Raw genomic sequence first — 57,671 nt, 5'->3', positions numbered from 1 at the left:
ATGTTATTTTCCATTATGTAAATGGATTAATGTTTTGCAAAAAAGGGGAATGGGAAAAAGGAGCGGGTTATTTTGTCACATGTGAACAACAGGCTAGAGCCATTAAGTACAGTGAGCCGAGTATCTATTACAACTTAGCATTGGTTTATAGTATGATCCATAACGTTAGTATGTCTTTGTATTTTGTCGAACAGGCAATACATTTATATAGTAAAGCTTCTAAGTTTCGCTATATTATAGACTGTCAAGTGATACAAGGGATTAACTACGCACGTTTAAAAGAATATGATAAAGCGATAGAAACGTATGAAAATATTTTGCAGGCGGCACCATCTTTTTCTGACAAAGAAGAAATATTTGCAAGAACACTTCACAATCTAGGATACTTATATGCTAGACAGGGAGAACATAAAAAAGCAACTGAATTATATTTAGATAGTTTACGTTATAAGGAATCACATATTGAGGCATATGTAGTGACTATGTATGAGCTTGTTAAATCTTATATAGAGTTGAAACAGTTTCCTGATGCAAAGGTTTGGATTGAAAAAGGATTAAAAGCATCTAAAGACAATACTTTCGAAAAAAGGAATTATTATCTACTACTCATGTTGCAATATAAATACTTTCGTAGCTCTGGGGAATATAAAGACTTCTTAGAGAAAGAAGCCATTCCTGTATTTAAACAATTTAAAGACGCACAAGAGTTGAAAAACATATATATTGAACTTGCAGAATATTCGGAAAGTCAATTAGAATATAAAGAAAGCAATCGCTACTATAAATTAGCTATTGCAATCCAAAATAGATGAAGGAGGTGAGGACATGAAAAAGTTATTAGCATTTGCTCTCTTAACGGCTGCAATCTTGGTAGTTATGGACAAACCACAATATGAATTTCACCCACCGTTTCGAGGTGAGGCAGATTTTAAGGTAATCGCTTGAACAAAGTAAAACCCTTTCACCCAACCATTAGGTGAAAGGGTTTTTTGTTTAATATAGCATCTTTATATCAAATTGTTTTAAAAATAGACACAAATATTGAGAAAATTAAAAAGTTAGTTTTCTGTATTTTCAAACTATCAGACAAATGGTAAGATGTGCATATCTTCAAAAAAAGTTAGGGGGAAGGTTATATGCGAAATAAAAAGATTGCAATGGCGTTAACAGCTGGATTGACGTTAACAATGTTTGGTGCACCAGGCGCGGGAGCTGCTGATGTGAAGAATGTACTTTCTAACAAAAAGTACAATGAGGCTGTAGGATCTCCAGAGTTTGTTGCAGGAGAATTGACAAAGGCTTCTCAAAAATCTGCAGAAGCAGTTGTATTTGATTATATTGATGCAAACAAAGCAGATTATAAACTAGGTGGAAAGGCAGCAAAAGATTCTTTCAAAATCACAAAGAAAGTAAAAGATCCACTGGGTGCAACAGTTCTTCGTTTGCAGCAAACATTTAACGGTGTACCTGTTTGGGGTTCTACACAAACGGCACATGTGGCAGATAATGGTGCATTAAAGGTTGTGTCTGGAACAGTCATTCCTGACCTGGACAAACAAGCTAAGCTGAAATTTGGTAAAAAGATTGGTGCAACAGCTGCTGTTGCTGCTGCTGAACAGGCATTAGGCTTTAAACCAGAATACGAAAAGAAGCCAACAGCTGACGTGTATGTATATAAAAAGGGTGAAGAAGCTACTTATGCATATGTGGTCAACTTAAACTTCTTGGCGCCAGAGCCAGGTCGTTACTATTATTTCGTTGACGCATTTACAGGTGAGGTATTAGATCAATACAATACAATTCATAACGTAACGGGAACAAACAAGGTAGGTAGCGGAAAAGGAGTATTAGGGGATACAAAATCTATTAATACAACATTGTCGGGATCTTACTACTACCTACAAGACAACACACGCGGCGCTAAAATTTATACATATGATGCGCGCAATCGTACAAGCTTGCCTGGCTCATTATGGGCAGACACAGATAATTTGTTTAATGCTAGCTACGATGCAGCTGCAGTAGATGCACACTATTATGCAGGTGTAACGTACGATTACTATAAAAATAAATTTGGCCGTAACTCTTATAACAACGCTGGTGCATCTTTAAACTCTACTGTTCACTACAGTAGCAGATATAACAATGCGTTCTGGAACGGCTCTCAAATGGTGTACGGTGACGGTGATGGCGTTACATTCCGCCCGCTTTCCGGCTCTTTGGATGTTGTAGCACATGAACTTACACACGCAGTAACAGAATATGCATCCGGTTTAATTTATCAAAATGAGTCAGGTGCATTAAATGAAGCTCTTTCTGATATTTTTGGTACTTTAGTAGAATATTATGATAACCGCACACCAGATTGGGAAATGGGTGAAGACATTTATACACCAGGAACAGCGGGAGATGCGCTTCGTTCTATGAGCAATCCTGCGAAATACGGTGATCCAGATCATTACTCCGTCCGTTACACAGGTACGCAAGATAATGGTGGCGTTCATATTAACAGTGGCATTATCAACAAAGCAGCATTCTTGCTTGCAAATGGTGGTACGCACTATAGTGTGACAGTACCAGCAATCGGAAACGACAAAACGGGTGCAATTTACTACCGCGCAAACGAGTACTACTTCACACAATCTGCTACATTTAGCCAAGCACGTGCAGCGCTTGTACAAGCTGCTTCTGATTTGTATGGTTCTACTTCTGCAGAGGTTAACGCAGTGAAGAAATCCTTTGATGCAGTTGGAGTATATTAATCAAAGAAGAAAAAGGTAGCAACCAAGTGAATTACGCCCTTGCAAGGATAATAATATAAAGAACGTAAAAAGCCTCTGTTCTATATCCCATAGAGCTGAGGTTTTTTAGTCATTCTTGTTGTTTTTATTACCGATATTCATTCTTTATCTAAAAATGGCTTATTTACATAGTAGTAAAAAGCTCCCATATGAATACATCTCGCCAATTCATTTTTTTCGTAACGCAGCATATGTAAAGTAAAATGTATTTCCAGTAAATAAATCTGCTCCTCCGTATGCGATAAGAATGATTGCTGCACCGAATGTGAGTGCGGCCATAGGATATGCTAACGGCGAATGTTCGGTATAAAAATAGTTCCCTGATTTAAATGCCACGATTACACCGAATCCAATAAACATACTAGCTAATATAGCTCTCATTATATACTGCACAATACTTTGACGAAACACGGTTAATTTTTTTAAGGCTAAATACTCCACTGATTGTAGGGGGGGGGTTCCATATGTTCCTCACCAATCTTTCATGTATTCTAGGAATATGAACAAATATATTAGTTATAAGATACCCGATTGGTATATAAAACATTCTAATCCAGTGGTACAAGCATTTAGATTGGTTTAGAGTGAAAATAATAGGGTGCTTGTGATTTATGTTAATAACTACTCAACAACGTGTAACACAGCTTAAACAGAAAAAGCAAGAGCATTAAGCTCCTGCTTTTTCTGGTTTCTTATATGTGCTTTTTGAAATGCGACCGCTTTGCAATACTTTCCCGTTCAATGTAACAGTTTTATATGTGTCTACAACGACTGCTTTATCTGTATCGCTAATAACTTTAGAAGAAACCTGTACATTCTTTCCTGTGCTGGTTCCAAAAATACGAGCAACCGCTTGGTTATTTTCAACGAAAGATTGAATGTAAATATGTTTGCCAGTGTTGTTTTTAAACTTTAAGTCTGGACCATAATCAGCGACAGCGGCATCTTGCCCTAATGGAATATAGCCAACTGGTAAGGAGTGATTACTGCGCTCAACAACTGCTAGATCCGCACGTAATACAGCACCGTAAAGTGTGCTGCTGACTTGGCATACACCGCCACCCGCACTTTGTTCTATTTTGCCGTTAATAAAAACTGCCGCAGATTGGTAGCCATTTTTTGCATCGGTAATCCCAACTCGACCGTTAAAGCTAAATACTTCATCAGGTGCAACAAATGCGCCAGTTAATGTACTTGCGGCGCGCTGTACGTTAAATGTTTGACTGGCATTTCGTCCATTCATTGGTGTTCTATATTCAGCAATCACTTCTGTAATGCCCATGTTTTTTACATCTTCAGTAGTACGTTCCGGGCGTACTGCCATAATAGGTACTTGAATTTGGGTATTAGCCGTGGCAATGGATTGTTCTGTTAAAGCTTTAAGCTGATTTTTATCAACTTGAGACCCGTCTTTGCTTTCTGTGATTGTAATAGCAGTACCGTTAATAGCAATAGAAGCATTTTTAGGTTTACTTAACAGATTGTTGTACTTATCTTTTATAAATGCCTCATATTTCTGGGAATCCAGTTTTGCTTCTAGCTTATAGGAGCGGTTTAACTCGTTATTTTCAGCTTTCTTTCGAAAATTATAGCGCTCTTTCAAATTACCTTGTTGCTCTTCAAAAACTTGCTTAGCTACATCAGTCCCTTTATATTGAACACCTAAGTCTTTCCAAGTATATGTCTCTGTTACTCCATTTAGCGTATAAGAAATTGTTTGCTGATTTAATTGATCAACTTTTTGCTGTACAATCTCTTCCACTTCTTTCTTTGTTTTTCCATCTAAAGAAATGCCCTCAAAGGAAGTATGGGGCAAAACGTATGTGTCAAGCTGTTGATTTAGTTTTGATGTGTAGCTGTATGCAACACCGCCTGCTACACATAGACCTACGCCTCCGGCAATAACGGAGCCAATAATCCAATTGCGCATTTTCATTTGTTTTCCCCCTAGTGCTTTGTATGTAGTGCATGCTTTTCATATATTTCACAGGCGTTTAGACTAATGACGTATTGTGATGACAGAAATGTAAAGCTTCTTTTGCTGACAGCATATGAAGTGTATGTAAATAGCTGTTATATCGCACAACATATTACTTACTAGTATACTACTAAAAAAGGGGTTTGTGTAACTAAAAAATAAAATTTGTTACGAATTTGTAATATGCCTTAACTTTTTATAAAAAGGATATTTAGTCGTAAGTGGACGGTGAAGCGAAGAGTTATGTCTTTTGAAATTTTATTGTAACATTTTACCTAATATTCGTATAGTAAAATGCTTACCTAAAATTTTGGAAAATACATTAGTCACTTTAGTAAGCATGTATCATTCATTTGTCACAAGCTTTGTTGCCATGATGCTTCCAGCTGAAACAATTTCTTTTCCCGCCCCCATAATAAAGGCGATTGGTGCAAACAAATAATTGAGAATCTCCTGAAAAGTTATACCGAATATGACATTAAATCAATTGTTTATCATGCTGATAAGAGCGGCAAATCCAATCAGCGTGGCACCAACAACAATTGCGACTTTAAAGCCATTTAGAATATATTCACCCAGCATTTCAAAAATGGAAGCTTCACTTTATAGATTAAGCAGTTAAAATGAGAATATACATGAAAGGATGTGCGAGCTATGAAGTTAAAACGAATTCATCATGTTGCAGTTATTTGTAGTAATTACGAAGTTTCTAAACAATTTTATACGGAAGTGTTAGGGCTAGAAATAGTGAAAGAAGTATATAGGGAGGAACGTAATTCATATAAGCTTGATTTGGCTGTGAACGGTTTGTACCAAATTGAATTGTTTTCGTTTCCAAACCCGCCAGAACGTCCTAGTTTTCCAGAAGCAACAGGCCTTCGCCATTTAGCATTTGAAACAGAATGTGTAGAAACTGCCGCTACGACTCTAAAAGAACGTGGTATAAAGGTTGAAGAAATTCGTCTTGATCCAGTAACAGGAAAGAAATTTACGTTTTTTCAAGACCCGGATGGTTTGCCGCTAGAAATTTACGAAATGTAATACCTGTATATAACAAAAACAGACTTTCATGAAAGTCTGTTTTTGTTATATGTTTTTTCTGAATAATATTATTTTTTATTACACAAAATAAATGATTGCGCTTTCAAGCTTTGTTATTATATATTTGAGGCGAAGGGAGCAATTGTTAATATTTTCTCTTGCCAAACAAAAACTTTTCAGGGAAAATATTGTTTTGTATGTATAAAGTAGACCATATCAAAAGTTGATTTGGGTCTAAGGTACTGAGGAATTGAAAAGTAAGCATTGAAGCTTTTCAAGAATACAGGAGAAATTTACATTATGGTGTAGAGAAAGTCCTATAAGCGAATGTGCAAAAGGGGCAATTGACTGTAGCACAGCAAAAAATAAAGTTCATTTTATTTTTTAACCTATACACACAGACTATACAAACAGGGGATAGAATAATGACTGTTATGATAGAAACTCGTATTGAAAAAGATTTTCTTGGAGAAAAAGAGATACCGAAGGATGCATACTACGGTGTACAAACGATGCGCGCAGTTGAAAACTTCCCAATTACAGGCTATCGATTACATCCTTCACTTATTGTGGCGATGGCAATGGTTAAAAAAGCAGCTGCTTTAGCTAACATGGAAACAGGGTATTTAAGCCCAGATTTAGCTCGTCCTATCGTACAAGCGGCTGAAGAAATTATTGCAGGGTCTCTACATGATCAATTTATGGTTGACCCCATTCAGGGCGGTGCAGGAACGTCCATTAATATGAATACGAACGAAGTAATTGCGAATCGTGCTTTGGAGATTATGGGGAAAGAAAAGGGAGACTATGCAACCTTAAGTCCTAACTCCCATGTTAACATGGCACAATCTACTAACGATGCTTTTCCGACAGGTATTCATATCGCCGTATTGGACATGCTTGAAAAGTTACTGGTAACAGCCGAAAAGCTTCATGATGCATTTGCGCAAAAAGCAAAGGAATTTGATCATATTATTAAAATGGGAAGAACACATTTACAAGATGCAGTGCCTATTCGATTGGGACAAGAGTTTGAAGCGTATCGCCGCGTTTTAGCCAGAGACATAAAGCGTATGAAACAATCTCGTCAACATTTATATGAAGTTAATATGGGGGCGACAGCAGTCGGAACAGGTTTGAACGCAGATCCACGTTATATTGAACGAGTTGTAGAGCATCTTGCGGAAATTAGCGGTTTTCCACTTGTAGGTGCAGAAGATCTTGTAGATGCAACGCAAAATACAGACGCTTATACGGAAGTATCAGCCGCTTTAAAAGTTTGTATGATGAATATGTCAAAGGTAGCAAACGACTTACGTTTGATGGCTTCTGGTCCACGTGTAGGTTTAGCAGAAATTCAGCTGCCTCCTCGTCAGCCTGGTTCATCTATCATGCCAGGGAAAGTAAATCCGGTTATGGCTGAAGTAATTAATCAGGTTGCATTCCAGGTTATCGGTAACGATCATACAATTTGCTTGGCATCTGAGGCTGGACAAATGGAATTGAATGTAATGGAGCCGGTACTGGTTTTTAACTTGTTGCAATCTATTGATATTATGAACAATGCTTTCGAGGTATTTAGAGAGTATTGTATCGCTGGTATTACAGCTAACGAAGAGATTTTAAAACAGTACGTAGAGCAAAGTGTTGGTGTTATCACTGCAGTTAATCCTCACATTGGATACGAAACAGCATCACGTATTGCACGTGAAGCAATTTTAACTGGTAAATCTGTTCGAGAACTGTGTATTAGTTATGGTGTTTTAACAGAAGCGGAACTTGATGTAATCCTAGATCCGTTCGAAATGACACACCCTGAAATTGCAGGTGCGTCTTTACTTGCAGAGAAAAGACAACATCAAGAAGCCTGAGATGATAATAAACTTTGATAAAAAGACTTCCCTTACGAAATAAGGGAAGTCTTTTTGACATGGTTGAAAAATTTAGAATACGTAGCTTAGCTGTAACAAGCTAATTAATAGGAGAAGTGCCACACTGTACTTAATGGATGTTTTAAACAGGACGGACTCTTTTCCGACAAGGCCAACTGCAGCACAGGCAACTGCAATTGATTGCGGAGATACCATTTTAGCCATTGTACCTCCAACTACATTTAATGCAACAAGTGTTGCCGGTATCATGTCAATTTGTGCTGCCGTAACAGCTTGTAATGGTGCAAACAGAGAACCACTAGATACAACCGATCCTGTTAGGAATACACCAATCCAACCAAGTATAGGTGATAGAACAGGGAATGCATCTCCTGTAGAGGAAAGTGCAAGTCCAAGCGTAGATGACATGCCAGAATAGTTTGTGACATAAGCTAAAGCAATTACACTACAAATTGTATAGATAGGAGCTTTTAACTCTTTTATTGTGTCAATTGTCAATTCTTTCACCAGTTGTTTTTGCGCTTTGAATACAAGCAAAGAAATAATAATTGCCAACACAATTGCTGTTGTAGTAGAAGAGAAAACATCTAACTTAAACACAGCAGGAAAAGGTGTATCCTGCGAAACAATTGGTGCGGTTTTCAAAATAGCATTGTTCAGACCAGGGATAGATAGATTATAAACTAAGTTTTCTAAAGAGCCACCTGGTGCAAAGAGTGCTTTCATGAATTTTAAGTTAAAGATGGTTACGAATGCAGTTAAAAATGCAAAAGGTGACCAGGCGTACAATATTTGACCCAAGGAATAACTTTGTTTCTCATTTGCTTGTTTTTCCGCAAAATGATATTTTTCTTTCGGCTGCCAAATACGAAGGAATAGAGCAAGTGCAACCATACTGACAACGGCAGAGAAAATATTACCAAGTTCTGCTCCTAAAAAGTAGAGTACGACAAATTGTGTGATTGCGAATGAGCCACCACTGATAAGGATAGCAGGCAATGTCTGCTTGATACCCTTAAACCCATCAATCATGAATACAAGAAGGAACGGTACAATTAAGCTAATGATTGGAAGAAAAGTTACTGTATGTCTTCCGACGGACAAGGCATCCAATTGTGTAAGTTGTGCAGGAACAGTAACAGGGATACCCATAGCACCAAAGGCACCTCCCGCAATATTTGCCACCAGGCAAACAGCTGCTGCTTTAAGAGGATCAAAACCCATACCAACTAGTAGAGCTGCGGTAATAGCAACTGGTACACCGAATCCGGCAGCTCCTTCTAAAAATGCACCAAACGAAAAAGCAATTAATAGAACTTGTAGACGAGAATCATCTGTGATAGAAGCAATGCTGTTACGAATCACATTAAATTGTTCTGTTTTAACGGTAAGCTTATATAGAAAGATTGCGGCAATTACAATCGAACAAATCGGATAAAAGCCATATGCAGCACCAAAGCCAGCAGCGGTTGCAGCAAGGGGAATGGGCATATCATATATAAAAACAGCCACTAAAATTGCAATTAGTACACTAATGAGTCCGGATATATAACTTTTCATTTTAAAAACGGTCAAGCAGGCAATAAATGAGATAATGGGAATAGCGGCCATAAGAGCAGAAAGCCAGATATTTTCCATGGGGTCGTACATTTGAGTCCATGTATTCATTGTAAGCAACTCCTTTTAAAGAATGTATATGAAAAAGATGCATTTATTTGTGAAATTTTTCACATATATTGTGAAAAATTTCACAAATAACTTATGGAATAAGTATAGTTGGAGGAGGTATAGTGTGTCAATCCAATTTGACACACTATGACACGTTATCTCAATATATGTAACAAAGTTGCTATAATATAGGTAATACATGGTATTTGTTCGTTTTATCAGTCGTTAGCATTGTGATTTTATATCTTATATAGTACAATAAATAAAAAATATAATAGAAAGATAAAAAAGAAGCTGTGGAAGAAAGCAGGTGCATGTAGATGGCCATCGTTGATGCTACAGATGAAAACTTTTCTGATTCTGTACAGGACGGATTTGTTCTTGTAGGATTTTGGGCACCTTGGAGCAGGGCTTCCCACATGACTGAAACAGTTCTAAAGGAATTGGATGAGAAGTGGGGAGATCAATTGCAAGTTGTGAGGGTAAATGTCGACCGCTGTCAAGCAGTGGCATATCAGCTCGGTATTACAAGCATTCCAGCATTGGTTCTTTTTAAAGAAGGAAATCCCTTCAAGCACATCACTGACTCTCAGCCGAAAAGCTTCTTGGATAGTATCTTACAAAAATATATATAAAGAATGTGGGGAAAAAACATGTGTGCAAAAAAATTTGATTACAATATTTGTGAAGATGATGTACAAATGCTTCGAGCGCTTGCGCATCCGTTACGATTACGATTGGTTAAAGAATTGATGAATCGTGGTACTTGTAATGTGACTCAATTGCAAGAGGCACTGCAAATTCCACAATCTACTGTTTCGCAGCATTTAACAAAGTTAAAACAGACAAAAGTAGTCCAATTTCAAAGACGTGGATTGGAAGTATATTATAAAGTACAAGATGATAAAGTAAATCATGTAATGGGTACATTGTTTACTTAATAGAAATAGATAAAAACAGCTTGAGCATTTTCAAGCTGTTTTTATCTATTTTGACAATTGGTATTTGGTGTATTAATATACCTATAACAGTATCGGAGAAGGTGGTTACATAATGGAGTACACGCAAGAAATGAAAAATCGCTTAAAGCGAATTGAAGGACAAGTGCGGGGGGTGCTCCGTATGTTAGAAGAAGAGAAGGATTGTAAGGATGTGATTACACAACTAAGTGCAGCGCGCTCGGCCATTGATCGCACAATAGGGGTTATTGTAGGAACAAACCTAGAACAGTGCTTACGAGATCAGATTGAAAAGGGAGAGTACGAGGGGCAAAACTTAGTTCAAGAAGCTGTCAATCTTCTTGTTAAAAGTAGATAAACGAACCTATTGCTTCTATTGACAGGCCTCTTAAGAAAAAACGCCATATGTAAACGAGTATTTTTGTTAGTATTCTTTCTTATAATTATCATGGATTAAGGCATGATAAAAAAGAATTCAAAAAGAGGAGGATACATATGGATGTAAAAAGAGTGAAGCAAATTTTATCGTCTCCTGCAAATATTCCGGTTTCTTATAATGGTGTATCTGTATGGATTGAGAGTTGCGATGAGGAAAGTGCTGTCGCACAAGTCCACGATATAACAAATCCGCATGAGACAGTCCAAGTTAATATTTCAGAGCTACAAGAATAATAAAAGAGCCGGAATCTGTCCGGCTCTTTTATATGTTTAATGCGGCTTGCGTTCCCTAGCTTCGCTTTTCTTTACGCATTCATCATTTTTTGAAGTTTTGGTGAAGCTACTAACAAAAGAATCCCAAGAACAACGGCTGTACCGCCAATTACCATAAAGACTTCTGCGAATCCTAATGTGGATGTAAAGGCAGCTAGTCCACCTGCAAGATAGTTTGCAATACCGGAACCTGCAAGCCATACACCCATCAATAAAGATGTAAGTTTAACAGGTGCAATCGTACTTACCATGGACAAACCTACTGGAGATAGGTATAGCTCCGCAATTGTGTGGAAGAAGTACGTCATAATAATAAACAGGATATTTGCTTTATTTACTACATGATCAGGATCTGTGCCTGTCCCTGCTAGTGAAGCAAGCAAGACGATAAAGCCGCCACCCATTAAAATCAGTGCAATCCCCATTTTTGTTGGAGCACTGAAATCCCCGCGTTTAGTAGACGCTAATTTAATTGAAAGTAAGGAGATGATTGGTGCAAATAAGATAATAAACAATGGGTTAATAGACTGGAACCAAGAAATCGGCATTGTCCATCCGAAAATAGAACGGTCTACAAATTTTTGTGTGTAAAGCGTAAATGAACTACCAGCTTGTTCAAAGCCTGCCCAGAAAAATACGCTGAAGCATGTTAAAATTAGAATTACTGCTGTACGCTGTTTTTCTTTTTTTGACAATGGTTCTTTTGGAGTTGCAGTAGATGTCGCTACTTTTTTATTAGTCGGTTCTTTACCAATGTCGCCTAAGTAGCGAGGACCAAAGACATTAAAAATAATTTGACCAATAATCATACCGATACAAGCAGCTAAGAAACCATATTTAAATCCAAACTTTTCTACGCCATCAACTGTTGTTTTAAAGAAATCTTCCGCTAAGAATCCGCATACAAGTGGTGCGAAAACAGCACCTAAGTTAATGCCCATGTAGAAGATCGTAAAAGCACTATCTTTGCGCCTATCATTTTCACCGTATAATTCACCAACAAGTGTAGAGATATTTGGTTTGAAAAAACCGTTACCAATAATTAAAAGACTTAGACCGATATATAAACCGATTTGGCTATGAAGCGCGAATAAAACAAAGTTACCAGCAGCCATGATAATACCGCCAAGTGTAATTGCGAATCGTCTTCCTAAAAAGCGGTCTGTTAAATAACCTCCTAATATAGGGGTAAAGTACACTGTTCCCGTAAAAATACCATACAGAAGCATAGCAGTACTTTCTTTAACACCAAGCCCTCCACTTAAGTAAGAAGTTGTTAAATAAAGTACTAATAGGCCTCGCATACCGTAATAACTGAACCGTTCCCACATTTCTGTAAAGAAAAGCAAGTATAAACCCGGAGGATGTTTTTTTGTATGTTGTACAGTTGCATCCATTTATAGTTCCTCCTCATTTCGTAAATTTTCCAACAATTTATACGGTAATCATTTTAATGCAATAATTATTCAAAAGTCAATGGGATAAACAGGTAAAAAGGAGAATAAGCCTTATGGCTTGCAGTATAAGGATAATAAAAAAATTTTCATTTTATATAATCTAAAAATTTTCACTAAGCAAAAAAAAATAAATTATTCGAAAATAATAAATCTGAACTACTAAAATGAAAGGGCATGAGCTCGGTTTTATACCACGCTCATGCCCAAGAGTAAACGGGATAGTTTTTTATTTCTTCAAGAAATACTTTTCAATATCATCAAGGAATAGATTTGCTGCTTTTACACCGCCTGCTGTATTCCAAATGGTATCACTTACTTCAAAGACTTGTTTATTTTTCGCAACTTGTAGGTTTTGGAACAATGGATCTTTTATCCACTCATCTTGAACTTGTTTACCTTTACCATCGCCCTCATCATAAGTGAAATAGAATAGGATATCACCATCCATTGCAGGAACGCGTTCTTTTGTCACACCTTTTTCAGCAAAGTCAGGCTTATCTTGCGATTCAGGGCGTTTAAAGCCGATTTCTTCTAAAATAACGCCGGAGAAGGAATCCTTATGATAGATGCGTACATCACCGCCCATAAAACGTACAATAGAAACTTTTTGGTTTAGTTTGTCGCCAAGTTTACCTTGAAGTTCCTTGATACGTGATTCGTATGTATCCATTACTTTTTTACCTTCAGCTTCTTTGTTTAACGCCTTTGCATAGAAGTTGAAGTTTTCTTTCCAATCACCGCGTAATGTTTCAGAAAATACAGTTGGTGCAATCGCATTTAATTGCTCGTATACCTTTTCTTGACGCATTTTGTTACCAATGATTAAATCCGGCTTTAATGCTGCAATTGCTTCTAAATTCACTTCACTCTCTGTACCGACAACTTTTGCATCTTTCATATCTTTTTCAATATGCTTATACCATGGTTTGCCTGTCCAAGATTGTACAGCACCTACAGGTTTAATACCCATCGCAAGAATTGCTTCTGTACCTTCGTTTGTCAAAACAACAACGCGTTTTGGATCCCCCTTAATCTCCGTTGAACCCATCGCATGTTGTACAGTATAGCTTACAGATTTCTTTGCCTCTTGTTTTGGCTCTTCTTTTTTACCACAAGCACTTACTACAAGTGATAAAGAAAGAAGTAGTATGAGCATGGCCCAAGATGTTTTTTTCATATATGTACCTCCAGATTTTATTGATAATTATTTTCATTCACAAACCAAATAGTATAATTTGTGAGAATGATTGTCAATAAATAATTGAAAAAAATTATCATTATCATTGACGCTCTTTCTATTGTTCGTTAGACTGAACATATATACATACAAATTGAAAAATGGCCTGCTTCTATATAAGTACAACTATAAAAACCGACATTCTTTTTTGGGGTGGGAAAGAAGAAGGGGAAATGCATGGTTGCGGTCAGTGCCTAAGAGATACACGTGTCAAGTAAGAACATACACACGTAGCGAGGCGTTCTGAAGCTGTGACTTTCTTGTTATTTCTATGTCGAACAAATCATGTGGACTTATATAGATAGGAGAGAAGCACGTGCCTGTTCAGGTTAGAGATCTTGCATGTTTAATTCTCTGTTGCTGTTATATTGAAAAAGCTAATTATACTTATAGAAAACAAGTAAAAAATATTACAATGTATGTGAATTTACAGAGATAGAAGGTGTCTATTGAAATGATGTTGGAGTCCATTCGAGCGAAGACGATAGGACTAGTAGTATGTGCAATTCTTCTTATATATTGCATATGGGCTAGTATTATATATGGTTACACTGATACAAATTCGCACACAGCAATTCAAGCATTTATCAATCCTAATGGTTCTAACAAACATATTATTATTACGACAGTCAGATTGCCGCGTGCTTTCATTGCGGCTGCAGTTGGTATTAGTCTTGCACTAGCTGGTGCGTTGCTACAAGTCTTAATGAAAAATCCCCTAGCCTCTCCTGATATTATGGGGATTAACGCAGGTGCCTCATTTTTTATTGTAGTTGCTGTTGCAATCTTCTCCGTACAATCTATACAAGCGTTCACTTGGATTGCATTTGCTGGTGCAGCTATTGCGGCTATGATTGTGTATATAATCAGTTCCTTTGGACGAGAGGGGCTTACGCCAATTAAATTTACCTTGGCAGGTGTTGCCATGGGTGCTTTTTTCGCTTCGTTTACACAAGGTCTTCTGGTATTAAATGAAACAGCCCTAGATCAGGTTTTATTTTGGCTTGCTGGCTCTGTTCAAGGGCGTAAGCTGGAAATGTTGACACATGTGTTTCCGTATTTGGTTCTTGCCTGGGTGGGTACGGTTATCATGTCGGGGAAAATTAATATTCTAATGATGGGCGATGATATATCTCGCGGACTTGGTCAGCGCACCTTATTATTCAAAGGAATATTAGCTGCTTTGGTTGTTCTATTGGCAGGAGGTTCTGTTGCAATAGCTGGTCCCATTTCGTTTATTGGTGTAGTCGTGCCGCATTTTGCGCGAGCGCTTATTGGGACGGACTATCGCTGGGTGATTCCTTATAGTGCAATGCTAGGTGGAATTTTATTGTTATTGGCTGATATTAGTGCAAGATATATTCTTATGCCGCAGGAAGTGCCGGTAGGAGTTATGACCGCTTTCATTGGAACACCATTCTTTATCTACATTGCACGTAAAGGAGTGATGTCTAAATGAAAAAGCACATAACGTTCCGAATTGGAAAAGATTTTGCATCTTTTTTAATAGATAGAAAAGCAATCTTCACATTCGCTAGTCTTTTAGCTGTTGTTATAGTCATCTTTTTTACAAGTGCGGGAATGGGAGAAATGAAAATCGCGCCGTGGGTCGTATTTCAAGCTCTGATTGGACAAGGTTCTGAAACAGATTTTTTAATTGTGATGTCATTTCGCATGCCACGTATTTTAATTGCTTTACTTGTAGGTATGGCACTTGCGGTTGCTGGGGGTATTTTGCAAGGATTAATTCGTAATCCGCTTGCATCACCTGAAGTGTTAGGTGTGACAGGTGGAGCTGGTGTGGCAGTTGTTTTATTTTTAGCCCTGTTCAGCGATCGAAGCGGCGCTTTAACAATTAGTGTGCATTGGTTACCGCTTGGCGCATTTGCAGGGGCTACGATAACAGCTTTATTATTATACACGTTGTCCTTTAAAAATGGTGAAGTCCCGCCGTTACGCATGGTGCTTATCGGAATTGGTATTTCCGCGCTTGCTAAAGCGTTGACAACATTGTTTATGATTTTAGGTCCAATTCATCAGGCGAGCCAGGCAAATATTTGGTTGACGGGTACGGTGTACGGATCTAATTGGAAGAATGTAGCGATACTTGCGCCTTGGACCCTTGTTCTCATTGTGATAACATTCATATTGGCTAGAAAATTAAATGTACAAGAACTCGGCGATGAACTGGCGATTGGATTGGGAAATGAAGTACAAAAACAGCGTCTAGTGCTACTGTTGATTTGTACAGCGCTAATTGGAGGGGCCGTGGCATTTTCGGGCGCAATTGGGTTCGTAGGTTTAATGGCACCCCATATTGCCAGACGATTGGTTGGTTCGGCATTTGGTGCTTTAATTCCGGTTTCTGCACTTGTTGGTGCCATTCTTGTATTAATCGCTGATTTAATTGGACGCATGGCATTTTCACCATTGGAAATTCCAGCGGGCGTGTTTACGGCAGCAATCGGTGCGCCGTACTTTGTCTATTTGCTATATAAAAGCCGAAATGCATAAGAAAAGGAAGATATGTCTATGCAGTTAAAAACAAAAGAACTAAAATTATCCTATGGTGACACATTAATTATAGATAAACTAAACCTTGAAATTCCTAAGGGAGAAATTACCGTATTTATTGGCGGCAATGGTTGTGGTAAGTCAACTTTGTTACGCTCTTTGGCACGATTATTGAAGCCTTCTTCTGGAACGGTTCTCTTAGAAGGAGAAGCAATTGACAAATTGCCTACCAAGGAAGTTGCTCGCCGCATGGCAATCTTGCCGCAAGGACCAATTGCTCCGGAAGGTTTAACAGTACTGCAATTGGTAAAGCAAGGGCGCTATCCATACCAATCATGGTTTAAGCAATGGTCACAGCGCGATGAACAGGCGGTCCAAAACGCACTTGCAGCGACGGGTATGACAGAACTTGCCGATCGGCAAGTAGATTCTCTTTCCGGGGGACAACGGCAACGCGCTTGGATTGCAATGACACTTGCACAAGAAACAGAAATTATCTTGCTTGATGAACCTACAACATATTTAGATATGACGCATCAAATTGAAATTTTAGATTTGTTGTTTGAATTGAATGAAAAGGAAAAGCGAACGGTTGTTATGGTACTTCACGACTTGAACCTTGCTTGTCGCTATGCACATCACATTGTAGCGATTCGCGATAAAAAGGTATATGCGCAGGGAAAACCTGAAGATATTATTAGCTGTCAATTGGTACGTGATGTATTTCGGATGGAATGTAAAATTACGGCAGATCCGTTATTCGGAACACCACTATGTATCCCGCAAGGTAAGGGACGTTGTGTTGTTAAACAAAATGCTATTATTTCGTGACGCATAGCCCTGTTTAAAATGGGGCATGCTGTAACGGGAGGTGTAGCTATGGAACAACATGGGTTTTTAACAGGAAAAATTCCGGCGTATCTAATTGGCAATGAAAGCAATATGGTTCTTCTATCTCAGGAAGAATACAGCCATTTGTGGAGTGAAGCTGCGGCGCCGGGAAATGTACATAAAGGGTATTTTTATAACACATACGATCACGGTTTGAGTAATGGCCTATTTATCGGTGAGGGTACCGATATGGTAGCTGAGGTGCGCAATGGACAATTATATCGCTCGTAAATTCCGGGCGGATGTTCAAATTTGGACATAAAGAAAGGCACGAAGCGAAAATGCTTCGTGCCTTTCTTTATGTCCACCTTAAAAAATGTTGGATTTTAAGGTGTATCAGTTAACTGCTTTTCACTATTGAATTGTTTTTAACAGCAGTTTCTTTAAGAGCGGCTTAATTTTATGTCGCAAATCCTCTGCATGGTTCGCAACCAAGAAGTGATGGTTATAAATATTTTTCATAAGAGCATATGTTTCTTCTTTTGCTTCGCCTTCTTCAATGAAAATACCGATAACCTCTAGCCCTTTCTTACGTGCTAGTTTTACGGCCTCATGTGTATCTAAAATGCCATCTTGATTGTAATCTAAAGCTGATGGCTCGCCGTCTGTAAAGACAAGTAAAAATTTATGCTTTTCTCGTCTTTTTACGAGTAAATCAGATATGATTCGGATAATATAGCCATCTCGGTTATCTTCTTCTTCACGGAGCTGCATAATCTCAGGTCCTATGCCTGGTGTTATGGAGTGACGATGTGTAATGACCTCATGAATGATGTTTGGCTTGTGTTCTTTTTTGGCGTTTGAAGCATCTTCCCAGAAGCCGCTGATGGCGTGGGGGATTTTTAAAGACTTTAAGGCTTCATGAAATAAAACAACGCTTTTTTTTGTTTCTTCCATTTTATTAAACATAGAGCCGGAGCAATCAATAAGAAGATGAAACGTAACATCTAGTTCTTTTGACTCCTGCCCTTTTTTGTAAAATAAACGAGGTTGTTTTTCTGTATATATACGAAGTAGCTTTTTGCCAAGGCGACCGTAAAACTTTTCAGAAGTTGCGTTTGTTTTATTTTCAATGGTCTTTTCAATCGTCTTTTTTAACTCTTTTACATCTTTATTAACAAGCGATTTGATAACCTGATACTCTGCCTTTTCACCAGGTGAAGGCTTACGAGCTTCTTTAAAGCGATGAACGGCACCTACATTAAACTTACCATATGGAGTGCCTTCAGCATTAGAGGTAGCTATTGCATCAAGCGTTTCTGTTCCAAAGTTTGATTGCGAGCTCTGTTTTGACTGACCTTGAACGGACGCCATAGCTTGATCTTGATCTTCTGATTCACGCGCCGCATGTCCCATTAGATTTGTTTTTGTGCCGCTTTCGAGTTCGAAACGCAAAAAGTTTTCATTGTCATTGTTTTTATTTTCACGATGCCAAGTTGAGAACGATTCCTCTTCCTTATTCTTTTTCTCATTATCGTTGAGTTGTTGTATATCGCAGTTCGCGAGTTCTTTTGCTTTTTCCTCTTTCTTTGCTTCAGCCGCGTCACTATTCAGTGGTGCAAGACCAAAGTAGTGGTTAATCATATCGCTGTGAAGTACCTCCTCAAGGCGATAGCGGATTTTCTCCACAACATACATCGTTTCCTCTGTATTTGTGGCATGGAAAGCATCATGGAGAATCAGCTCAATTTGTTCAAAATATTCGTTTGCATAGCTTTCATACTTATCGCTTGTTAATGCCAAATAGCATAAGCAAAACAGCATATCGCTTTGAAAGTTGCGAATGCGGTTAATCTCAAATTGTGACGTAAAATGATTGCGATAGAGGGTACGTCGACGTTTAAAAATAGAAGCAGTACCGGGTCGCTCTTTTTTTATTAATTCTTCTGTACGCAAATCCTCCAAAAGTACAAATAGCTGTGTTAAAAAGCTTCGTAGGGGTGAGGCTTGTAATTCCAAGCTATAAGAGCGAATTAAATTCATGTCTGCGAAGTGTTTATACCCTAATGCTTTGAGATACACTTCGCTTTTTAGCCCAATTGCTTTATCGTTTGGATGACGATCGTCCCAGAAGCGGCTGATGACAACCTTATTTTCTAATTCGTCGTAGTAAGCTTGATAGCCGTACTCTAAAAATGCATCTTTACTTTTCAGCAAAGCGTACATTAAGTTTTCCATGCGAAGAAATAACGAAGCATCAATTTTTTTATCTGTGAATATTTGTCTCATGTCTATTCCTCTAGGAAATAACTTTCCGCAAGCTCACGAAGTGTCATTTGTTCGGTTTCATCACTCATTTTTGCTACGATGCTTCGCTCAATTGCACGAAGAACAGGAATGTATACGCTTAGGTCACAAGCATCAATAATACCGCGAATACTTGCCGCTTCTTCACTAATTCTGCCATCGCGTGCCAATGGAATAAGGTCTCTTGAAAATTTTGTAAACTTTTCAATAATGTGCATATCTGTTTGCTTCGATTCGCTTACAAGCAAGTCTTTTAATGTATCGCCTTGAATATAAGGAACTTCTATAATTACAAAGCGGTTTTTTAAAGCTTCATTTAATTCGCTTGTTCCTACGTACCCCTCGTTAATCGCCGCAATGACACGATAGTCTTTATCACCGTATACGACTTCTTGTGTAAAGGGATTAGTCACCATTTTGCGATAATCGAGTGCGCCGTGTAAAAGTGGTAGAGTTTCTGGTTTTGCCATATTAATTTCGTCAATATATAAGAAATGACCGTTCTTCATCGCTTTCATAAGCGGCCCGTCAACGAACACTACATGAGAGTTACTGCCATCAGAGCGCAGGGTATTATAGCCAAGGATACCTTCTACATCCAAGTCCACAGAACAGTTAATGCTGTGCATTGGTTTTTGAAATAGATAAGAAAGTGTTTCTGCTAAAACGGTTTTACCGCTACCAGTTGGTCCTTTGAGTAAAACGTTTTTGCCAAGAAGCAAAGCTGTAATCGCATCTTCTAAAATACTTGCATCTTGTGCTTTATATAATTTGCTGCCAATCAAGGAGACGTCATTACCAATCTTTTTTTTATTTGTTTCATGTACTTCATTTAGAAGTCTTTGTAGTTTCTCATTTACTGGAAGTTTCATCAGTATCACCATTCATTCCTTTCATCGTGCTTCTGTTATGATAACTTGTTTTGACAGCATGTGCAAAGAAACAGATACGGGTGTAAATATTTTGTAATATAAAAGAAAAGCAACATGTCTTTTTTCTAGGTGAGAATTTCGGTAGGATAAAAAGGATGTTCAAGTTTTTATGTTAATAATAGTAGAAAAATGAACCTTCTTTTTTAGATGGGAGAGAGGAATGGAAGATGTGTGGTTGTGGTCTAATAACCTTCCGTGTTACGTAAAGACTGTACGCACCTAGTGAAGCATTCTAGCATTTTTATTTTCTGGCTATTAATATGGCGGAGAAATAATATGCACTTATAGAGTAATAAGAGACAGATAAGGAGAGGAAGAACAGATATGAAGTTTGCTGTAAAAGCTTACAACGATGTAAGCTTTTTTGTTTTAGATCCCATTAAAATAATGATAATTCTGACTATTAGATGATAGAATAGATTATGATAGCTTGTGTAAAGGGGAGAAAATCGTGAAGCGTACACCAGTCTATATTTTAAGTGGGTTTTTAGGGAGTGGCAAAACAACAGTTTTACTACGTATGATTGAAGCTGTAAAAGCAGCGGGGAAGAAGCCTGCGATTATCTTAAATGAACTTGGTAAGGTAAACGTAGAGAAGCATTTATTCTCCGAAGATCAAGTTAATGAATTGCTAGATGGTTGCATCTGCTGTACCATTCAAAATAATTTTCGTGATGTTTTGGACGAGCTTACGGTAAGCAAGGACATAGATTTACTTATTATTGAAGGAACGGGAGTCGCAAATCCAATAGAACTCATTGAAGTATTAACAGAACCTAAGTATACATTGTCACTTTCACTTCAGTCCGTTATTGGTGTAGTAGATGCTTCCCGTTTTTTGGAGTATACAAGTATTTTCTTTAGCTCTAGTGATATGCGCATACTATTTAAAGATCAAATTAAGTGTGCCTCGTATATCATTTTAAATAAAACTGATGTTCTCTCTGCGAAGAAGCTGCTTAGTGTAGAGCAAAAGCTACGTTCCTTCTTGGCACCGGGTGTTTCTATTTATAAAACGTCGTTTGGTAACATACAGATTGATGAGGTGCTGAAAAAGCGTATCGTTCTATCACAAGAAAGTGAGGAAAGAGTCTCGCATCATGCTGTTGTAAAAGCTATTCGATTAGAAGATGTACCAATCTTATCGCAGAAGCGATTACAGGACTGGGTGAAAATGCTTCCTCAAAACATATATAGAGGGAAAGGAATCGTTAGGCTAGAAGGAAAGAAGGAGATATATGAGCTACAGTATGCTTCAGGCTTACTAAGGCTAGAGGCGATGTACGTTGATGATCCGAGTACAAGTACTAGTCTCGTGTTTATTGGCGATAAACAGGCTGTGGCAGATTTGAAGCAGTCCTTTGCAAATACGTTTTCATGGCAAAATCATACGGGTAATCAGAAGGAAGAGCGACTTTTCATGTAAATGGAAAGTCGTTTTTTATTGGAGTGGAAGGGGTATCTTATCTATATATTCTTCTAGCCTGTAAAGGCACACTCAATTTTCTTAATAAATCTTAAGAACTTTCTTCATAGTATATTAAGGTTTTCTCTGTAAAGTAGGTCATATAGCTGATACAAGTTCATGTTTATATCTTATATAGAACCTACAAAGAAGGAGAGATTGAGATGAGTGCAGTTGGATTTTTACAGCAATTTATGAAAGAGCCAAGAACGGTAGGAGCTGTTTTACCAAGCTCAAAGTATCTTGCACAAGAGATGATCGCATCTATCGACTTCTCAAAAGCGAAATGCATTGTAGAATATGGTCCGGGCACCGGTGTATTTACAAAAAGACTGATTGAATCTAAGCATAGTGAAACCATATTATTAATCCTAGAAACGAATGCTGCTTTTTGTTGGGAGCTGAAGCAAACATATGGGCATATCCCAAATGTATATATTATTAATGATTCAGCGGAACATGTATCTTATTATGTTCGTCAGCACGGTTTTGCAAAAGCTGATTATGTGATATCTGGTTTGCCTTTTACCAGCTTGCCAGCTGATGTGTCAACGCGTATATTGGAAGAAACTGAAAAAACACTCAGTGAGCAAGGGGCATTTATGACCTTTCAATATTCAAAGGTGAAAAGCATCTTTTTTAAAAGCTTTTTTGAACAGATCAAGGTGAAGCGAGTTTGGCAAAATGTACCGCCCGCTTATGTGTTTACGTGTAAGAAAGGATTGAATATATGAACTATGCAAATATTTTATTGGTAGATGATGAAGAAGATATTCGTAATGTGTTGTCCATTTATCTGAAAAACGAAGGATACGAGGTATCACATGCATCAACCGGGATAGAAGCGCTGGAGCTACTACAGCGTATGAAAGCTGATTTGGTCATACTAGATGTGATGATGCCCGGAATGGATGGGATCGAAACCTGTATGCGCATTCGTGAGACTTATGAAATGCCGATTATTTTTTTATCGGCAAAGTCACAGGATATGGACAAAATTCATGGATTGATGAGCGGTGCGGATGACTATATGGTAAAGCCCTTTAACCCGCTTGAATTGATTGCGCGTGTGAAATCGCAGTTGCGTCGGTATCGAGCGTATCAGCCGAACGAATCGCAAGTGCTTGAAGTCGGAAACCTGCGCATGGAAGAAGAAACAAGACAGGTATTTATTGGAGAGCAAGATGTGCGTCTTACACCAAAAGAATTTGATATTCTTGCTTTGCTTGTCCGCAATAAGGGGCAAGTATTTAGCATTGAAAAAATTTATGAAATGGTTTGGGGAGAACCCTTCTATAAATCGGATAACACAGTGATGGTTCATATTACTAAAATAAGAGAAAAAATTGAAGAGAACCCAAAAAAACCTCTGTATATAAAAACGGTTTGGGGAGTGGGGTATAAGGTTTGAACAGACTGGCGAGGGTCATTAAAAAATGGTTGTCCCGTCGACTGAATATCCGGTTAATCGTTATATTTATTATTTGCCTTTTGGCGGCAACAGGAATTTTTGTTCTCATTCAACTGCAAAATCCCATTATCTACTCTAGTGCAAGATACGTACAGTTTCAAGATAACTTAAACGTTATGGCTCATGAACTAGGGAAAATTATAGAAGAAAAGAATTACACGATACATGACCAAGATGAAATACGAGATGAAATTCAAAAAGCTGTAGCAAATGCTAAAGGATTAAATAGGCAAGCAGTTTTTCAAATCTATGATGAAGAAGGAAGTGCTTTATTAGACGGCGGAAAGTCTACAAATGTGGACTTACAGGAAGTACTGAGCTATAAATTAGGTATAGATGCCCAAAAAGGAAATGAGTTGAATTCAGAGCGTATTCTAGCTGTTTATCCGTTGTTACGGAACGATTTAGGTTTTCTTGTCGGACAAATTCCGTTTACACAACCGGATATTACGCCTGGAGATTATAATAGAACCACATTGCTATCTTTTATTGGCAGCATAGGTGGATTTATTCTTGTCTTTTTGCTTCTTATGAGGCCGATTATCCGCTACATACATGAGATAGAGAGCGGTGTGCGAAAAATTGCGCATAGGGACTGGGATTATTTTATTCGTGTAAAGGGAAGAGATGAGTTATCTTCCTTGGCGTCAAATATCAATTGGATGACAAAAGAGCTTCGAGATAGCTTTGAAAAAGAACGGGCGCTAGAGCAAATGAAAAACGAATTAATCACAAATATATCTCATGATTTGCGAACGCCGCTTACTTCTATTATCGGATATTTAGGCTTGCTACAAGATGGGCGTTACAAAAATGAAGAAGAAATGAAAGCATATCTTTCTGTGACATACAATACATCAATAAAGCTAAACAATTTGATGAACGAACTCTTTGAATATACGAAACTTTCCTCACACGATACCATTTTAGAGAAGGAAAAGGTGGACTTATCGGGTGTGCTGCGACAATTCATTGGAGAATATGTGCCTATTTTTGAACAGCGTGGACTTCGGTTGAGCTTGGTCGTACCAGAGCATGCAACGGAGATAGAAGTCGACATCGAAAAAATGGTGCGCGTGTTTGATAATCTGCTTTCTAACGCTCAGAAGTATAGTCATCCTCGTTCGGAGGTGAAGGTGACACTTGTACAAGCACAGCACGAAATTGTCATAGCGGTGGTGAACAGAACCGATAATATTCCAGAGAAGGAGCTTTCCCGATTATTCGATAAATTTTACAGAAGGGATCAAGCGCGTTCGAGTCGCATTCAAGGATCTGGTCTTGGTTTAGCCATCACAAAGCGTATTGTTGATTTGCATGGCGGGCGTATTTGGGCTGAAAGTAAAGGGGATACGCTACAAGTATTTATTGCACTTCCTAAAAGCGAAAGCGACGAACCTCGATGAGGTTTGTCGCTGTAAGTTACCAGCCCATTCGCAAGCGTAAGGATGTGATGTGTGCGGTATGATGCTTGCTATGCCAAGCATATAAAGCTAGGGCTGTGTCTAGTGTTACTTCACCGAGGTCAGGGTGATAAAATGTGCGTTTGAAATCTTCATCCGTCAAAGACTCAAGAAGAATAACCCATCTTTTATGAAGACCCTCCAATAGAGAAAGAGAAAGAGAAACCGGCGCAGTATTTGTATCTGGAAGTAGGGCCCATCGGTCTTCATGATAAGGTTTTATGGTGGGATTGTCTTCTGTCAGTGCTAGTTTGAAGCGTATAAAGCTGTTCATATGGCTGTCCGCCATGTGATGGATGACTTGTCGGATTGTCCAGCCTTCCGTCCTGTAAGGTGTGTCCAACTTGTTATCCGATAGCCCTTCAATGGCACGTTTAACAGCAGTCGGAGCTTTGCGGATGTCATGTATCCAAGTCTTGCGGAGCTTATCGTTAAAGAGTTCAGGTGCTTCAAACTTTCCAAGCGGATAGCGTAAGTCCATATTTTTTCCTCCTCGTCCTGAATGTTACTCATGATTGGTGTTCTTGTAGTGTAAATGTATCATAATAAGAGCTATAGAGGTGGATTTATTTCTATAAAGTGGAAGCTTAGTTACACGAAGAGAATATAACTTCCCCAAGCTGTGTCGCATATACTTTCTAGAGAGTGAGGCTGTACCTTTTTAGATGTTATAAAACGGAATAGCTAAAAATAAGTCCATAAAACACACTTGACAACTAGGAATAATAAGTATTAAAATAATTTAAAATTGAATTTTCTGTTATTTTGCTGATCAGAGAAACTGAAGGCACCCGTTAATTAAGCGGGTGCCTTTCTTATTTTAAAACAGGGGGAGACATATGAAAAAGCTACTTGTGTTTATTTTTATCGGATTTATGGCCCAACTGATTGATGGATCTTTGGGGATGGCGTACGGTGTCACATCTACAACATTGTTACTTACGTTTGGCGTGGCACCTGCTATGGCGTCCGCCTCTGTACATTTGGCGGAGGTTGTTACAACGGCCGCATCGGGCGCATCACATATTAAATTTGGAAACGTCGATCGTCATATGGTGTTACGTTTGATTTTGCCTGGAGCAGTTGGCGCTTTTGTGGGCGCATGTTTTTTGAGTAATTTGCCTGGAGATTTGGTAAAGCCTTATGTTTCCCTATTTCTTCTTACTTTGGGTATTTATATTTTATTTCGTTTCCTTTCTCAGCCAATTACCCCGCCTGACGGTAAAAAACTGACAAACAAACAGCTCGTTCCCCTCGGTCTAATCGCAGGATTCTTTGATGCAACAGGTGGCGGTGGCTGGGGACCGATTACTACACCTGTTTTGCTAACGAAACGAAACGTAGCGCCGCGAAAAGTCATTGGCACTGTTGATACGGCAGAATTTGCAGTGGCTTTAGCAGCCACAATTGGGTTTGTATTATCCCTTGGCTGGGGACAAGTGAACTGGTTTTGGGTTGGAACTTTAATGGCAGGAGGTCTTGTGGCGGCACCAATCGCTGCGTGGCTTGTAAGAATTATTCCATCTCATTTACTTGGAGTTCTTGTTGGGGGGCTTATTATCGCCACTAACGCTCGTACCTTGCTGAATGCATGGGGAGTAGCTAAAGAAACGCATCCTGTTATCTATACCGGTATTTTTATCGTATGGAGTATTGCTTTATTTGCGACTATTCGCAACCATCGTAAGATACCTAAACCAAAACAAGTAGTATCATAAGGATAAGGGGCCGTACAGGCCTCTTTTTTATGTTTTTATGCAATCTTGATAGAACTGTTCTTTTGGTTTGTAAGCAGTGTGCATAGTTTTATGAATCAACTGGTAGATAAAAGCACGTTTACAGATACAAGAACTCATAATATAATAGATGATAGTTTTGATAATAATTATCAGTTTCAACAAGGGGAGTCATTGATATGAAAAATAGACCTTGGAAGGCGATGTCGACACTAGGTATCGTAGCATCACTTTTAGTAGCTACAGGCTGTACACAAAAGCAGATAACAAGTGAGGAAAAGCAAGATGTAAATTATTCTGCATCTGTCACGAATTATAACTTCTACACCGCAGGTAACATGCTTGCTTATGCAGAATTTGAGCTCTCAGGGGAGCCTCTTGCGGAAGCTCTGGGTTTAGATTTGGACTTGCTTGATCCGCAAAAAGTGAACAAGCCTACAGCTTTCGATTATACAGCAGGTGTGGAATCCTATGAGTACTCTGAGGAAGCAATGTATGAGCTTGTTGAGAAATCCGGTCTCGGATTGCATTTAATCAATGGTCCTATTGTAGATAAGATGGCGAAGGAATCCGGTAAACAAGCACCGCAGGCTTTGGAAGAGCGCTTTTATCAGCTTGCTGAAAGCGTCGGTTATGACAAGGGAGAAATTTTCCGCAATATGTATCCAACGTTTATGGAGTATAGCAAAGGGGACCCGCATTACATACAAAAGGTTGATACATCCGCGTATGCAGAAAGCGACGATAAAACATACACGCCTGTATATCAGGTCGATTTTAAAACATTGCGTTGGGATCGCGATAAGATGGACAAAATCCTGATGCCGGCAGCATACGGAGGGGCATTTTTGAAGCAAGCATTATGGGCCGGAGATTTCTTAAGCGGCTTTCATACTGTGGATAAGGACGAAGAATTAGAAGCGGAGGCGCCTAATCAGGATAAAGACGCAAATATTCGCCTTGGTGTAAGTGCAGCTGATGGCTTTCAAGGTGTTATCTTAACGGAAGAAATCTGGAATAAGCTTGCATATATACGCGATGGCTTGTTTTATGATGCCAATACAAAGCAGCTGGTAAAGGGAAGTGGCACACAATACGATCCTGCGAACGGTTTTGTATATTTGCCACATGCAATTAAAGTTACGGAGGAAGGTCAAGATGTTGCAAAAGCTTCCAATTTAGAAGTATCCGATTCCAGAAGCTTTTTGCGCGATCAATGGATGATGCTGTGGCCAGCGTCCGAATTTTACGGTATGACAGATCAGCGCCAGGAAAATAAGAATGTGAATCCTGCTTTCCGTGCCGCTTTTGACGGAGTGCCATTTGCAGCCGCGCCGCAAGAGAATACAGACGCTGCAACGAACAATGACGTAATTGCGTATGACGCTTATTCTTTAAATAGAGACGTACTGCTACAGGTGTTTAAAAATTTACAAGCGATGCATTTTAATAAAGAAGTTGGCGCTTTCATCAACATACACGATGGACAAAAACAAGGCGACTATGTTGATGCGTTCGAGGCGGGCTATACGCTTGAAGCACTTCGTATTTTCCAGCGTGCTATCGACGGTCTACCGGTAGGTTACGCAAGTGGTGAAGACGCGCAAGGTCTACAAACAGAGGAAGGAAAGCTAGCATTGGATATGATGAAAAAGCAAGCTGACTTCATGATTGAAAAAATGATGACAAAGGACGGTTTGATCGTGAACGGATTTACAATCGGGAAAGGACCGGACGAGAAAGCGGCCACATTGGAAGCACAGCTTGGCGCTGTTCGCGGCTTGACGGCAACGTACCTTGCGACAAAGAAAGAAAAGTATCGTGAAGCAGCCCGTACTATTTATAATGCAGTCGATACAAAGATGTGGGATAAAAAGCTAAAAGTTTATAAAACAGAGGGCGATAGCATGAAATACACGCCGTATACAGCAGCAAGCATATCAGCGGCATTTCGTCTCGCGCTATTGAATCTAGGAAACATGGAAAGTGATAAACAGCAATATTCATCTTTAGAAAAAGAAACCGTTGTCTCTCGCTATATGGATTTTTATGATAGAATCATAGACGGTCCTTCTTTGAAGGAAGGTATGCAGGTAAGTGAATTCTGGGATACGGGAGACTCCTATAAAAAAGGAGATAAAACGGGAAATACAGATAAGGACAACGTGCCACAAGTGCAAGCTGGACATGGCAAATATGGAATCGCGCCGATTTTGGTGGATATTGAAGTGAAAAATAAAAATTAAAGAAGGGTTGAATATGAAACAGTTTTCTCTTCTCTGGTTGACGCTCCTGCTTGCAGGGGCGTTTGCAGGTTGTAGCATACAAACATCTAAAGAGCAGAATGTACGTAATACCGCTATCAATAGTGACAACATTATACTGAGCAAGGATGAAAATTATATATACACAGCCAATATGGATACGAATACGGTCACGATTGTGAATACCAAAACCAAAAAAACAGAAAAGGAAATTAAGGTGGGAAAAGAGCCGCGACAGCTCACTCTAAGTCCGGATGAAGCGTATCTCTATGTATCTTGCATGCAAAGCGACCGAGTTGATGTTATAGACCTGCATAAACGGAAGGTCGTCAAAAAATTAAAAACAGGTATTGAGCCTTTTGGCCTTTTAACCAGCCAAGACGGGAGGCTTTTGTATGTTGCAAATTTTCGTTCTGGCACGTTGTCTGTGATTGATATAGAAAAAGAAAAGGAACGTAAAAGTATTAAAATTGGCGATCGGCCAAGGACACTAGCGATGACTGCAGACGGAGAAAAGCTATATGTGCCGCACTATTTAGACGGAACAATTAGTGTGGTGGACACGAAGCGAAATCAAGTCCAAAAGGAAATTAAGCTTGCCCCTTCACCAGATAAAGAAGACCGGAAAAAAAGCCAAGGAATCCCAAATACATTGGAGCAATTCGTCATCGCGCCTGACGGGAAAACAGCATGGGTGCCCCATTTGCTGACGAATACAGATACCCCCATCCATTTTGAGGAAACAATTTTTCCGGCCATTTCTATAATTGATTTAGAGAAGGATGAAGAAATCGTTGCCGAGCGGAAAGAATTGTTTGAGGAAATGAATGTGAAGGACAGCAAAAACGCTACCATCATCGTGTCAAATCCGTACGATGTCGTGTTTGATGCAAAGGGAACGAAGGCTTTTGCTGTCATGTCGGGCAGTGAAGATCTCGTCGTTTTCGATTTGACGCGCGGAGGAAACGCTTCGCAAGTAGTGCGCCGTATTCCCGGAGATAATCCAAGAGGGATTGTTCTTTCAAACAAGAAAAAGGAATTATTCGTCCATAATGCGATGAGCCATAATGTGGTCGTGTTGCAAGCACCGCAGGAGGGCTCTTACGCAAAGGTGAAGCTGACAGACATTAAAATGAATTTAATTGCCAATGATCCCCTTTCCGGGCTTGTACGAGAAGGGAAGCGAATTTTTTACAGTGCCAACACGGATGAGTATGCAGCTCCAATTACAGGAAACAATTGGATGAGCTGCGCTTCTTGTCATAGCGACGGAGATATTAACTCTCTTACGCTCAGCACAGCAAAAGGACCGAGAAATGTGCCTAGTAACGTGTTGACCACAAAAACAGGATTGTTCATGTGGGACGGCTCGCGCGATGATTTTACGGATTACATTCATACGGTACAGGGAGAAATGGGAGGGATGATGAACGTTGACCCAGGCCAGCCAATGCCAGCCGATGTGCAGCATATGTATGATGCATTGCTTGCATATTTGGATGATCCCTCCTCATTTCCGGTGCCGAAAAGCCCGTATCGAGAGAATGGCAAGCTGACAAAAACAGCGGAACGTGGTGAAGCGTTGTTCAATGGGAAAGGGAACTGTTTGAGCTGTCATGGCGGCGAATATTTTACTGCCAGCGTGAACGCAGTAGATGAGACAGGCAAACTGACAACAGCGAATATGCGGTTTCTATATGATATTGGTACGGCGAATAGTACAGATCAAGATTCAAAGGGAGATGCGCGTGCTGCTTTCACCAACCCGAGAAGTCGTTCTCAATTTGATCCACCTACATTAAGAGGCGTTTGGGCAACCGCGCCATATTTACATGACGGCAGTGCTAAAAGCATTGAAGAAGCAATTGAGCGACATCAATATCAAGAACGGACTGATTTGACACAGCAGGAAATTGAAATGATTGCATCCTATGTCAAATCGCTTGAGTAAAAAAGGGACGGAGTAATTCGTCTCTTTTTTCATGTATTAGCTCTAATCGGAGAATTGTGGTAAGTACAACTAGAAAAAACGACATTCTTTTTTGGTAGGAAAGAAGAACGGGCAAGGTGTGGTTGCGGTCAGGACCTAAGAGATACCCGTGTCAAGTAAGAACATACACACGTAGCGAGGTGTTTTGGAGCTATTATTTTCTTGCTGTTTATATGTCGAAAAAACTATGTAGACTTATATAACCCTATAGAGATAAGCTGACTATTCTCGTATTTTTTACGAACTTCGCTTTGCAATCTCCTCCGTTTTATCATACTATTAGTAATACTGCATGGGAAATAAACCCAATGTGCAAATGGAGAGGAGGATGATCATGCACGCAAAAAAGCATCCGGATTATATAGCAGAACAAGATCGATTTGTGTTTACAAAGTCGTATATTCAGCTTTTACTAGAGGCAGCGCGAAACAATGAAACGGAATATCGGGAACACATTCGGCAAGCAATTATGAACTTAAATTCTGGCGATAGCTCTTTAGGCTATATTAGTCTTTTAACTAATGCCAAGTTTTTAGAGATGACAGAGCGTGAACATCGTCATCTAGAGCGTGTTCAGCATAGGCCTTACTTTGCTAGAATTGATTTTCAAAATACGTCACAAAGTGCACCAGAAACACTATATATCGGTAAAATATCTTTGTTTGACCGTGAATCGCAAGAAGATATCATTGTAGATTGGCGATCGCCGATTGCTAATGTGTACTATGATGGCAGACTAGGTCGAGTCTCTTATGAGGTAGAAGACGGAATGATAGAGGGAGATTTATCCTTAAAGAGACAATATATCATTGAGGACGGGGCACTGCAGGAAATACGTGATATTGATATTACAACAAAGGACGAACTTCTGCAGCAATCTCTCGGCGGCAATGCTGAAAGCAGATTGACGGAAATTGTATCAACCATTCAAGAGGAGCAAAATCGAATTATTCGTGCTGATTTATATCATCCTCTTATCGTACAAGGTGTGGCGGGGAGCGGAAAAACAACGATTGCACTGCATCGTATTGCTTACTATATTTACAAGCACGCGCAATATTTTGCACCCGAATCTATGATGATTTTAGCACCCAGTAAATTATTTTTAACCTATATTTCAGATGTATTACCTGAGCTTGGGGTAGATCAAGTGCAACAAACTACTTTCTTAGATTTTGTAACAGAGTGTATAAATGTAAAGCTCGTATTTACGCGTATGGATGAGGCTCTAGTTGATTTATTACAGGAGGAAGACATGCAAGCAAAGCGGGAAAAAGAACGCTTGTTGTCTTTTAAAGGTTCGTTACCGTTTGCCAAAATGATAAGCAGATATATGCAAGATATTGAAAGAAGCCTTTTGCCGCAGGAGGATTTTTGTATTGGTACGCTGACGGTTTACAAATATGAAAGACTTAGAAGGCTGTTTTTATATGAATATAAATATTTACCGGTATATAAACGAATCGACAAACTGAAGCGTGTCTTGCAAAATCATGTGAAGGCCAAGAAAAAGGAAATGGAAGCGCGTATTATTGAACATTATGATAGTAAAATTGAAAGAGCACTTCTTATAAGAGACGCGACAAGGCGTAAGGAAACGGTCATTCGTCTGATGGACAAAAAGGAAGCGCTGCTGAAAGAGTTTCAGAAGGAATGTCGTACAGCGGTGGCAAGCTATATAAAAAAGTTTCCGAAAAAAGATGTGTTTTCTTATTATAAGGAGCTCCTTCAAAGTGCAGAGAACATGCGAAAGTATGGGCCCGAAGGATTAAGCGAAACAATTATAGCCAATATGACAGCTTCTTTGCGAAAGCGCAAGTTTCATTATGAAGTAGGTGATGCAGCTGCGCTATTATATTTACAACACCATCTGTACGGTGTGAAAAAGAATATAAAAATAAAAAGCATTATTATTGATGAGGCACAGGATTACACCTTATTTGAAATGTTTGTGCTTAAAAAAGTGTGTGGTACAGAGTTGTTTACGATACTGGGCGATTTATCGCAAGGCATTCATGGATACCGAGGAATTAAAGATTGGGATTTGCTAATCAAGCGTATCTTCCCTAAAGCTAATTATTTAACATTGCAAAGCAGTTACCGGACAACAATCGAAATTATGAACGTCGCAAATGCGGTTTTGACCGGTCACAGTGATGTACGTGTCCCGATTGCAATTCCGGTAGTACGACATGGAAATCGTCCTGTTTTTCAAAAATACGAAGGGGCAGCCGCTTTGCAGGAGGCTGTGGAATGTTTTGTAAAAGAAGGCAAGCAACATGGATTTAAATCGTTTGCCTTGCTTGGAAGAACAAAAGAAGAATGCAACGAACTGTACCTTTTGTTACAGGAAAAGCTACCGTGTGCATTAATGACAGAGCAGCAAGAACTACGCCATAATATGCTCTCCATTCTCCCTGTACACGTTGCAAAAGGATTGGAATTTGATTGTGTAGGGATCGTTTCTTATAAAGAACGTTTTACAAAAGATGAATTAGACGTCAAGTTGATGTATGTAGCGATGACAAGACCTTTGCATCAATTAACTGTATTTGCACAGCAAGAAGAGGACGTATTGTTAAATAGCATTGACCATTCCTTACTAGATTGGCAAAGCTAAGATAATCCAAATGCCGTGAAGAACAAAGATAATCGTATAAACAAACGAGGCAGAGCAAGCTGTTATTTTCAAAAATTTACTCGAGAAATATCCTTTATAAAGAACGAATGGTAATAAAATAGCTGATAAAGTAAGTTTGCAAGCTAAAAACAAGTAGGGGTTGTACTCATATAGGATGCGCATCACGAGATTCCCTTCTTCAATGAGACGCAACTGTAGGCCAACAAAAGAGACGATACCGTCTGCCGCGTTTAGCCAAGCTAAGTAATGAAAGATAAAACGCATATATCCGCCTCCATTATATAATGGTTATTTTTATATTAACCTCACATGTAAAAGAAAGGTATACAAATTTTTAGAGAAGAGGCTGGGACAAAAGGTTTTCAGCCAATGAAAAATCCGAACTATTAGTCGGAATTCTCCACACAGAATTCGATTTAGCTCGGATTTTTCCTTTATGAGTGTTAGTTATTCTTTATTCTGTCGGCTTTAGAGTTACATAATTCAGTTATGTCACGGCCTCTTCTTTTTGCAGCGCAAATGAAATGGCTTGCTGGGCATGCAAGTACGCTGTATCAAACAATGGTACTGACACGTCTTCTTGCGTAATTAGAAGAGGAATTTCAGTGCAGGCCAATAAAATGCCCTCCGCACCTTGTACAATTAAGTTTTGAATGATATTTTGAAAGTCGGCTTTTGTTTTAGGAGATAAAATTCCTTGACTGAGTTCATTCATGATAATGTTGTGCATCCAGGTGCACTCTTCTGAACTTGGACAAAGCGCTTGTAAACCATGAGATTCTAATTTTTCAAGATAAAAACCTTTTTTGAGTGTGTGCTTTGTTCCGAGTACGCCAATTTTGTTTATAGATTGCATACGGATCGCTTCGGCGCTAGCATCACTAATATGAAGAAGTGGAATTGATATAGCTTCAGCGACTTCGTTTGCAAAAATATGGACGGTATTTGAACAAAGCAGCAAACAGTCAGCTCCCATCTCTTCCACTTGCTGTGCTGTTTCAATGAGTGCAGTTGTGAGCGACTCATCATCACCCCGTTCTAACCAATGAGTCACTTCAGTAAAATCCATCCCTTGAATTACTAGGGGAGCGCAATGAGAGCATGCTTTTTGAGCAAATTCGTTTAGATACGTACTGTACAGTGATGTCGACTCCCAACTTAATCCACCAATCATGCCAATTGTTTTCATACAAATCCTCCTTAGAATAAAATGTGACAGAGGACATAAAAAAGACCTCTTATCATAAGAGGTCTGTTGTATTGAGTTTGACCTCTTATCTCTCAGAGCTTTTGCTCTGCAGGAATTAGCACCTTCCTAAATTTCAGGGGTTGCTGAGGCATCGTCGGGCCAGTCCCTCCGCCTCTCATGATAAGAATGAGTAAATTATGCAATTGTTCATATTATCTCAGTATTTTTAGAAAAATACAACTAATATAAAATATTTTATGATCGATGTGTACTTCATTTCCAATATATGTTATGTTTTATTTATGATTGATTAATCAATCATAAATAAAACATAAGGAGGAACAGCATGCTGTTTCAAAATAAAATATTTCGTTATTTATTCCTAAGCTATGGTGTTTCGTTACTTGGAAGCAGTTTTTCGACCATCGCTATTAACTTTTGGGTGCTAGAAACGACAGGAAGCGCTAGAATCATGTTTGTATTTTTCATGGTTGTTTTAGCTATTAATGTATTATTCGGGGGAGTGGCAGGAACCTTTGCTGATCGCTATGACCGCCGTACCATCATGTGGGTGTGTGATTTACTGAATGCAGCTATCATTTTCGTTGTAGCAGCTTGTATGTATACATCCTTTACATCCATTCCATTTCTCATCGTTTTATTTGGACTGCAAGTCTTTATCGGACTATTCCATGGTCCTGCATTTCAAGCCTCATTAAGCAACATAGTAGAAAAAGAGAATATGTCAAAAGCGACAGGTGCTATTACAATTATGGATAATATTTCTCGTATTAGTGGATTGGCTCTTGGCGGGTTATTTATTGGATTGTTTGGAAGTTTTACTGCCTTTTTAGTAAATACATGTACCTATATATTATCGGCAGGATTCGTTTTGATGGCAGGGGTCATTCCACAATCTCATCTTGCAGTAGAACATGATGGCAAGCTTCAAGAGAAAAAGTCTTTTTTTAAGGATTTTAAGGAAGGTTTACAATTGCTTGTAAAAGAACCTTTCATTCGTTCCGTACTTATTCTTTTTCCGATTTTAGGATCATCATTTACAATGGCGTTAATGATGATTCAAGTAACAGCTGTTCAAACATGGAAGGCGAAGGGATGGGAGTTTGGCTTGATAGAAGCTTGTATTCCATTCGGTTATATTCTGGGGTCACTCGTTATTATGAAATTAGATACACGAATCCAGCGAAAAGGATATTGGATCTTTGGCGGTTTTTTATTAATTGGGCCCATTTACTATTGCATTTCGGAAATCGAATATATCTCTTACGTATACCCGTTTATTATTTTACTTGGCTTTATGTTTGCTGTCTCAACTCTGCTTGTTAACATTGCTTTGCGTGTGCAAACCGCACCTGCTATTCAAGGTAGAGTATTTGGTTTTTTAGGGATGTTACACAGTGTATTTGGAACAATTGCAGTGGGAGTTGGAACATTTTTTGCTGACATTGCAGGACCGCAAACAGTTTTGGCAGTTACTAGTCTTGCTTTGATGATATTGGCTCTCGTATTGACAGCTACATTAAAACCTTTACGGGAACTGGGAAAAAAGAAACCGAAGTCAATCGTTGAAGTGGGGGTATAGGTAAGACTCTTATTTACGCCAGAGTGTCTAATCAAGGACAGAAAGATGATTTGGAAAATCAAATTGAGTTTTTGAAAACATTTGCCAATGCAAGAGGAATGATAGTTGATGAAATTGTTACGGATATTGGTAGTGGCTTAAATTACAATAGAAAACAATGGAACAAGTTGATTGATAGATGTGCGGAAGGTGAAGTTTCACGAATTATTATCGCACACAAAGATAGGTTTGTTCGGTTTGGTTATGATTGGTTTGAGCGATTTCTTCGCAAGATGGCAGTAGAAATCATTGTTGTTAACAATGATAAGTTGTCACCTCAAGAAGAACTTGTTCAAGACTTAATATCTATCATTCATGTTTTCAGTTGCAGAATATATGGATTGAGAAAAGAATACGATAAATGGATCAAAGAAGTATCTAGCAAAGCTGTTAAGCAAGCCATCATGAATGGTGATAAGGCTTTTAATAGATTTTTCAAAGGGTTGTCTAAATTTCCTAGCTACAAGAAAAAGAAAAATCAAAATGTCAAATGTGATTTCTCTAAGAACAATAAAACTGATTGGACTGTAGAAAGGCACAGAATAAAAATCCCAACGATTGGTTGGATAAAATTAAAAGAGTATGGTTATATCCCGAAAGATGCGATTGTAAAAAGTGGAACTGTTTCTCAACAGGCAGGAAGGTATTTTGTATCTGTCCTTTGTGAAGTGAATACAAGAAAACATGTAAACAAATTAAATGAAGGTGGTCTAGGCATCGACTTAGGCATAAAAGATTTTGCTGTTCGTAGTGATGGTAAAGTCCACAAAAACATTAATAAAACAGCAAAGTTGAAGAAATTAGAGAAGAAATTAAAACGTGAACAGCGCTCTTTGTCACGCAAATACGAAAATCTAAAAAAGAGAGGTGAAAAAACTGTTGCTAAAAGAGCAAATATAAACAAAAACATTCTTAGAGTACAAAAGCTACATGTTCGACTATCAAACATACGAACAGAGTATGTAAAATGGGTTGTGAATGAATTGGTGAAAGCCAAGCCAATGTATATCACAATTGAGGATTTAAACGTAAAAGTGATGATGAAAAATAAGCATTTATCTAGATCAGTCGCAGAACAATGTTTTTATATGTTTAAAGCATGGCTAATAGCAAAATGCAAAGAATATGGTATTGAATTACGCCAAGTAGACAGATTCTATCCATTTTCTAAATTGTGCTCATGTTGCGGTCAAAAGAAAGTTGATTTAAAGCTATCTGACCGAATATATGAATGCGATTGCGGAAACATCATGAATAGAGATTTAAATGCATCTATCAACCTTTTACAAGCAAAAGAATATACAATACTAACTTAAATAAATTGTATATATGTACGGTGGGCTACATCGGAATTTACGCCTGTGGAGAACTATACAAACGATAGTAGCGAGTAATTGGCGAGGTCGAGTTTGTAGAAGCAGGAATACTCTAAGAATAGACGTTTGTCTATGTTTTTAGTAGCAGGAAAAGTAAAATGGCATTATCAGAAGATCAAATGAAAGCGATGCACAAAAAGCGTGAAAAGATTTTGCAAGAAGCAACTATGTTATTTGCAGTCCATGGCTACAATGATACAACAATTGCCAAGGTTGCCAACGCTGCCGGGATTTCATTTGGCAGTGTATTTACGTATTTCGCAAGTAAAGAGGAGCTTTTCTATGCGACTATAAAAGAACCACTTGAAAAGTTAGGAGAGGAACTGCTGTCTTTTGACAGTAATGCAGTAAATCCGATGAAAGAAATTGAAGCGTTGGTACAAAAGCATGTTCTGCTGATTTCTCAGCAGCCTGTTTATTTAAGACTGTTTCAACAAGTGCTTGGTCAGCCTGAACGTTTTAAAAGAGAGTTTGAAATCTTAAATCAGTTTTTTCAGTTATTTCAAAACAAGATGGGAATTTTAATAAAGAGAGGTCAAGAGCTTGGGCAGCTGCGCATATTACATGTTGAGGCTGTAGCAATTTCGTATTTAAGTTTTTTGAACGGACTACGTCTTACCACCATTGATGGACCGGAACATGACGTATGGAAGCTTTTCGTACCATGCGGCATTCAGTTATTTGGTCCTGTAGAGTAAGAGGTGAAGAAAGTGACTAACATTAGAGAAATTGCTAAGATGGCAGGGGTATCTGTTACAACCGTATCCCGCGTTTTAAACAACTATCCTTACGTCAGTGAGGAAAAGCGTCAGCAGGTCATGGCGGTTGTAAAGAAGCTCAATTACACACCGAATGTGAATGCAGTACATTTATCAAAAGGTAAAACAAACATTATTGCAGTTGTTTTGCCTTTTGTAGACCACCCTTACTTTTCTACCATTTTAAAAGGAATTGCAGCGAAAGCATTAGAGAAACATTATCAATTCATGATCTGTCAGACAAATTATAATGCAGATGAGGAAAAGCAGGCATTGCAGCTGTTGCGGACAAGACAAGTAGATGGTATTATCATTTGCTCCAAAATCAGTAAGTGGGAAGAAATAGAGCCTTACACGAAGTTTGGACCTATTGTTGCCTGTGAAGATGCAGGGCAGCATTTCGTTTCTTCTGTCTACATTGATCACTACGAAGGCTTCTTGCTTGGCATGAAGCACTTGATTTCTAGAGGGCATACAAGCATCGGATACTGCATTGCAAGAGGCAATAGCTATAACAGTTATTTACGTAAGCAGGCCTATCAAGATATGTTGATGCAAATTGGAGCACCGTTACAGAAAGAATGGATGTTTGAACAATGTTTAACAATTGCCGATGGGGCACGTGTGGTAAAGCAACTAATGAAGATGAAGAACCAACCTACCGCTTTACTTGTTTCAAGCGACCAAGTTGCGGCCGGCATTATTGCTGAGGCTAAAAAGCATGATATACGAGTACCAGAGGATTTAGCGGTTATTGGCTTTGATAATCATGCTATTTCACAGGTTCTTGATATTACAACGATTGAGCATCCCGGTGAAAAGTTAGGGGAAGCAGCATTTTTACTGACATACGAGCATATTTACAGTCATAAGTATGAACCTAAAAAGCAACAGCTCATGTTTCATTTAATTGAGAGATCTACAACATAATATGTAAATCACATCCAAAGGACAGAGAAGTGTAGGATTTATGGTAAACACTTTGCTGTTCTTTTTGTATATATTAATTGTTGTTATATCCTCATATTAAAACGTCTGTATTCTATTTAAAGAACTTGTAAAATAACTTTCTCTCTAAATATGTTATAACTATATAAGTCTACATAGTTTTTTCGACATAGAAACAGAAAGAAAATCACAGTGCTAGAACGCCTCGCTACGTGTATATGTTCTGACTTGACACGCGTATCTCTTAGGCACTGACCGCAACCATACATTGCCCGTTCTTCTTTCCCACCCAAAAAAGAATGTCGGTTTTTCTAGTTGTACTTATATAGAAGGAGAGAGGGATAGATTTATGAAACTAATCAAACAGATTACCGGCTCCATATGCGCTCTTATTCTAGTAATGATTAGTCCAGGTCTGCATGCACAAGCAAATGGTGCCCTGAATCAAGTTGAACAACAATTGCGTCAAAATGATGCGCTAATTCAGCAGAAAGAACAGGAAAGAGCAAAGCTAAACGAAGAAATTCAAGCATTACAAGCATCCTTGGAAGAGGTAAATGCATCTATAAATCAAACAAAAAAGCAAATGGAAGTCAATCAAGCTAACATCGATGCGACGCAACAGTTAATTCAAGAAAAGAGAGAGGCTATTATTGTTCTTGAAAATAAGGTGCTAGCGCGTCAAGAAGTCATGAAAAAACGTATTGTTTCCATGCAAAACAACGATAATTCTAGTTTACTTATAGAAATTCTCATTAACTCTGAAAATTTAGCCACCTTATTGGAAAAAATGAAGGCTGTAGCAACCATTCTTGATGCAGATAAAGATATTATGCGTATGCAACAAGAAGATAAAGCACAAATTGAAGCGGACAAGCGCATTATTGATCAAAAGGAACAGATGTTAATAAAAGAGCATGAAAAGCTTGCTAAAAATCAAGCCGAGCTAGAAGCGAATATACAAGTAAAACAATCTATGTTACAGACAGTTCAAGCGAAGTATGCTGAAATTGGCAATGAAATCGCAATGGCTGAACAAGATAAACAAGTACTCGAAGCGAATATCCGCAGCATTCAAGAAGCGATGGCACGTCAGCAAGAAGAAGCAAAAAGAAACGCGGAGCAAATTCAGCAAATGAAGCCGCCTGGTCCGGCGCCGGCAGGAGAAGTACTTTACATGGAATCTACTGCTTATAGCGTTGAGAAAAGCTTACAGCTTGGCGAAGGAATTACGGCAGCTGGATATAATTTGAAAGCCAATCCAAACATAAAGCTTATTGCAGTGGATCCTCGTGTTATCCCACTTGGAACACGGGTATGGGTAGAAGACTACGGTGAGGCAGTTGCTGGAGATACCGGTGGAAAAATTAAAGGTAATATTATTGATGTATTATTTCCCACAGAAGCAGAAGCTATGAAATGGGGACGGAAAAAAGCCATAAAGATTATTCTTCGTAACTAAGGAGTAGGGTTTACCCTGCTCTTTTTTACATTTTTTTAATAATATTCCATATTGTTTCGATATGATGAATTGAAAGTAAACAAGGGAGCGATGGAATTAAGACAATTATGGATCGGAGTACTGAGGCTGGTTTATACCCGGATAGTCGCAGTGAAAACAGAGGCAGTGAGGTTGAAAACTTAACAACACCTTAATAGAAGGTAGTCCTATTCTTGCGGTAGCGACGGAACGCTCTAATGCAGTTTTATTCTTTGATGTCACATTCCCGATGTTCCCCGTATATTTAGGACTTGTTCCATCCAATGGTCAGGGACCTGAAGGGATTCATAAAATTCAAAACCAAAACATGTTTGTGAGCGCGGATGAGGTTGATGGTGTATTAACTTTTTATTCTTTTCAAAAATAATGTAGAATAATGGGAGGCTGTCTGACATGAGACAGCCTCTTGTTATCGTACATGTATACTAATTCAGCATAGAAGCAAAAGAGCGAAGAATGCATATAATTGATCTGCATAAGTTCATGCATTATCTTATTTAAATAAATATTCCGCTTTATCTTGCTAGTTTGACTATAATAACATACCTTGACTTTCATTTTTACGGATTGGTATGATTAATTGTTCATTTTTATACTGACTTATAAGAAATAGAAAGGAATTTATGTATGTTGAATTTGTCCAAACATGGTACCAATGTTAAGCAAGAAGTACTTGCAGGTATTACAACATTTTTTACTTTTGCTTATATACTTGTCATCAATCCAAAGATCTTATCGGATGCAGGTATTTCATTTGATCAAGCCTTTATGGCTACGATTATTGCAACCATTGCTGGAACAGCTGCGATGGCCTTATTGGCCAACTATCCCATCATTATTGCTCCGGCCATGGGTATGAATGCATATTTCGCTTATGCGGTTGTACAGGGTGATGTTACGTACAAAGTGGCGTTTGCTGCCGTATTTGTTACGGGTCTCATTTTTCTTATTTTGTCTCTCACATCGTTTCGTAAGAAGTTAATTGAAGCAATTCCCGATAGCTTAAAACATGCTATCGCTGCGGGAATTGGTTTGTTTATTGCATTTATTGGTCTACGTTTATCCGGTATTATTGTGGATCATCCCAATAATCTGGTGACAATTGGAGACTTTCATTCCCCGACTGTTCGCCTCACTTTAGTAGGCATCGTGATTGCCGCTATACTGATGACATTGAATGTGCGAGGTGCTTTATTCGTAAGCATGCTCGTTACAGCTGTAATTGCGTTTTTTACAGGTCAACTAAAATTTGGTAATGAGTTGATAGAAGTGCCACACTTGCCAGAAGGGGTAATTACGTTTAATCCAATTACAGCTGTTTCAGATATAATTGAGTACGGATTGTATGGTGTTGTATTTTCATTTTTGTTAGTTTTGTTATTTGACACAACTGGCGCCTTGCTAGGTCTTGTTAAACAAGCAGGATTGAATGCATCAGAAGATCGATTTGGTAAGGCTTTTGTGGCAGATGCTATTGGCGGTACAACTGGTGCTATGTTTGGAACGAGCCCGACAGCTGCTACAATTGAATCTTCAGCAGGAATTGCTGCAGGTGGAAGAACTGGCTTAACAGGTATTATTGTCATTGTTTTAACAATTATCACAGCATTTTTCAGTCCGGTTATTGCTTCATTATCAAGTGTTGCTGCCATTACAGCGCCTTCACTAATCATTGTAGGGAGCTTAATGGCAAAAAGTATTCGTGATATTGGGTGGGATGAATTTGAGGAAGCACTGCCGGCATTTCTAACTGTCATTAGTATTCCCCTCACGTCAAGTATTGCTAATGGTATTGCCATTGGATTTTTATTATATCCACTTTTGAAAATTGCTAGTGGAAAGGCGAAAGAAGTTCCATTTTTATTATATGTATTTGCTGTATTGTTTGGCTGTCATTTATTTTTAGGATAGTAATATAAAAGCACGCAGATTAGAATCCTGTGTGCTTTTTATGATAGTCATTATATAATTTGTAGAAAGTGTACCTTTGCAACCAATGAATGCTGCAAAAATAGCGCATAAAAAAGAACGTCCCGATATCGGGACGTTCTTTTTTACTTACATGGAGAAGAAAATCCAAACAGTACCGCCGACTGTTACAACTGCAATAAAGAAGCTGAATGCAATCGAGATGGTTTGAGTAACACCTTCTCCTTCAGACATATGCATAAACATCACAAGCTGCAAAATCGCTTGAACAATGGCAAGAGCAATAATAAGAGTTAAAATTGTTGCCAATGAAAGCGGCGAGTATGCGATGAACAAAGCTGCAAATGTTAAAACAAGTGATAAAACAAATCCAAAAACGTGAGACCATGGAAAGCCTTTATGATTTTGTGTTTTTTGTTGTGCCATAATTATGCCACCAACCCATTCAAGTAAACTAATGTGTAAATGAAGATCCACACAACATCAAGGAAGTGCCAGTACAAGCTTATGATGAACACCTTACGTGCTGTGACAGGTGTTAATCCACGTTTCAAAAGCTGAATAATTACTGCAATACCCCAAAGGATACCGCCTGTAACGTGGGCACCGTGCGTTCCTAGAAGCGTGAAGAACGCAGAAAGGAATCCGCTTGTTTGAATTGTTGCACCAAGATGTACATAGTGAACAAACTCATAAATCTCCATGCCAAGGAAGCCAAGTCCTAAGATAAGAGTAATAATAAACCAAGTCAATAAGCCTTTCATGTTGCCTTTACGCATTTCATGAATGGCAATACCGCATGTGAAACTACTTGTTAAAAGTATAATCGTTTCCATCATAATCGGCGTGATTTCAAACATTTCTAGCTGTGTCGGACCGTCCGCTGTACGGCCGGCCAACACAAGGTAGGAAGCGAAAAGTGTAGCAAATAGCACGATTTCCGCTCCAAGGAAGATCCAGAACCCAAGAATATTCAAGCGACTTTGCGCGTCTTGATACTCAAGAGGGGCATTTTTGTATTCTTCACTGACTGCTGCCATTATGCTTCACCTCTCATGCAACATTTTCTGTCTTTTTAATTTCTTCAACGCTGATATAATAACCGTCATCGTAATCAAAGGAACGCATAAACAATCCGATTAAAATACCGATACCACCGATGATTGCCATTGGAATCCAAGTAAATACCAAACCAAAGCCGGCGATAAAGAACATGATGGATAATGGGAATGCTAGGTTTGTATTGCTAGGCATATGAATTGGCTTTACATTTTTCCAGTCAATGTGAGACTCACCATTTTTCTTCATGTACCACCAAGCATCAATAGACTTAATCTCAGGAAGAGCAGCAAAATTATAGTGCTGAACAGGAGACTGTGTTGCCCATTCAAGCGTTCTGCCATCCCAAGGATCGCCAGTTACATCGCGTTCTGCATAACGTGCGCTCCAATAGATGTTGTAGCAAAGAACAAGGAAACCGATACCCATCAGAACTGCACCAACAGAAGATAGTTGGTTCAACCAAGTCCAACCAAGATCATCTGAGTACGTGTACATACGACGTGTCATACCGTCAAGACCTAAGAAGTATTGAGGCATGAAACAGATATTGTAACCAATAACCCATAGCCAAAACTCAATTTTACCAAGACGTTCGTTCAATCTATGACCGAACATTTTTGGATACCAGTAGTATAAACCAGCAAACATACCAAATACTGTACCTGTAATCAATACGTTATGGAAGTGAGCAACTAGGAAGTAGCTGTTGTGGTACTGATAGTCAGCCGCTGCCATTGCAAGCATAACTCCTGTTACACCACCGATTACGAAGTTCGGAATAAATCCAAGCGTCCACAGCATTGGCACGCTAAAGCGTATGCGCCCTTTGTACATGGTAAAGAGCCAGTTAAAGATTTTAACCCCTGTAGGAATTGAAATCGCCATCGTTGAGATGGAGAAGAAGGAGTTAACCGCAGCGCTTGCACCCATTGTGAAGAAGTGGTGCAACCATACAAGACCACTCAAAATTGCAATTGCGACCATAGAGTAAACCATCGCATTGTAACCGAACAAACGTTTACGAGAGAATGTGCTGACTATTTCGGAGAAAATACCGAAAGCCGGCAAGATAACAATGTATACTTCAGGGTGACCCCAAACCCAGAACAAGTTCGCCCAAAGCATTGGCATACCTTCGTTTGCCATTGTAAAGAACGCTGTTCCGAATACGCGGTCAAACGTCATCATCGCAAGTGCTACTGTAAGCACTGGGAATGCGAAAATGATGATTACACAAGTGATCAAGATAGACCATGTGAACATTGGCATTTGCATAAGCTTCATACCAGGTGTTCTCATTTTTAAAATTGTAACTAAGAAGTTAATACCGGTCATTAGTGTACCAAGACCAGAGATTTGCAAGGCAATTGCGTAATAGTTGTTACCAACACCCGGGCTAAATTCTGTACCTGCTAATGGGAAGTACATTGTCCAGCCTGCATCAGGTGATCCACCGATAACGAAGGCAATGTTGAAAAGCATCGCACCAATAAAGAATAACCAAAAGCTAAGTGCATTTAAATAAGGATATGCAACGTCACGTGCACCAATTTGCAGTGGAATTGCGATGTTCATTAAGCCGATAACAAATGGCATCGCCATGAACAGAATCATAACTGTACCGTGCGTCGTAAAAATGCCGTTGTAGTGCTCGGCATCCAAGTAAGGTGTACCAGGGAAGCTTAGCTGCGCACGAATCATTAAGCCGTCCACACCACCGCGGAATAACATCAATACCGCAGAGATGATATACATAATACCAATTTTTTTATGATCAACAGATGTTAACCATTCATCCCAAAGCCAACGCCATTTTTTGTACTTTGTCAGTACAAAAATGATACCTAATGTTACTAAAACAATAGAAGCGTCGGCACCATAAATAATGGGATCGCCTGTGACAAAAAATTCATCAAGCTTCACTGTTTTCACTCCAATCTGTAGTAGGCATTATTTTTTATTTTTGTAATAGTTGTAGTCGCAGTACTCAAGAGATTCAGGATCTACATAATCAAGGTGATGATTAGAGAACGTCATGCGCCCCACAACACCTGGTTTGATAATGTCGTTATACTTGTCTTCAGACAATTTAGGAGCTGTGGATTTAACTTCTTCTTTCCATTTTTTAAACTCTTCAGCTGTTTGAGAGACAACTTGGAATTCCATGTGTGTAAAACCTTCTCCTGAGAAGTTAGCGCTTCGGCCTGTATACTCACCTGGTTTGTCAGCTTGTAAGTATAAATCCATAATCATGCCGTCCATCGTATACTTCTGACCGCCAAGCTCTGGTACCCAGAATGAGTTCATTGGACCAACAGAAGTTAGCTTGAATTTCACAGGAACACCCGCAGGAATATTGACGTAGTTAACGGTTTCAATATTTTCCTCCGGATAGCTGAACAACCATTTCCAGTTTGCTGATGTAACATAAATCTCAATCGGTTTAATATCTTTGGATTTTTCAGGTGGTTTTTCTAAAGCAAATGTCGTTTTTACAGTCTGAACTGACAATGCAATAACGATTAAAACCGGAACGAGAGTCCAAACAATTTCTAACCAAACGTTTCCTTCATCTTCCGGTGGCTCGTAGTCCATATTATCCGGTCTTTCACGATAACGAATAATAACAATTGTGAACAAGATGAATACAACCGCAATAACGGTTAACAATAATGCAAAAGACCAAATAATTAAGTCAGATTGACTCTTCGCAACAGGTCCTTGTGGATTCAAAAGAACAAGGTTTTGACATCCGCCAAGAAACGCCGTGATCAGTGAGAGCGGGAGAACTTTCCATAACGCTTTCTTGAGTTGCACGGTGCAAATCTCCTTTCTTTTTTAGGTATCACTATGTCAATAAAATAATATAACCCTATAAAACTAGTATTGACAATAGTTTGACAGATATTGTTGAAAAATAGACACAAATGGACGTTTGCTACCTTGACTAACGTTATCAAGGTAGTAATATTGTAAACTAAATTTGAACGCATATGTCTTATTTTAGAATTTTCTGTCTAATAAAGTTATACCAAAATACCTAATAATATCCAATGATAAGTGCTGCATCTGTAAGATGAATGAAAAGAAATCTTATTGTAAAATTGTTTGAAAGTTGTTGTTAGTAAAGAAGTGCATGGTTGCAAAAGTTAATTCATAAATCAAAGTTGCCTTGCAATCAAGTATGAAGTTAAAATATTATGAGGATTTAACGAAGTTTTAAATAGAAAAATATATTTAGTAGGAGAAATCAGGCATGAGGAAGGTAAATCAGTTGGTTGTACCAGCTTTAGCAATGGTTCTGCTGAGTGGATGCACTGATGTAATGGATATTGTGGAAAAGGGACAGATACAGTTTTCACAAACATTTCAGGAATTGAGGATGGACGTTAGTTTGGAGATGAAGGAAAGTGCAATGATTGAAGGTGTTCCGTTCATTCGACAAATGCCCGAACTTGAGCGAGGTTGTGAAGTAACAAGTTTAGCCATGCTTTTGCAATACGGAGGAGTAAATGTGGATAAAATGGAGCTAGCTCGACAGATTAAAAAGGTTCCATTTCAAGAGAATGGTATGCGTGGAAATCCACATGAGGGGTTTGTAGGAGATATTTATACGAAAAGAAACCCAGGATATGGTGTATATCATCAACCAATTTTTGCGTTAGGACAGAAGTATTTGCCAAATGGTTTGTTTAATTTAACAGGTCGTGACGTAGAGGATATATATAAGGCTATTAGTATGGGTACGCCGGTCTGGGTAATCACAAATGCTGAGTTTGTTCCACTCCCGGAAAGTGAATTTCAAACATGGCAAACGTCTGCAGGTGAAGTGAAAATTACTTATCACGAACATAGTGTAGTCATTGTTGGTTATGACCAAGAATATGTATACGTGAATGATCCACTGGCGAAAGAGCCTCAAACAGCCATTTCTCGATCTAATTTTGAAAAAGCATGGAGACAAATGGGGAAGCAAGCCATTTCGTTAAGTCCTTGATGAAAAGAAGCCAGGACATAACTGAATTATGTAACTCTAAAGCCAACAGAATAGAGAATAACGAACACTCATAAAGGAAAAATCCGAACTAAATCGAATTCTGTGTAGAGAATTCCGATTAATAGTTCGGATTTTTCTTTGGTTGAAAACCTTTTGTCCTAACTTCTTATTATATCATATTTAAAAATGACTTGTCATACGTGAAAAGATTTTTTCAAATTCGGCAGCCATTTCAAAATCGGTTTGTGTTAAGCCTTTTGCGCTCCAAGATGTTAAAGATACAAGTACGATCTTATATTGAATTGTAATAAATGGATGATGGTTCATTTCTTCTGATAATTGAGCAATCTCATTTACAAATGAAATTGCTTGTAAGAACTCTTTAAAAACATACTTTCGTTCGATTCTCTTGTCGTCTTTTAAAGACCATTTTTGCAAGGTAGGTAGTGCTTGTTGAATCTGTTCGGTTGTTAAAGAACTCATTTTTTAACCTCCTCTTCAAGCAATGTCAGTCCGTTTAAAATTAATTTTGATAGCTCTTCTTTTTGGCTAAGTGTTAACAACTCTTCTTTTAAGGCAGTGTAAGATGCTGAGCTATGCTTTTGGAGTATTTCTAATATTTCAAGTCGCAATAACCACTCTCCAGGATATGCATCCCGAAGTTTTTGTAGTAGTGATTGAAGTAGCCGTTCAGTTTGCTTTGTCCAATGAACTTGTTCGCGTACATCCCGTACATGCGCGTACATTTGCTCTAGTTCAGTCCATTTACGTACAGTTGGCATAGTCGTTGTATATTCCACATTCTCATAAAAAGCATCACAATCGGCAGCGCCAGCAAAAACAGATACAACAGAAGAGCCTACAGCTAAATCAAAGGAGCCCCAAGATGGATTAAATAGTATTTGCTCACCATAAGAAATAGCGCAGTTTGTAAAGGAGATGAGTATTATATGCTCATCATTCTTATGAATGGCTTCTACGTGACCAGAAAGCTGGATGCCACTTTTAAAAGTTAGTGATGCAACATGACCAGGCACAATTCCTAGATTATGTAAATCAGCTGAACTGCATTGAGACAGGCATATATCATTTTGTAGTAACCCAATTGGTGTACCAAATCCATCTGCATGAATATCTTTACTATGGTTTGGTAATTGTTTGTTACCTACACTTAAAGCTGTTGGTCCAGTGGTTTTTATATAAATAGCTTCTCCGTCACTGTTTGTTATAACTTGAGCTATTGTACCGGTAATTTGTATTCCGGAGTTTAATACGGTTGTAGCGGTGGTTCCCGAACGAAGTGCTTTATTTAATCCTTCTGTACCTCCGCGGCGCAGTGCCATTGTGTTGGCATACGTTTCAAGTCCTTCAATTAGCTGTTCAAAGGATGAGCATACAAACAGTTGTGGTTGCATAACAGTAACATCGTAATCTGTTTGGATACAAGCTTCTACGGAATAGGGAACTTTTTGCACAGCATCAGTCAAACAGTGCTTGCTTTCACCTACTGAGGAGAGTAAACCAGCGCCGTATATTTTCGGATTTTCCAAATCGCCAATTAAACCGTATTCTACAGTCCACCAAAACAAGCGTGAAATCTCCAGGATTTCTGAAACATGCGTAATTGCTGCTTGCTTTTCCGCTACAGCTAATTTAGCTGCCTCCACTTCTTTAGGAGTAGAAGTGCGACTTTCCATAACAATTGTTAAGGTGCGAATAGCGTCAAAGAGCTCATGTTCTTCTTTTGTAGCAAATCCCTTAGAGCCAATTTCGCCAAATAGCTTTACGTATTTCGCATATGTTTCATCCAATAAAATAGGTGCATGACCAGCTGCTTCATGTACAATGTCGGGTGCTGGTGTATACTCAATATTTTCCACTTTACGTATTTCGGTGGCAATTGGGAGCATACCATATCCCTGGAACCCGAAGAACGCAGCACTTGGGATAAGACCATCAATAGTGACAGCGCCCCAGCCTGCTTTTCCAAGACAAGCATTCATTTCTTCTACTCTAGGAATATAGTCCATACTGATACCAGATGAACGAAGACCTTCTGTATAGGCGGGGTGTGCAACATCTTTTAAAGCATGATGGTTTTGACGCATAATGTAGCGCCAAACAGCGTGATCAATGGGTGTATATTGATCATAATGCTGTGTACTTATGTATGGTCTCAGGTGTTTTGGTATTTCGTTTAAAGCCTGTTTTTGCATAGAAACAGCCCCCTTTTTAGTGATAACCACGTATATACATTCTAAATTTGAAAACGCTTTCCTTCTTTTTGAAGAAAAAAAGAAGCCTATTTCTAGGCTTCTTACAGGAGATCAAAAAAGTAAACAAGCTGGGTAACCATAAAAGTTACACCAATTGCAATTGCTGTTGGGATTGCAAAGGATAAAAATGTCCACTTTTTACTTTTGGTTTCTTTATAAATATTGAAGAGTGTTGTGCCACATGGGAAATGGAGCAACGAGAACAGCATCATATTTAAAGCAGTCAACCAAGTCCAACCGTTTGCTAGGAAGAGTTTTTTCAACTCGGTCATGCTTTCCAACTCAGTTAAAGAACCGGTGGACAAATAAGCCATCAGTAATACAGGAACTACAATTTCATTTGCGGGCAGTCCGATAATAAATGCAGCTAAAATATAGCCATCGAGACCAAGGAGTTTAGCGAATGGATCAAGAAATTGGACAAAATGCATGAGAATACTTTTATCTGTGACATACACATTAGCTAAAATCCATGTAAGTACAGCAGCTGGTGCAGCAACTAATACCGCTCGTTTCAACACAAACAGCGATTTATCCAATGTCGCCCGTACAACGGTTTCCCAAATCCTTGGTTTTCGATATGGAGGAAGCTCCAATGTGTAGTGGGTAGGTACTCCTTTGAGCGCCGTTTTTGAAAGTATAAATGATACGAGTAATGTTACTGCAATACCGATGACTACCATTCCGACTACAACAGCCGCCGTTACAAAAGTGCGAATTCCTCCTGTGAAGTCAGCAGCCATAAATAAAGAAGCTAATAAAATAAGTGTTGGCCATCTTCCGTTACAAGGTACAAAGTTATTTGTTAAAATTGCAAGCATACGTTCGCGCGGTGATTCTATAATTCTGGTAGACATTATAGCGGCGGCATTACACCCAAACCCCATCGCCATCGTTAAAGATTGTTTACCATGTGCACCTGCCTTTTTAAATAAGCGATCCATATTAAAAGCAACGCGTGGTAAATAGCCGTAGTTCTCTAATAACGCGAATACCGGAAAGAAAATCGCCATAGGAGGGAGCATAACGCTGATGACCCACCCTGTTCCCCTGAATAAACCGAGAACTAGAATACCGTGTAACCAATCCGGGGCATGAAGAGCTTTAAACATATATGTTATATGTCCCTCAGCCCAACTGAATCCGTCAGCAATCATTGAGGACGGAATATTAGCGCCGGCAATAGTAATATAAAAAATGATAGATAAAATACCAAGCATAATTGGAAAGCCCCAGATAGGAGATGTAAACAGCTTATCTAACTTTTCAGAGCGCTCCAATTTGCTTTTGTTTGTATACGTTACAGCATCAAGGCATAACTCCCTGGAGGATTGATAGATGCCAACTACAAGATTGTCACGGATGTCTTCCTTGTTTAAAGCTTTTGCTTTTTCTACTATAGAGTCGAATGAACCGATGTGGTTTCTTTGCATGGTATACGTACCTCCTCTCTCTTGTTATATCCTCTTGCCTGTAGTGCTTTTAGAAAACCTGTATCGCCATCCAATAACCGTAAAGCAATCCATCTTGATGGATATTGTGTTCCTAATAATTGTTCAACTTCCGGTTGCAGCACACTTACCATCGACTCAATTTCAGCATTATATCGCACTTGGTAAGGAGCAGTTGTAATTTCTCCTGCAGCGACAGCTTCAATGGCAGCCTGAAGTTTGGAAATGCCTAATTTGTTGCGAGCAGAAATTTTAACCACCGGAACACCCAGTTTTCTTGCTAGTTTGTTCTCATCTATAGTAATTCCTTTTTTCTTTGCCTCATCAATCAAGTTGATGCAAACAACAACTTTTTCTGTCATTTCCATAACCTGCAATGCCAGGTTCAGGTTTCTTTCCATTGAAGTAGCATCTATTACGACTACTGTGACATCAGGTTTATCAAAAATGATGTAATCTCGTGCTACTTCTTCGTCTGTAGAATTAGAATAGAGAGAATACGTGCCTGGTAAATCAATAATGGTATAGGTTTTGTGATTAAATTCATATTCTCCTTCAGCTTTTGCCACGGTTTTACCAGTCCAATTTCCTGTATGCTGACGCATTCCTGTTAGGGTATTGAACAATGTACTTTTCCCTGTATTAGGATTTCCCGCTAATGCAATTCGATAGTTATTCATCGTGATCACCTTCCGTTAAACTAGCCATGATGCGGGTACTTTCTTGCTTGCGAAGAGCAATGGTGGTATTACTTACTTGATAGGCAACAGGATCTCCTAATGGACTTTTTTGTAATACTTTGACTACTCCTCCTGGAATAAAGCCAAGATCTAGCAAGCGACGCTTCATGGTTCCTTCTAATTCAATTGCTTCTATTAATACTATCTCTCCTATTTGAAAATCGGAGAGTGGTTTGATGTGTTTCACGAAAATTTCCCCTCTCTCTTTTTTTAGGTTTTTATCAAAAAAGTTGGTTTAGGTAAAAATCTATTTATATCTTATGAAGAAGTGTTGGATGTGTCAATTCTAAATATGCAACATCTCATTAAGAATGTATGTGAAATTTAAATAATGTGAGTTTGCATCAGTTTTAAAAGATTGATTTATTTAGAGCGTGTCGCAAAACTACGATGAATATCCAATATTATGCATAAGCAAGATAAACTGAACATGAAAATGATACCGATTATACCCAAACATACGGGGACCTTCTAGCCCTTTATCTTTTAAAGTATGAAACAAGCGTTCAATCTGATTTCGTAGGTTGAAAATGGCTACACCCATCGCTGTTTGTAAGAAATCTGACATCACGCGGCCGTATCCATCTTTTCTCACACCATTTCGTTTGTTAATCGCTGTTAGCATCTGAATCCCTAATGAGTCAGCTGTTTCTCGAATTTCGCGACTGTCATAGGCAGCATCGCCAAGTACACAGGCAACTTCTAGACCAAGATTTTCAGAAGTACGAAGCAACGCTGGGATAATGGCACTGTCATGAAGGTTTGCCGGAACAAAAGCATACGTGAGTGCAACCCCTTCGATAGATGTATACAAATGAAGCTTGTAGCCTTTGAACATGTGAAGACGGGTAGACTTTCCATAGGTAGCTTGTGAATCATGGAGACTGCTTCTCAGAGCTGTACTGTCAATGACGGCTAGCATGCCGTGCTGAAGTCCTAAGCGATGCAGCGTTTCCGTATGAATCTCCTCGTATCCTTCCTCCCGAAACTAGGTTGCTACTCGGGCAAACGTGGCAAGATGAGGAAGAGTGGGAAAGCCGCAGAGATGTTGGAAATAAGGAAATTCTCGCAGATAGCGGACCAGTTTTCGCAACGAATCCAATCGGAAGTATGTTTTGAGAAAGAAGCTTTTCAAGAATGTTTTTCGGCACAGAGAAGGCCGTCCTGTGTTCCGAACGGTTTCTGTGAGAGTAAGGCTGTCAATGTAATGAAAGAAAGTTTGTAAAACATGCGTATGTGTATAAACATTTTGGGTCACCATAATGATAGTCCGTCTTCTTTTCTATGTTGGATTGGTGTCTATCATAGAGTGTTAGGAAGCGGACTTTTTTATGCACATTTTCTGCATGAAGATGAGTTTTGCGACACGCTCATTTACATTAAATTTACAAAGTGGAGAATTCAATTTTATCTAATTCATTTTTAACAGAGTAATTAAAAGAAGGATTCTAAAAAAGTGTTATAAAATCAACCTTTAGAGAGAATAAAACTAGACATGAATGAAAAAGATAAATAAGAATTCCTCCTTTACTTAAAATTAAAAAACGCTTAACACTAACACAATATTAGTGCCGTACAATGTATTTGTGCCTAGGACAGGCACAGCAAAACGTTGATAGAAAACCTAAAATTATATGGGGGTACAAAAATGATTAAAAAAGGTTTTAAGTTCACTCTTGCTGCATTCATGATTACAGGAGCGCTTGCTGCTTGTGGTAAGTCAGAAGACACAGCAACTGACACAAACAAAGAACCTAAGCAAGAACTTTCCGGTACAATCGCTGCTGCTGGATCTACAGCGTTACAACCACTTGCTGAAGAGGCTGCATCTGCATTCATGGGTGAAAATCCTAACGTTTCTATCACAGTACAAGGTGGCGGAAGTGGAACAGGTATTAACCAAGTAGCTTCAGGTGCTGTTCAAATCGGTAACTCTGATATTCCTGCTGCTGAAAAATTAGACGCTGAAAAAGCAAAAGAGCTTGTTGATAATAAAGTTGCTGGTATCGCATTTGGTATAGTAGTAAACAAAGATGTGACAGTAACAAACTTAACTTTGCAACAAATTCAAGATATTTTCTCCGGTAAAATAACAAACTGGAAAGAAGTTGGTGGTAAAGATGAAAAAATTAACGTAATTAACCGCCCAGCTTCTTCTGGTACACGTGCAACTTTCGAGAAAACAATCTTAAAAGGTACGAAAGCTAACGATGCAATTGGTACAACGCAAGATTCCAACGGTGCTGTTGAACAAGCAATCAACTCTACTCCTGGTTCTGTAAGCTACCTTGCAATGTCTTATATGGTAGGCGATAAAAAGGGTGCTTTAAAAACAGTTAAAATTGAAAATGCAAGTCCAACAACTGCTGATATCGCTGCTGGTAAGTATCCGTTCTGGGCATACCAATACATGGTAACAAAAGGCGAAGCGAAAGATGCTGTTAAAGCTTACATTGACTACATTAAAGGTAAAGATTTCGAGAAGACTGTAGAGGAAATGGGATACATCCCAATGACGAAATTAAACAAATAATGTAAGTTTGGAACAGGCTGGCTGCCAAGCCAGTCTTGTTCATTTCATTCTATTAGGTAAGGTGATTCAGTGATGAAGGGGAAGAAACAAATAAACTACGTAAAAAGTGAGTATATAGGAAGAACGCTTGTAACAGCTTGCGGATTCTTAATTGTACTTACAACCTTGGCTATCATCGCATTCATTTGCGGAAAGGGAATTCAATCTTTTACACAAACTGGTATTTCTGTCGTAGAAATGCTTACATCGACCAAATGGTCTCCTAACAGCGACACACCGGCATTTGGTGCTCTTATTTTTATTGTAGGTTCTACTTTAGTGTCTTTGGGAGCTGTTTTAATTAGTGCTCCTATTGCTATCGCTCTTGCGGTTTTTATGAATTTAATTTCACCTAAATTTGGCAATAGAGTATTAAAACCGGTCCTTGAACTTTTAGTAGGTATTCCTTCTGTTGTATATGGTTTGTTAGGTGTTACAATTTTGGTCCCTCTGCTACGCAATGCTTATGGAGGAGTAGGGTTTAGTTTAATTGCAGGTATTGTGGTCTTAAGTATTATGATTTTGCCAACTATCGCAAGTATTGCATCTGATTCTATTCGCGCTGTGCCGTTTGAATACTTAGAGGCTTCTTACGGACTAGGTTCAACAAAATGGCAAGCGATTAGTCGTGTTATTGTACCGGCAGCTAAAACTGGTATCATGACAGGTATTGTTTTAGGTCTAGCCCGAGCGTTCGGTGAAGCCCTAGCGGTGCAAATGGTTATTGGTAACACAGTTAAATTACCGGAAGGGCTGTATAGTCCTACATCTACTTTAACAGGTATTTTAACAATGGATATGTCCAATACGCTAAACGGTACTGCTTGGAACAATGCATTGTGGACATTAGCTATGATCCTGCTAATAATCTCCTTCTTATTCATTATTGTAATTAGAGCAATTGGGCAAAGAGGTGACCGTTAATTATGAATGCAAGAACAGTAAATAGTATATGGACCGGAATTTTTTATGCGATTGCTGGACTTATTGTAGCGTTGCTGCTTTTCTTAGTATATGAAATCATAGCAAAAGGTTGGGGCTTTTGGGATATGGAATTCCTAACTGGTCGCCCGAGTAATACAAGACCGGGAGGCGGAATTGGTCCTCAATTGTATAACTCTTTTTATATGTTGTTCTTAACATTAATTATTTCAGTGCCGCTAGGTTTAGGGGCAGGTATCTATTTAGCGGAGTATGCAAAAAAAGGAAGATTTTTAAATTTTGTTCGTTTATGTATTGAAACGATGGCTTCTCTTCCTTCTATTGTTGTTGGTTTATTCGGTTTATTAGTGTTTGTTACTCTGACAGGATGGGGTTATACGCTCATTGGAGGAGCATTAGCCTTAACAATTCTAAATTTGCCGGGATTAACACGTGTATGTGAGAATGCAATTACAGAAGTTCCAGCAAATGTAAAAGAAGCCAGTCTTGGTCTTGGGGCTACAAAGTGGCAAACATTAGTAAGAGTAAGTCTTCCTTCTGCTTTGCCGCAAATTATTACAGGTATCATTTTGGCTGCCGGAAGAATTTTCGGTGAAGCAGCGGCATTAATTTATACGGCGGGTCTTACAACTCCATTTTTAAATGCTGCAGCTGATTTATCCAGTCCTATGCATCCACTAAACCCATTCCGACCTGCGGAAACTTTAGCGGTTCATATTTGGAAGTTGAATTCAGAAGGAATTGTACCGGATGCCAAAATAATTGCCACAAAATCAGCAGCAATCCTTATCATTATGGTTCTTGTGTTTAACGTAATAGCTCGCTTTGGGGCTAGTGTACTACACAAATATCTATCAGGAACAAAAGTACGTAAACGTAAAACAAAAACAGCATAATAAATAAAGGCGCTATACATCTAGGTGTAGCGCCTTTATTTGCGACAAGAGTGTGAGATATCTAAGTGTATTAATAAATAGAAATTTGTCGTTGTTTATGTCTTTTTACATATCGTGTAGACTTTAGTAGTTTAGACATAAAAAAGTCATCATACAAAATACCGTCCATCATACATGCCCCTTTTTTTGCACCTTCAATTCTAAATCCCATCTTTCTATATAATCGTATCGCTGGAGTATTACTGGACAACACAGAAAGTTCAAGTCGGATAATGCCGGCTTGCTTTGCCCATTTTTCAAGTTTTTCAAATAGTCGTGTTCCTAAGCCCATGCCTGCTGAAGTTTGTAAAACACCGACTGAAATCGATGCAGTATGTTTTGTGCGATTCGCTGTTTCGCCTGTAGCAGTAATATAGCCAAGTAACTTTCTTTCTTTTTCTGCCACTAATATTGTTGAATTTGGTTGCTGTAAATAGTGTTTAATGATTTCCTTTTGTTCTTCTAGAGTTAAAACACGTTCTCCTTCTTCATAGAGCATGTTTGGGGTTTCTTTATCAATAGTTTGACAAAGTTCTAAAAATGCTTTTGCATCAGTTTCTTTAATGGTTCTAATCATAATTCGCTCACTCCTGATTTGGTTTCTTTGCAGCTAGTGTAGCATATGTTTATTGAAATAGAAGGATAGTTGCAATGTTGTAAAAGGCTAGTAATAGTATTTTCATTTTTCCTAACATAATGCTTTACCAAGACTCCATTCTGTAATTAAAAAATATTAATGAATGGGGTTGACTTTTTTTATGGTAACTGATACATTTATCTTCGTTGCTCAATAAAGCTTGTCTCTAAAAAGCTTTTGAAAAAGATATTGACAAGACAAATTGAGAAATGATATTATACAAAAGTCGCTTCAGAGTAATAAGTTAGTTCTTTGAAAACTGAACGAAGTACAAAACGTCAACATTTATTTTAGCTAGACAAACACTTTTATGGAGAGTTTGATCCTGGCTCAGGATGAACGCTGGCGGCGTGCCTAA

The 57,671-nt window shown here is 38.7% G+C and carries 50 protein-coding genes, 3 pseudogenes and 1 riboswitch (1 of these 54 running past the window's edge); of the genes and pseudogenes, 30 read left to right on the top strand and 23 right to left on the bottom strand.

Annotated features, from left to right (window positions below):
• Both EEJ45_RS12380 and EEJ45_RS12375 read left to right on the top strand, forming a co-directional pair.
• Positions 1-812: the 3' portion of a tetratricopeptide repeat protein gene (locus EEJ45_RS12380; protein ID WP_342769362.1), read on the top strand. It extends 463 nt beyond the left edge of the window; 812 of the gene's 1,275 nt are visible here — the last part of the coding sequence; its start codon lies off the left edge, out of view; the stop codon is at positions 810-812.
• 324 nt (positions 813-1,136) lie between these two features.
• On the top strand, positions 1,137-2,762 hold the full coding sequence (locus tag EEJ45_RS12375; RefSeq protein ID WP_124565127.1) for a M4 family metallopeptidase: 1,626 nt from the start codon (positions 1,137-1,139) through the stop codon (positions 2,760-2,762).
• 210 nt (positions 2,763-2,972) lie between these two features.
• On the opposite strand, the pseudogene EEJ45_RS12370 reads toward EEJ45_RS12375, so the two are convergent.
• The 3 genes and pseudogenes from EEJ45_RS12370 to EEJ45_RS12360 all read right to left on the bottom strand — a co-directional run.
• Positions 2,973-3,242: pseudogene (locus tag EEJ45_RS12370) on the bottom strand (formate/nitrite transporter family protein); the annotation flags it as partial.
• 226 nt (positions 3,243-3,468) lie between these two features.
• Complete coding sequence (locus EEJ45_RS12365) at positions 3,469-4,737, bottom strand: VanW family protein (protein WP_124565126.1); 1,269 nt, start codon at positions 4,735-4,737, stop codon at positions 3,469-3,471.
• A gap of 390 nt (positions 4,738-5,127) precedes the next feature.
• Positions 5,128-5,373 (bottom strand): annotated as a pseudogene (locus EEJ45_RS12360) (nucleoside transporter C-terminal domain-containing protein); the annotation flags it as partial.
• 60 nt (positions 5,374-5,433) lie between these two features.
• Between EEJ45_RS12360 and gloA2 the strand changes: the two are divergent.
• Together gloA2 and aspA are read left to right on the top strand one after the other, a co-directional pair.
• Complete coding sequence (gene gloA2, locus EEJ45_RS12355) at positions 5,434-5,820, top strand: SMU1112c/YaeR family gloxylase I-like metalloprotein (RefSeq protein ID WP_187695357.1); 387 nt, start codon at positions 5,434-5,436, stop codon at positions 5,818-5,820.
• A 425-nt stretch (positions 5,821-6,245) separates the two neighbouring features.
• The gene (aspA, locus tag EEJ45_RS12350; protein WP_124565124.1) at positions 6,246-7,691 is read left to right on the top strand and encodes an aspartate ammonia-lyase; all 1,446 of its coding nucleotides are present in this window, start codon (positions 6,246-6,248) and stop codon (positions 7,689-7,691) included.
• A 72-nt stretch (positions 7,692-7,763) separates the two neighbouring features.
• Here aspA and EEJ45_RS12345 read toward each other — a convergent pair whose 3' ends face one another.
• Positions 7,764-9,380: a lactate permease LctP family transporter gene (locus tag EEJ45_RS12345; RefSeq protein WP_124565123.1), complete on the bottom strand. Its 1,617-nt coding sequence runs from the start codon at positions 9,378-9,380 to the stop codon at positions 7,764-7,766.
• A 320-nt stretch (positions 9,381-9,700) separates the two neighbouring features.
• Here EEJ45_RS12345 and EEJ45_RS12340 point away from each other — a divergent pair, with 320 nt between their 5' ends.
• From EEJ45_RS12340 to EEJ45_RS12325, 4 genes are all read left to right on the top strand, one after another.
• Positions 9,701-10,015: a thioredoxin family protein gene (locus EEJ45_RS12340; RefSeq protein WP_124565122.1), complete on the top strand. Its 315-nt coding sequence runs from the start codon at positions 9,701-9,703 to the stop codon at positions 10,013-10,015.
• 18 nt (positions 10,016-10,033) lie between these two features.
• Positions 10,034-10,321, top strand: coding sequence for an ArsR/SmtB family transcription factor (locus EEJ45_RS12335; RefSeq protein ID WP_124565121.1), 288 nt, complete (start codon positions 10,034-10,036; stop codon positions 10,319-10,321).
• 112 nt (positions 10,322-10,433) lie between these two features.
• Positions 10,434-10,697 carry a metal-sensitive transcriptional regulator gene (locus EEJ45_RS12330; protein ID WP_124565120.1) on the top strand — a complete coding sequence of 88 codons (264 nt, stop codon included), beginning with the start codon at positions 10,434-10,436 and terminating at the stop codon, positions 10,695-10,697.
• 137 nt (positions 10,698-10,834) lie between these two features.
• A complete protein-coding gene (locus EEJ45_RS12325; RefSeq protein ID WP_124565119.1) occupies positions 10,835-11,011 on the top strand; it encodes an H-type small acid-soluble spore protein in 177 nt (58 codons plus the stop codon).
• A gap of 71 nt (positions 11,012-11,082) precedes the next feature.
• Here EEJ45_RS12325 and EEJ45_RS12320 read toward each other — a convergent pair whose 3' ends face one another.
• Together EEJ45_RS12320 and EEJ45_RS12315 are read right to left on the bottom strand one after the other, a co-directional pair.
• Positions 11,083-12,447, bottom strand: a complete 1,365-nt coding sequence (locus EEJ45_RS12320; RefSeq protein ID WP_124565118.1) for a peptide MFS transporter — start codon at positions 12,445-12,447, stop codon at positions 11,083-11,085.
• Positions 12,448-12,733: 286 nt separating this feature from the next.
• Positions 12,734-13,684 (bottom strand): ABC transporter substrate-binding protein, encoded by a 951-nt coding sequence (locus EEJ45_RS12315; protein WP_124565117.1) that lies wholly within the window; start codon positions 13,682-13,684, stop codon positions 12,734-12,736.
• Positions 13,685-14,198: 514 nt separating this feature from the next.
• Between EEJ45_RS12315 and EEJ45_RS12310 the strand changes: the two genes are divergently transcribed.
• From EEJ45_RS12310 to EEJ45_RS12295, 4 genes are read left to right on the top strand one after another with little or no spacing between them, the layout of a single operon-like run.
• A complete protein-coding gene (locus tag EEJ45_RS12310; protein ID WP_124565116.1) occupies positions 14,199-15,203 on the top strand; it encodes a FecCD family ABC transporter permease in 1,005 nt (334 codons plus the stop codon).
• The gene (locus EEJ45_RS12305; protein WP_124565115.1) at positions 15,200-16,258 is read left to right on the top strand and encodes a FecCD family ABC transporter permease; all 1,059 of its coding nucleotides are present in this window, start codon (positions 15,200-15,202) and stop codon (positions 16,256-16,258) included. The genes EEJ45_RS12310 and EEJ45_RS12305 overlap by 4 nt, the downstream gene beginning before the upstream one ends.
• A gap of 12 nt (positions 16,259-16,270) precedes the next feature.
• On the top strand, positions 16,271-17,089 hold the full coding sequence (locus EEJ45_RS12300) for an ABC transporter ATP-binding protein (RefSeq protein ID WP_124565114.1): 819 nt from the start codon (positions 16,271-16,273) through the stop codon (positions 17,087-17,089).
• 48 nt (positions 17,090-17,137) lie between these two features.
• Complete coding sequence (locus EEJ45_RS12295) at positions 17,138-17,380, top strand: hypothetical protein (protein ID WP_124565113.1); 243 nt, start codon at positions 17,138-17,140, stop codon at positions 17,378-17,380.
• A gap of 123 nt (positions 17,381-17,503) precedes the next feature.
• On the opposite strand, the gene EEJ45_RS12290 is transcribed toward EEJ45_RS12295, so the two are convergent.
• Together EEJ45_RS12290 and EEJ45_RS12285 are read right to left on the bottom strand one after the other, a co-directional pair.
• Positions 17,504-19,378 (bottom strand): vWA domain-containing protein, encoded by a 1,875-nt coding sequence (locus EEJ45_RS12290; RefSeq protein WP_124565112.1) that lies wholly within the window; start codon positions 19,376-19,378, stop codon positions 17,504-17,506.
• A gap of 2 nt (positions 19,379-19,380) precedes the next feature.
• Positions 19,381-20,268 (bottom strand): ATP-binding protein, encoded by an 888-nt coding sequence (locus tag EEJ45_RS12285; RefSeq protein ID WP_380018278.1) that lies wholly within the window; start codon positions 20,266-20,268, stop codon positions 19,381-19,383.
• Positions 20,269-20,779: 511 nt separating this feature from the next.
• Here EEJ45_RS12285 and EEJ45_RS12280 point away from each other — a divergent pair.
• The 4 genes from EEJ45_RS12280 (at position 20,780) to EEJ45_RS18585 (ending at position 24,670) form a co-directional block, all read left to right on the top strand.
• On the top strand, positions 20,780-21,754 hold the full coding sequence (locus EEJ45_RS12280; protein WP_124565111.1) for a CobW family GTP-binding protein: 975 nt from the start codon (positions 20,780-20,782) through the stop codon (positions 21,752-21,754).
• A gap of 203 nt (positions 21,755-21,957) precedes the next feature.
• Complete coding sequence (locus EEJ45_RS12275; protein ID WP_124565110.1) at positions 21,958-22,527, top strand: class I SAM-dependent methyltransferase; 570 nt, start codon at positions 21,958-21,960, stop codon at positions 22,525-22,527.
• Complete coding sequence (locus tag EEJ45_RS12270; protein ID WP_124565109.1) at positions 22,524-23,204, top strand: response regulator transcription factor; 681 nt, start codon at positions 22,524-22,526, stop codon at positions 23,202-23,204. The genes EEJ45_RS12275 and EEJ45_RS12270 overlap by 4 nt, the downstream gene beginning before the upstream one ends.
• Positions 23,201-24,670, top strand: a complete 1,470-nt coding sequence (locus EEJ45_RS18585; protein ID WP_222928032.1) for a sensor histidine kinase — start codon at positions 23,201-23,203, stop codon at positions 24,668-24,670. Before EEJ45_RS12270 ends, EEJ45_RS18585 begins: the two co-directional genes overlap by 4 nt.
• 16 nt (positions 24,671-24,686) lie before the next feature.
• Here EEJ45_RS18585 and EEJ45_RS12260 read toward each other — a convergent pair whose 3' ends face one another.
• Entirely contained in the window at positions 24,687-25,208 is a 522-nt protein-coding gene (locus EEJ45_RS12260) for a YfiT family bacillithiol transferase (RefSeq protein WP_124565108.1), read from the bottom strand.
• A 358-nt stretch (positions 25,209-25,566) separates the two neighbouring features.
• Between EEJ45_RS12260 and EEJ45_RS12255 the strand changes: the two genes are divergently transcribed.
• From EEJ45_RS12255 to helD, 4 genes are all read left to right on the top strand, one after another.
• Positions 25,567-26,445 carry a sulfite exporter TauE/SafE family protein gene (locus EEJ45_RS12255; protein ID WP_124565107.1) on the top strand — a complete coding sequence of 293 codons (879 nt, stop codon included), beginning with the start codon at positions 25,567-25,569 and terminating at the stop codon, positions 26,443-26,445.
• A gap of 197 nt (positions 26,446-26,642) precedes the next feature.
• Positions 26,643-28,709 carry a hypothetical protein gene (locus tag EEJ45_RS12250; protein WP_124565106.1) on the top strand — a complete coding sequence of 689 codons (2,067 nt, stop codon included), beginning with the start codon at positions 26,643-26,645 and terminating at the stop codon, positions 28,707-28,709.
• Positions 28,710-28,722: 13 nt separating this feature from the next.
• Entirely contained in the window at positions 28,723-30,678 is a 1,956-nt protein-coding gene (locus EEJ45_RS12245; RefSeq protein ID WP_124565105.1) for a beta-propeller fold lactonase family protein, read from the top strand.
• Between the two features lie 373 nt (positions 30,679-31,051).
• Positions 31,052-33,337, top strand: coding sequence for an RNA polymerase recycling motor HelD (helD, locus tag EEJ45_RS12240; RefSeq protein WP_164464272.1), 2,286 nt, complete (start codon positions 31,052-31,054; stop codon positions 33,335-33,337).
• Here the strand turns inward: helD and EEJ45_RS12235 are convergent.
• On the bottom strand, positions 33,320-33,622 hold the full coding sequence (locus EEJ45_RS12235) for a DUF5658 family protein (protein WP_124565103.1): 303 nt from the start codon (positions 33,620-33,622) through the stop codon (positions 33,320-33,322). The genes helD and EEJ45_RS12235 overlap by 18 nt on opposite strands.
• 223 nt (positions 33,623-33,845) lie before the next feature.
• The gene (locus tag EEJ45_RS12230) at positions 33,846-34,547 is read right to left on the bottom strand and encodes an aspartate/glutamate racemase family protein (protein ID WP_124565102.1); all 702 of its coding nucleotides are present in this window, start codon (positions 34,545-34,547) and stop codon (positions 33,846-33,848) included.
• An 82-nt stretch (positions 34,548-34,629) separates the two neighbouring features.
• Positions 34,630-34,734: riboswitch (SAM riboswitch) on the bottom strand.
• 159 nt (positions 34,735-34,893) lie between these two features.
• On the opposite strand from EEJ45_RS12230, the gene EEJ45_RS12225 reads away from it, so the two are divergent.
• The 6 genes and pseudogenes from EEJ45_RS12225 to EEJ45_RS12195 all read left to right on the top strand — a co-directional run bounded on the left by EEJ45_RS12225 (position 34,894) and on the right by EEJ45_RS12195 (position 42,683).
• Positions 34,894-36,150 carry an MFS transporter gene (locus tag EEJ45_RS12225; protein ID WP_124565101.1) on the top strand — a complete coding sequence of 419 codons (1,257 nt, stop codon included), beginning with the start codon at positions 34,894-34,896 and terminating at the stop codon, positions 36,148-36,150.
• A 2-nt stretch (positions 36,151-36,152) separates the two neighbouring features.
• A pseudogene (locus EEJ45_RS12220) lies at positions 36,153-37,505 on the top strand (IS607 family transposase); the annotation flags it as partial.
• A gap of 158 nt (positions 37,506-37,663) precedes the next feature.
• A complete protein-coding gene (locus EEJ45_RS12215; RefSeq protein WP_124565100.1) occupies positions 37,664-38,263 on the top strand; it encodes a TetR/AcrR family transcriptional regulator in 600 nt (199 codons plus the stop codon).
• Positions 38,264-38,275: 12 nt separating this feature from the next.
• Positions 38,276-39,253, top strand: coding sequence for a LacI family DNA-binding transcriptional regulator (locus tag EEJ45_RS12210; RefSeq protein WP_124565099.1), 978 nt, complete (start codon positions 38,276-38,278; stop codon positions 39,251-39,253).
• A gap of 367 nt (positions 39,254-39,620) precedes the next feature.
• Positions 39,621-40,733, top strand: coding sequence for a 3D domain-containing protein (locus EEJ45_RS12205; protein ID WP_124565098.1), 1,113 nt, complete (start codon positions 39,621-39,623; stop codon positions 40,731-40,733).
• 666 nt (positions 40,734-41,399) lie between these two features.
• Positions 41,400-42,683 (top strand): NCS2 family permease, encoded by a 1,284-nt coding sequence (locus EEJ45_RS12195; protein ID WP_124565097.1) that lies wholly within the window; start codon positions 41,400-41,402, stop codon positions 42,681-42,683.
• A 147-nt stretch (positions 42,684-42,830) separates the two neighbouring features.
• Here EEJ45_RS12195 and qoxD read toward each other — a convergent pair whose 3' ends face one another.
• The 4 genes from qoxD to qoxA are packed head-to-tail and all read right to left on the bottom strand — an operon-like array spanning position 42,831 to position 46,580.
• Complete coding sequence (gene qoxD, locus EEJ45_RS12190; protein ID WP_124565096.1) at positions 42,831-43,127, bottom strand: cytochrome aa3 quinol oxidase subunit IV; 297 nt, start codon at positions 43,125-43,127, stop codon at positions 42,831-42,833.
• Between the two features lie 2 nt (positions 43,128-43,129).
• Positions 43,130-43,741 carry a cytochrome aa3 quinol oxidase subunit III gene (qoxC, locus tag EEJ45_RS12185; RefSeq protein ID WP_124565095.1) on the bottom strand — a complete coding sequence of 204 codons (612 nt, stop codon included), beginning with the start codon at positions 43,739-43,741 and terminating at the stop codon, positions 43,130-43,132.
• A 13-nt stretch (positions 43,742-43,754) separates the two neighbouring features.
• A complete protein-coding gene (gene qoxB, locus EEJ45_RS12180) occupies positions 43,755-45,686 on the bottom strand; it encodes a cytochrome aa3 quinol oxidase subunit I (protein WP_124565094.1) in 1,932 nt (643 codons plus the stop codon).
• A gap of 27 nt (positions 45,687-45,713) precedes the next feature.
• Complete coding sequence (qoxA, locus tag EEJ45_RS12175; RefSeq protein ID WP_124565093.1) at positions 45,714-46,580, bottom strand: cytochrome aa3 quinol oxidase subunit II; 867 nt, start codon at positions 46,578-46,580, stop codon at positions 45,714-45,716.
• 508 nt (positions 46,581-47,088) lie between these two features.
• Here qoxA and EEJ45_RS12170 point away from each other — a divergent pair.
• Positions 47,089-47,760, top strand: coding sequence for a C39 family peptidase (locus EEJ45_RS12170; RefSeq protein ID WP_245999894.1), 672 nt, complete (start codon positions 47,089-47,091; stop codon positions 47,758-47,760).
• Positions 47,761-47,940: 180 nt separating this feature from the next.
• On the opposite strand, the gene EEJ45_RS12165 is transcribed toward EEJ45_RS12170, so the two are convergent.
• The 7 genes from EEJ45_RS12165 to EEJ45_RS18720 all read right to left on the bottom strand — a co-directional run bounded on the left by EEJ45_RS12165 (position 47,941) and on the right by EEJ45_RS18720 (position 53,488).
• On the bottom strand, positions 47,941-48,243 hold the full coding sequence (locus EEJ45_RS12165) for a 4a-hydroxytetrahydrobiopterin dehydratase (protein WP_124565092.1): 303 nt from the start codon (positions 48,241-48,243) through the stop codon (positions 47,941-47,943).
• Positions 48,240-49,976, bottom strand: coding sequence for an aromatic amino acid hydroxylase (locus tag EEJ45_RS12160; protein ID WP_124565091.1), 1,737 nt, complete (start codon positions 49,974-49,976; stop codon positions 48,240-48,242). Before EEJ45_RS12160 ends, EEJ45_RS12165 begins: the two co-directional genes overlap by 4 nt.
• A gap of 101 nt (positions 49,977-50,077) precedes the next feature.
• The gene (locus EEJ45_RS12155) at positions 50,078-51,469 is read right to left on the bottom strand and encodes a nucleoside recognition domain-containing protein (protein WP_124565090.1); all 1,392 of its coding nucleotides are present in this window, start codon (positions 51,467-51,469) and stop codon (positions 50,078-50,080) included.
• Positions 51,433-52,167: a FeoB small GTPase domain-containing protein gene (locus EEJ45_RS12150; protein ID WP_124565089.1), complete on the bottom strand. Its 735-nt coding sequence runs from the start codon at positions 52,165-52,167 to the stop codon at positions 51,433-51,435. Before EEJ45_RS12150 ends, EEJ45_RS12155 begins: the two co-directional genes overlap by 37 nt.
• The gene (locus EEJ45_RS12145) at positions 52,160-52,420 is read right to left on the bottom strand and encodes a FeoA family protein (RefSeq protein WP_124565088.1); all 261 of its coding nucleotides are present in this window, start codon (positions 52,418-52,420) and stop codon (positions 52,160-52,162) included. Before EEJ45_RS12145 ends, EEJ45_RS12150 begins: the two co-directional genes overlap by 8 nt.
• A gap of 192 nt (positions 52,421-52,612) precedes the next feature.
• Positions 52,613-53,149 (bottom strand): transposase, encoded by a 537-nt coding sequence (locus EEJ45_RS18725; RefSeq protein ID WP_245999891.1) that lies wholly within the window; start codon positions 53,147-53,149, stop codon positions 52,613-52,615.
• Between the two features lie 66 nt (positions 53,150-53,215).
• Positions 53,216-53,488, bottom strand: coding sequence for a transposase (locus EEJ45_RS18720; protein ID WP_245999890.1), 273 nt, complete (start codon positions 53,486-53,488; stop codon positions 53,216-53,218).
• A gap of 387 nt (positions 53,489-53,875) precedes the next feature.
• Here EEJ45_RS18720 and EEJ45_RS12135 point away from each other — a divergent pair, with 387 nt between their 5' ends.
• The 3 genes from EEJ45_RS12135 to pstA all read left to right on the top strand — a co-directional run bounded on the left by EEJ45_RS12135 (position 53,876) and on the right by pstA (position 56,637).
• Positions 53,876-54,760, top strand: coding sequence for a phosphate ABC transporter substrate-binding protein PstS family protein (locus EEJ45_RS12135; RefSeq protein ID WP_124565087.1), 885 nt, complete (start codon positions 53,876-53,878; stop codon positions 54,758-54,760).
• 72 nt (positions 54,761-54,832) lie between these two features.
• A complete protein-coding gene (gene pstC, locus EEJ45_RS12130; RefSeq protein ID WP_124565086.1) occupies positions 54,833-55,723 on the top strand; it encodes a phosphate ABC transporter permease subunit PstC in 891 nt (296 codons plus the stop codon).
• A 2-nt stretch (positions 55,724-55,725) separates the two neighbouring features.
• The gene (gene pstA / locus EEJ45_RS12125) at positions 55,726-56,637 is read left to right on the top strand and encodes a phosphate ABC transporter permease PstA (protein ID WP_124565085.1); all 912 of its coding nucleotides are present in this window, start codon (positions 55,726-55,728) and stop codon (positions 56,635-56,637) included.
• A 70-nt stretch (positions 56,638-56,707) separates the two neighbouring features.
• On the opposite strand, the gene EEJ45_RS12120 is transcribed toward pstA, so the two are convergent.
• Positions 56,708-57,253: a GNAT family N-acetyltransferase gene (locus tag EEJ45_RS12120; RefSeq protein WP_124565084.1), complete on the bottom strand. Its 546-nt coding sequence runs from the start codon at positions 57,251-57,253 to the stop codon at positions 56,708-56,710.
• Positions 57,254-57,671: the final 418 nt, after the last annotated feature.

This window comes from Ectobacillus antri (genome assembly GCF_003852715.1).
In the GTDB taxonomy this organism is placed as follows: Bacteria; Bacillota; Bacilli; order Bacillales; family Bacillaceae_G; genus Ectobacillus; species Ectobacillus antri.
Note: the sequence above shows the minus strand (reverse complement) of the source record. Positions and strands in the feature narration are given on the sequence as shown.

Coding starts and splice junctions, on each gene's coding strand:
- EEJ45_RS12375 (WP_124565127.1), top strand. CDS start 1,137: ATGCGAAATAAAAAGATTGCAATGGCGTTAACAGCTGGATTGACGTTA.
- EEJ45_RS12365 (WP_124565126.1), bottom strand. CDS start 4,737: ATGAAAATGCGCAATTGGATTATTGGCTCCGTTATTGCCGGAGGCGTA.
- gloA2 (WP_187695357.1), top strand. CDS start 5,434: ATGAAGTTAAAACGAATTCATCATGTTGCAGTTATTTGTAGTAATTAC.
- aspA (WP_124565124.1), top strand. CDS start 6,246: ATGACTGTTATGATAGAAACTCGTATTGAAAAAGATTTTCTTGGAGAA.
- EEJ45_RS12345 (WP_124565123.1), bottom strand. CDS start 9,380: ATGAATACATGGACTCAAATGTACGACCCCATGGAAAATATCTGGCTT.
- EEJ45_RS12340 (WP_124565122.1), top strand. CDS start 9,701: ATGGCCATCGTTGATGCTACAGATGAAAACTTTTCTGATTCTGTACAG.
- EEJ45_RS12335 (WP_124565121.1), top strand. CDS start 10,034: ATGTGTGCAAAAAAATTTGATTACAATATTTGTGAAGATGATGTACAA.
- EEJ45_RS12330 (WP_124565120.1), top strand. CDS start 10,434: ATGGAGTACACGCAAGAAATGAAAAATCGCTTAAAGCGAATTGAAGGA.
- EEJ45_RS12325 (WP_124565119.1), top strand. CDS start 10,835: ATGGATGTAAAAAGAGTGAAGCAAATTTTATCGTCTCCTGCAAATATT.
- EEJ45_RS12320 (WP_124565118.1), bottom strand. CDS start 12,447: ATGGATGCAACTGTACAACATACAAAAAAACATCCTCCGGGTTTATAC.
- EEJ45_RS12315 (WP_124565117.1), bottom strand. CDS start 13,684: ATGAAAAAAACATCTTGGGCCATGCTCATACTACTTCTTTCTTTATCA.
- EEJ45_RS12310 (WP_124565116.1), top strand. CDS start 14,199: ATGATGTTGGAGTCCATTCGAGCGAAGACGATAGGACTAGTAGTATGT.
- EEJ45_RS12305 (WP_124565115.1), top strand. CDS start 15,200: ATGAAAAAGCACATAACGTTCCGAATTGGAAAAGATTTTGCATCTTTT.
- EEJ45_RS12300 (WP_124565114.1), top strand. CDS start 16,271: ATGTCTATGCAGTTAAAAACAAAAGAACTAAAATTATCCTATGGTGAC.
- EEJ45_RS12295 (WP_124565113.1), top strand. CDS start 17,138: ATGGAACAACATGGGTTTTTAACAGGAAAAATTCCGGCGTATCTAATT.
- EEJ45_RS12290 (WP_124565112.1), bottom strand. CDS start 19,378: ATGAGACAAATATTCACAGATAAAAAAATTGATGCTTCGTTATTTCTT.
- EEJ45_RS12285 (WP_380018278.1), bottom strand. CDS start 20,268: ATGAAACTTCCAGTAAATGAGAAACTACAAAGACTTCTAAATGAAGTA.
- EEJ45_RS12275 (WP_124565110.1), top strand. CDS start 21,958: ATGAGTGCAGTTGGATTTTTACAGCAATTTATGAAAGAGCCAAGAACG.
- EEJ45_RS12270 (WP_124565109.1), top strand. CDS start 22,524: ATGAACTATGCAAATATTTTATTGGTAGATGATGAAGAAGATATTCGT.
- EEJ45_RS12260 (WP_124565108.1), bottom strand. CDS start 25,208: ATGGACTTACGCTATCCGCTTGGAAAGTTTGAAGCACCTGAACTCTTT.
- EEJ45_RS12255 (WP_124565107.1), top strand. CDS start 25,567: ATGAAAAAGCTACTTGTGTTTATTTTTATCGGATTTATGGCCCAACTG.
- EEJ45_RS12250 (WP_124565106.1), top strand. CDS start 26,643: ATGAAAAATAGACCTTGGAAGGCGATGTCGACACTAGGTATCGTAGCA.
- EEJ45_RS12245 (WP_124565105.1), top strand. CDS start 28,723: ATGAAACAGTTTTCTCTTCTCTGGTTGACGCTCCTGCTTGCAGGGGCG.
- helD (WP_164464272.1), top strand. CDS start 31,052: ATGCACGCAAAAAAGCATCCGGATTATATAGCAGAACAAGATCGATTT.
- EEJ45_RS12235 (WP_124565103.1), bottom strand. CDS start 33,622: ATGCGTTTTATCTTTCATTACTTAGCTTGGCTAAACGCGGCAGACGGT.
- EEJ45_RS12230 (WP_124565102.1), bottom strand. CDS start 34,547: ATGAAAACAATTGGCATGATTGGTGGATTAAGTTGGGAGTCGACATCA.
- EEJ45_RS12225 (WP_124565101.1), top strand. CDS start 34,894: ATGCTGTTTCAAAATAAAATATTTCGTTATTTATTCCTAAGCTATGGT.
- EEJ45_RS12215 (WP_124565100.1), top strand. CDS start 37,664: ATGGCATTATCAGAAGATCAAATGAAAGCGATGCACAAAAAGCGTGAA.
- EEJ45_RS12205 (WP_124565098.1), top strand. CDS start 39,621: ATGAAACTAATCAAACAGATTACCGGCTCCATATGCGCTCTTATTCTA.
- EEJ45_RS12195 (WP_124565097.1), top strand. CDS start 41,400: ATGTTGAATTTGTCCAAACATGGTACCAATGTTAAGCAAGAAGTACTT.
- qoxD (WP_124565096.1), bottom strand. CDS start 43,127: ATGGCACAACAAAAAACACAAAATCATAAAGGCTTTCCATGGTCTCAC.
- qoxC (WP_124565095.1), bottom strand. CDS start 43,741: ATGGCAGCAGTCAGTGAAGAATACAAAAATGCCCCTCTTGAGTATCAA.
- EEJ45_RS12170 (WP_245999894.1), top strand. CDS start 47,089: ATGGATATTGTGGAAAAGGGACAGATACAGTTTTCACAAACATTTCAG.
- EEJ45_RS12165 (WP_124565092.1), bottom strand. CDS start 48,243: ATGAGTTCTTTAACAACCGAACAGATTCAACAAGCACTACCTACCTTG.
- EEJ45_RS12160 (WP_124565091.1), bottom strand. CDS start 49,976: ATGCAAAAACAGGCTTTAAACGAAATACCAAAACACCTGAGACCATAC.
- EEJ45_RS12155 (WP_124565090.1), bottom strand. CDS start 51,469: ATGCAAAGAAACCACATCGGTTCATTCGACTCTATAGTAGAAAAAGCA.
- EEJ45_RS12150 (WP_124565089.1), bottom strand. CDS start 52,167: ATGAATAACTATCGAATTGCATTAGCGGGAAATCCTAATACAGGGAAA.
- EEJ45_RS18725 (WP_245999891.1), bottom strand. CDS start 53,149: ATGCTAGCCGTCATTGACAGTACAGCTCTGAGAAGCAGTCTCCATGAT.
- EEJ45_RS18720 (WP_245999890.1), bottom strand. CDS start 53,488: ATGGTGACCCAAAATGTTTATACACATACGCATGTTTTACAAACTTTC.
- EEJ45_RS12135 (WP_124565087.1), top strand. CDS start 53,876: ATGATTAAAAAAGGTTTTAAGTTCACTCTTGCTGCATTCATGATTACA.
- pstC (WP_124565086.1), top strand. CDS start 54,833: ATGAAGGGGAAGAAACAAATAAACTACGTAAAAAGTGAGTATATAGGA.
- pstA (WP_124565085.1), top strand. CDS start 55,726: ATGAATGCAAGAACAGTAAATAGTATATGGACCGGAATTTTTTATGCG.
- EEJ45_RS12120 (WP_124565084.1), bottom strand. CDS start 57,253: ATGATTAGAACCATTAAAGAAACTGATGCAAAAGCATTTTTAGAACTT.